A 54,380-nucleotide genomic window follows, 5' to 3' on the forward strand; every position below is an offset into this window, starting at 1 on the left:
TGATAAAACGGCTTTTTTGCTAATTGGGACGGATGGACAACAACGAAATCTAAAAGATGATCATATATGCAGTAGCAAAACGAATTGGTGGGACTGTAGGTTCTGGCGGGTCTATCCCTGCGGGGCTTAATTCGTATTATGCAATTTATGTTACGGGTTAACTTCTAAAAACGATTCTCGCGATGAGCATCTAAAGAGCCAGCAAGCTGACTCCCAGAATGAGCATATCCCTCGCCCACGTTTTGATTCAGTTAAGCAAAGCAAACCACTCAACATAAATTTATGCCAATAATACGCACCGAGATATCGGAGATGATTCGGCCTCAAATACAGTAAAACTTAGCACTATTGTTTCAATTGATTCGCAACAAAAAATTAAGTGACACTGTAATGTATTTTCAACCAAAAAAAGCCAAACACTATTAATGTTTGGCTTTGATCACTGGTGATTTACAAGCAACCTCTACAATGCGTAAGTTAACTTTCCTGGCGAGCGCGTTTTAATATTGGTAAGCGCCGCCCCTGGCATCTGCACTGTAGAAAACCAATATGGTTTGTGTTTATCTTGAAAAGCTTCACTTCTTTGCATCGCATCATAAATCGAAAATTTATGAGCCTGACCTAACGCTGCACCATAAGCACTTCGCTCTTCAATCTCAATATTTTCCAGATCTTCGATAATTGCATTTTTAAGATGAATCGTTGCCGGCTTCCACTCAATTTCATTCAACAAGCGTTCTGTTAAATTTTTATCCATTTTACGGATAACACTAGGCAAAAAGATCAGTGATGGTTGAATATCAGCACAAGCATAGTATTCATCTTTTAGACCTACTTCTCGATATTTAGTCATGACATAAACCAAAGCATCCTCAAAAACCTGGCTACAAAGGTTACTCATCACAAACATACTCATTGTCCGCAATGTACCTAACAGAACCCCAACTTCGGGACATTTAACATCCGTTTCTTGTAATCGCATACGAGTTACATTTGAAGTAACAACTAAATGTTGCCACATTTTGGGTGCCATATGATTCGTATTTTTGTCTGACCAGCGAAGTAATGGACGAGCCATTAAGACCGGGAACAGAAGACGACAATTGTCGATTCCAATAAGTCCCAATGCTGTTTTAGCATCAACGATCCCTTTAGAACTATTTGATAAGCGTTCTGAACCTGACGTATTAACAAAATCAAGAACAGACGAACTAAGCTGATGGCTGTTGTCCAGAAGTTCCCCTAGCTTACGAAAACTCAGTGACGGTGAGTAGGCAAAAGATGCTAATTCACCAAAATCTGGTACACGTCCGAATAAGCGATTCATCTCATCTGATGCCAGTTTTTCACACATCATTCGTTCGGCAATCATTGAAACTTTATCGATAGCACTTTTTAATGTTTTTTGCTTCGTCGCTAGCTTCTCATCTTTCTCTTTTATTCTTGATTGCTCACATTCAAGTAAAATACGTTGATTGCGAGTTATCCGGTCATTTTCATCAAAAATCACATCATCACAGAAACGGTCTTGCAAGCTCAATCGCTTATCTACATCATTTTGGTCAACAATGTATTTAGGGTTAATCAGCCACTTTGCATATCGTTCTGACACTTCAGTTGTCACTCGATTTGCCATCTCTCGAGCCTGTGGTGTATAGCGTTTATTTGTTAGGAGCAATATTGCCTGTCCTTTTGCAAAAACTATCTTATGAGTTTAGCTCGAATCTGATGCTAAATGATAATTATGTAATAAGAGATCTTGGTTCAGAATAATAATCATATTTTAGCTAATTACCAGAGCTAACATTAAGAGTTTTCATCAATATAGTCATTATGTTGAATTACAGCAGAAATTTATGGGGAGATATGAAGATTCAGGTACTTCTCAAGGTAGGTGTATTTAAATTTAGTCCCTTTCTGAAGATATTTTTTACTCAGTTTACATACTTTGCTATCACCACTCGTCTTTACCGATCGAATCGAAGCCCGGCGCGAATCATACCTCATTTCAATCATGACATTACAATAGCCAACGTAACCATCTGTATGCTTTCTTACATGTTTTATAAGTTTTGATTTTATCTGTTTCGCTAGCGGGTTTCTCTCTGAGTCATCGGCCAATGAGAGGCTACTAATAAACATTAAACTTGCTAAAACACATACTCTCCAATACATGGCTACACTCTCCGATCCTATGAATTACGAATGTAAGCAGTATACGGATTTGTATTTACTCAGCGTTCAAAAATGCAAAACTTGAGAGTGTGATATCAAGATGGTGTAACAATGAAACCTAGTTACCATTAATCGATGGAGCCATTGAGTCATTTATTTGCTCTTCTTCTTACCGCTTGATTTGAAACCTTGATGCGGAAACACGTTTTTGATTCGCTGCTGTACTTTCTTTGGAACAGATTTGGAAAACACCAATTTCATCCCGGTTCTTTGACTATATACTTTTAGATCGCCATCAAAAGAGGATTTGTCACCAATTTCAACAAGATTGTGTTTAAATGATGGAGGCAAGTGCCCTTTTGTCTTTAAAATCATGCCATTTTTAAATGAAATTTTTAATACTGGGCGATCTACTGCAACTAGCCATAGGACCAAAATGGCTGCAATCAATATTACATACATCATATTAGTAACCTCAATTATTCAGATAATAATTTACTAAGATCTTCTTTTAAATTTGTAACTGTTTTACTTGCCTTTTCACTACGGGAAGCTTCACTCAATAAGTATTCTATAGCGTCTGATAAGGTACAACCTAGCTCACCAGCGCGTTGCGATAATTTTTCCCACACACGGTAATCCAAATCAATGGACTTCTTCTTTGTATGGATTTGTTCTGCATTAAAGTGACGTTTACGCTTAGCTCTAATCGCTTGTTTAAGCTTGTTGTCCAACTCCAACGCCATATGGTTTTCAATCCATTCAAGTACAAGCGTTGGCTCATGCTCTAGTTGTTTTAGTTGTGCTACAGCATGGTCAGCTTCGCTTGAATCAATGTGTCTAGTTATTGAGGCGCCATCTTTCCATTTTTTAACTAAATATTGCCATTTCCAGCCACATTCTAAGTTTTCAAGTTGCTGATATTTCATGTGTAAAGATCCCGTTGTTAGCTAGGGTGACAGCGTAACCCAAGGTCTTAATCAAAACAATATAATCAATGTCAAAAAGGGATTCAGATCGTGAATTAGATACTGCTATTACCTACTCACTTTTTTCTATATACTTTCGATCCTTTTTATTAAACAGTAATCTCGATGAATCAAGAAGATTGGCGTTTAGCCACTCCCCAGTATGAGCAGTTTCAGCCACTATTTGAGCAGTTTTTATCTATCAAGTCACAGAGCTTCCTAGATCTACAACCAAGGTTAAGAAGTGCAATTCAAAGATTCGATCAACTTTCTAATCTATCAAGAGTGCTACTTGTTAATTCCCCTGATAATGCTGTATATCGCGAACTACTGATCTCTAGTATTCGAGAACACTCGCTAGTTCCTAGCTCTTCACCAGTCATATGCGCTGAAACGCTAGATATAGAGAGTCTGTTTGATCATTATTCAGTTTCCAACTCGGAAGTTTCTTTACTTGTCCCTGGCCTGCTCTCTCAAGCTGATGGCGGCTACCTTGTCATTTCAGCTAATTTGATTTTAGCAAATCCGTCTTTGTGGATTAAATTAAAATCAGCACTATTAGGACAACGTGTTCAAGCGATTAACAGTGCTCCAAAACAGATCACACAAAGCGTCGTGGAACGAACATTTGATATCAAGTTAATTGTTGTCGGTGATCGTGGTCAATTAGCCGATCTTGACTATTTAGATGAAGACATTCAATCCGGTTTTTGTTTATTTGGTGAAATTGAGATGGAGATGAAGGTTGAAACACCTCAATCTCTAGAGCTCTATTTGGGATATTTGAAGTGGTTAACTTTTCGATACCAACTACCTCAATTAAGTATTGATGCCCTACCTCGATTACTTACCGCAGGCGCTCGTGAAACGGAAGATCAAGAATACCTACCTGTTTGCGTAATTTGGCACAACACCATTCTGACTGAATCTGCGATTGAATCAAACCATGAAACCATCTCCTTTGAGCACATCGATCAAGCGATCGATCATAAAGCTTTCCGGGAAAATTATCTCCCGAACCGAGCTATCGATGACATTCTAGACGGACAAGTCATCATTGAAACTGAAGGTGAGCAAGTTGGTCAGGTGAATGGCTTAACGGTTATTGACGTTCCTGGGCATCCGATTAGTTATGGTGAACCTGCTCGTATTTCTTGTGTGATTCACTTTGGTGATGGTGATATCTCTGATGTTGAGCGTAAAGCTGAACTTGGTGGCAATTTACACGCCAAAGGGATGATGATAATGCAGGCCTTTGTCAGCAGCGCTTTAAACCTCGATGAACCACTTCCGTACGCAGCTTCTGTCGTGTTCGAGCAATCATACTGCGAAGTTGATGGCGACAGCGCTTCACTTGCTGAGTTATGTTCGCTTGTCAGTGCCCTGTCAGAGTACCCAATCAATCAACAGATTGCGGTGACAGGTGCTGTGGATCAATTTGGTCGCGTCCAAGCCGTTGGTGGTTTAAACGAAAAGATTGAAGGTTTCTACCGAGTATGCGAACACCAAGGCTTCACTGGTAAACAAGGCGTTGTATTGCCGAAGAGTAACCTTAAGCATCTTGCTTTACACAAAGATGTCGTAAATAGCATTAAGAATAATGAATTTCACATTTGGTCCGTATCGAATGTTGATGAAGCCATTCCGATCATCATGGATAAACCTTTCCGTGGAGATCAAGAAGACAGTGTGATCAATAAGATTGCAGAACGTATAGAAAATTTTGAAAGACACGAGCATCCCCATGGAATTGTGGATCGCATCAAGAACTGGTTTGCTTAGTACTGATCGGACTTGTTTAGCGTACACGTGTTCACTAAAATGCACGTATCAAAAATTGGAGTAATTGATAATGCAAAATAAACGTGATTCTTACACTCGCGAAGATCTTTTAGCGTCAAGCCAAGGAGAACTTTTTGGCCCAGGACGTCCTCAACTACCAGCACCAAACATGTTGATGATGGACCGTATTACAAAAATGTCTGAAACTGAAGGGGAATTTGGTAAAGGCTTGATACTAGCTGAGCTAGACATTACTCCTGATCTATGGTTTTTTGACTGCCATTTCCCAGGTGACCCTGTAATGCCAGGCTGTCTTGGCCTAGATGCAATGTGGCAACTTGTTGGATTCTTCCTTGGCTGGGTTGGTGGCGAAGGTAAAGGTCGCGCATTAGGTGTTGGTGAAGTTAAATTCACAGGCCAAATCTTACCTACGGCTAAGAAAGTAACTTACGAAATCAATATGAAGCGTGTTGTGAACCGTCGATTAGTTATGGGACTAGCAGATGGTCGTGTGTTAGTTGATGGAAAAGAAATCTACGTCGCGAAAGATCTAAAAGTGGGTCTTTTCCAAGATACCTCTAACTTCTAGTTCAAATGAGAATCTCATAAGTTTTATTAGCAGCTCAATTGAGCTGCTTTTTTATATGCGCACTTCAGCGTCAGGATTTAATTGTCTCTAATCTCTAACGCAGAAAAGACCCATAAATGAGTCTTTTCAAATCCTATAATTGTATGAAAGGTATTTTACTTATAGAGTCCCGATTGCTTATCGTCTCTGGCATCACGCCATCCACCTAGCCAATACGAACGAGAGTCCATCTGTTGATACGGGCAAGCTTCTTGAGATTTCCCATTTAAACCTGCTTTATATCCTTGAGATTGCGCTCGATCTAGGCGATCACGTTTTTGTCTCTTCATTATGCAGTCCTCTTACGATGATTCTATTTTCTTACATACAACGGGTATTTTTTAACACCACAATTAAGAGTTGCTCAAAAAACGTACTTTCTCAAGTTAAAAAAAAGCACAAATTCAAAAATGTGAACTTGTGCTTTAAAGTCGAAACTTATTTATTTTCTACGGAAACTAAATAAACCAAGCATTGTCAAAACGAGCCAGCCTAAACCTGCACCTTGGCGCTCAACCGCTGTTTGGTCATTACTTCGGACGTGAATATCATCTTTTGTTGCGTCTGAGATAGGAATCAGCTTCACCGCAACGATTTGTTCTTGAGTGTCACCACCACCGCAGTATGAATTATGTGACGTTGTATCGTATCCACCAGCAACTGAGCACTTAATTGCCGTCGCTGAAATTACGCCAGCATCGTTGATATCTGTTGCATCGATGACACGGAAAGCATTATTAGCCTCTGAAATAGTGAGATCGCCAGCAGTGTCACCATTGGTTAGATCATCCAACCACCACGCTTTATTATCGAAAATAGCTTGGCGATCAGAAACAGAACCTTGCGCTTGCGTCCCATAAGGATAAATAAACCCACGGTGTTTACGAGCACGACCGCCATCTTCACGGTTGGTTTCAGCGTCAATTTGGCCAACAATTTCATTGAAATTATTGATCGCACCCGCTTTTCCACCAGCGCCAGTAAAGAAAATAGATTCAGTGCCATTTAGCATCGTGGTAGTAGTTCCATCCGTAGAGTCATCATAAGTTGAAACAAAAATTTTATCTGGATACGCACCGCTATCTGCATTACCACTATTGTAGTGCTTCGCTTGTCCAAGAATAAGATGGTTTTTATTAATGTCGACTGCAGTAGAGTGAAGATAAACACTGTCGCTGGCAGTTCTTTGCACACCACTAATAGGCTTCTGAGTCCAAGTTGCTGCTGCTAAGTCTTTAGAAGTACTTTCGAACACGGTGGCATTCATGTACTGATCGTCGTAATTATTAAAGCCAACCGCAATGATCTTATCTGCATCGACATAAAATGAACGAAGACTTGCTTGTGCTAGCGCATCTTCATCTTTCTCTACACCACCAGCCGCCCAATCTAGTTCAACTGTTTTAGAACCGTTCCAAATAGCCGCTTTTGATGCGTAGTAAGCACCATTATCATTGGTTACTGCTGTCGAAACGCTACCAGCACTATATGTACCATCACTAAACCATGCTCGTGATTGATATGGTACATCAGTAAGAGTTAACGCATTCGGCGCAACCGCTTTGTTTCTTGTACCATCAATAATACTCTGGTTGCCTACAGGTTTCCCATCAGAAGTAAGAGCATTAATCACATTATTAAAGTTACTGTTTATCCAAGCACTTGCGTCGCCTTCAACAAAAGCTAATGCATTTTGTTCTTTGTTCAGTTCTTTACTGTAACCTTCCCACTCAACACTCGCCCAAGTTTTGCAGGTGTTATATTGTAAATAAGCATCACAGTAATCTTCAAAATCACCGGCTTCTTGAACATAGCTGAAGGAATTGTCCATCCCAAAAGGCGCTTCTTCACGGTAACTAATACCTTCTGCCCAATTACGGGTATCACCTGCCAACTTATAAGCTTCACAGGCAGTGCTATCAACTGAAGATTCAAAACAGCCTAATTGACTTGCTCCTGCATCATAGTTAGCAGCAACAGGTTGAATAGTTTCACCATACACTTCTACATATTGATCAGCTGAAACCCCCGTAGGGGCAACTTCAACGATCTTGTAGAGGGCTGCATTTGCTGAAGTCGCAGCTAAAATAGTAGCGGCGACAGTGGTTAGCTTAAATGTAGCTAACTTTAAATTCATACGACTCATTAACAATTAACTTTCCTGTTGCATTGCTTCAAGCTCTTCCCAACGCTCAAAAGCAACTTCAAGCTCCTGCTCGGTGGCAGACAACTTGTCTAAAATGGGTTGTGTTTGCTCTGCTAGCTGAACAAAGAAATTGGGATCGTTCACTTGAGACTGCAGTGCTTCAATTTGTGTTTCTAACTCTTCTAAACGAGAAGGTAAAAGTTCTAACTCTCGCTGTAGCTTATACGATAACTTCTTCGCTTTAGCTTTTACTGGTGCGGTTTTGGGAGTTTCCTCAACCACTTTCTGTTTCTTTGGTGACTTTTCAACCACTCGATACTGCTGAGCTTGCAGCCTTTGTTGCTGAGCATCGTGATAACCACCCACAAACTCTTCAACTTGACCATTACCTTCAAATATCCAGCTCGTCATTACCGTATTATCTACAAACTGACGATCGTGGCTTACAAGAAGTAAAGTACCTTGATAGTTGGCAAGCAAATCTTCTAAAAGTTCCAATGTTTCGATATCTAAATCATTGGTTGGTTCATCAAGAATCAATAAATTATTCGATTTAAGGAAGATTCGAGCCAATAACAGTCTATTTTTCTCACCACCAGACAGTGCTTTAACTGGCGTACGAGCACGCTTTGGCGAGAATAAGAAATCTTGAAGGTAGCTAAGTGCATGACGCTCTCTGCCGCCGACAGTCACTTCTTGCTTCCCTTCAGCAAGGTTATCAATTACAGATTTTTCTGGATCTAAAATTTCGCGATATTGATCGAAATACGCCACTTCTAACTTAGTACCACAATGCAAACGACCAGAATCAGGCTGCAATTTGTCTAATAACAACTTGAGAACTGTACTCTTACCACAGCCATTAGGCCCGATAAGTGCGATACGGTCACCACGCATAATATTGAAGCTGAAATCAGAAACAATCTGCTTGCCTTCAAACGCAAAAGATAGGTTTTCAGCTTCAAATACAATCTTACCTGAGCGAGCCGAGGTATCGATTTGCATATTAGCCTTACCTTGCACTTCACGTCGGTTAGAACGTTCTTCACGTAGTTTCTTAAGTGCTCTTACACGACCTTCATTACGAGTACGACGAGCTTTGATACCTTGTCTGATCCAAACTTCCTCTTGAGCAAGCTTTTTATCAAACTCAGCATTTTGCATCTCTTCAACACGCAGCGCTTCTTCTTTCTCTATTAGGTAATTTTCGTAATCGCCAGGGTAAGAGCACAATTTACCGCGATCCAAATCAACAATACGTGTCGACATCGATTTGATGAATGCGCGATCGTGAGATATGAAGATTATTGACCCACGGAAATCCTTTAAGAACCCCTCTAGCCATTCAATAGTCGTAACATCAAGGTGGTTAGTTGGTTCATCAAGGAGCAATACATCCGGATCACACACTAATGCACGAGCAAGTGCCGCTTTGCGCTGCCAACCACCAGATAATTCCGTCAGTTTGGTTTCAGCATCTAATTTAAGAGCGGCTAATACATTCGTTACACGATCTTCGAAACGCCAAGCATTCGAGTGATCAAGCTGTTCTTGTACACGAGATAAACGGTTAATATTCTTCTCTGATGGGTCGATAGCAATAAGATCAAGAAGATCGTGGTAGATCTTGAGTTGCTCACCAACTTCAGCCAAACCACCAGACACGTATTGATAAACCGTACCTTCTTCGTTACGTGGTGGATCTTGTTCTAATCGAGAAACGACAACATCTTGCGTGATCTGAATTTTTCCATCATCTAGCAAAACATCGCCTGCTAGAATCTTCATCAGTGTTGATTTACCCGCACCATTACGACCCACGAGACATACCCGCTCGTTTTCTTGCAGAGCAAAATCTGCATGATCAAGTAATGGGTGGTCACCAAAAGCCAGTTGTGCGTTATGTATGGTAAGTAATGCCATTGTTATTTAACCAGTCTTGTAATTCTTGCAGGCCGAAAGGCCAATTAATTTCTGAATTTTGATATTTGAGCACAGGTATTGTGACCCCGTAACGTGAAAACAACTCATCATCAAAAGCGATATCCACTACTTCAACTTGGTCTGTCAAATTCAACCTTTGAAGTAGTTCGAATGCCATCTCACATAGATGGCACCCTTCTGTACTGTATAATGTCAGCACTTTAATTAACCTTGAGCAGCATCACTGTGCGTAATCACCCAGCAATTGTGAATGTGCTTATTACGTGAGAAATCTAGTGGTAAGGTTTGGTGTGAAATATTACGAGCAGACAAGCCTAACTCTTTCAACGCATCTAAATCCATTTTGAAGTGACGTTTGTTATTAGAGAAAACAATCGTCCCCTGCTCATTCAAGATACGTTTTAAGTTCTCCATCAGCATAATATGATCACGCTGAATATCGAAAGATTGCTCCATACGCTTTGAGTTAGAGAACGTTGGCGGATCGATAAAAATAAGATCGAATTTATCTGTCGCCTTCGCTAACCACTGTAGGCAGTCTGCTTGCTCAAACTTATGTTGCTTACCTGATTGACCGTTCAGCGCAAGGTTCTCTTTCGCCCAATCTAAATAAGTGTTCGACATATCAACCGTTGTCGTTGATTTAGCACCACCACAAGCAGCATGAACTGTTGCAGAGCCTGTGTACGCGAACAAGTTTAGGAAATCTTTACCCGCTGCTAACTCACCTAGCTTACGACGAGTCAACTTATGATCAAGGAACAGGCCTGTATCAAGATAGTCTGTTAGATTAACGATAAGCTTAACGCCGTATTCGTTGACTTCCATCTTAGACGACTGCTGAGCCAATTTTTGGTATTGCGAACGTCCTTTCTGTTTTTCACGAACTTTAAGTACAACGTTATTTGCATCAACACCTGTCACTTGAATGCTTGCTCGAATGATGTCGGTTAAACGGCGTTTTGCTTTCTCTTCAGGTACATCTTTCGGCGCCGCATACTCTTGGATCACAAGGTAACCTGGGTATACATCAATAGCGACATTGTACTCAGGTAAATCTGCATCATAGATTCGGTAGCAATCCAGTTTCTCTTTACGTGCCCACTTGCCTATTTTACCAATGTTTTTCTTTAAACGGTTAGCAAAGTCAGGAGCGACAACGGTCTGTTGATCAGCTTCCGGACGTTCTGACATCGGGCGATCTGAGATTGAATAGTTCTTTTGGTGACACGGTAACGCACCGTTATTCAATTTATACTGTTTTTCAGCTCGCATGCGTAAGCAACTAAGCAGCTCATCATTACTTGAGAAAATTGATGCTTGGCAACCACCAAACTCTGATTTCAGTTGCGCACCAAACGCAGTGTAAAGCGCAATAAGGCCAGGAGCTGTACCCAAACGTTCACCATATGGTGGGTTTGAGACAATCACACCATTGTTAAATTCAGCAGGTTTCTTGAGTTGAGCCGCATCACCCAACGTAAATTCGATAAGGCTCTCTACACCAGCACGACGAGCATTATCACGCGCAGTTTGTAAAACGCGCGGATCGTTATCTACGCCATAGAATTTGCATTCTACCTTCTTAACACCACGGCGAGCTTGTACGCTTGCTTCAGATTTTACTTCTGCCCATGTTTCTGGCTCAAAATCTTCTAGAGCTTGGAAGCCCCAAGATTGGCGCTTAACACCTGGTGCCATATTCGCTGCCATCATCGCAGCTTCAATGACCAACGTACCAGAACCACACATAGGGTCTAAGAAAGGTTTCGTTGCATCCCAGCCACTACGTAGAATAACGGCAGCTGCAAGCGTTTCACGTAAAGGCGCTCGGCCAGACTCTGGGCGGTAACCACGCTGATGAAGACCACTCCCCACCATATCAATACCAATCAAAGCTTTATCACGGTGTAAACGTACGTGAATACGAAGATCCGGCTGATCTTTACTGATCGAAGGACGAGGTAAACCTTTCTTTTCGAAACAATCAACAACCGCATCTTTTACTTTCATTGCGCCATATTGACTATTACGTATCTCATTATTTGTACCGTTGAAATCAACAACAAATCGCTTTGAACTGTGGAAGTTATTTACCCAGTTCACTGATGTTGATGACAAGTACAAGTCCATATCATCTTGGCAAGTGAATTCAGACAAAACACGTACAAATCTAGATGCTAAACGACTCCACAAACAGCAACGGTAGATCTGTTCATTCGTTGCTTTAAATTTCACACCGGCTTGAACCGGTTTTGGGTCAGAGATCCCTAATTGCTTTAGTTCTTCAACTAATAGGTTCTCAAGGCCGTTTGAGGTAACCGCTAGATATTGATTCATAGTGTTCTTTTATTAATAAAAAAATGAGCTTGATTATACCTGAGATTGCAGAGGATTCATCAAACTAACTGATTCTTTTCTTTCTAAAACCGCTCAAATGCTCATCAAACCACCAGCTTAGCTTCTCTATCGACATTTTCATTCGAAAACTCAGCACTCTTGAATCAGCACCATAAACAAAGGGGTTTATTGATAGTGAATACTTATTCGCGCTAATTTTGGACTATACCAGATTGGTTTTTAAGGTGAAATTTAGCTACAAATCTTCATAAACAGGGAATAATATTGGCATTAAGGAGGATATGCAGTGCTTGAAAGTGTCACAACGAGAGAAAAATATTTTCATTTTCTGTATACGTATCATTAGTAAGACACATACAGGGTAGATATATTGATTGATTAATAGGCAATTTGGGGGCTAGTGACACCTTATATTACATCTAAGATATATAGGCTATATGGCTTATTTATTGACATTCTCATTAATACAGAGAATATCTGTTAATCTCCCCCACCCATTAAGCCTATTTTTTACAAGAATTTACGGGCGAATTTAATGGAGTTATTCAAGGAAGGAGTATTTAACGGAATGGTGACGTGAATAATTGAGTTATAGCAGAAGGAGGCTGATAACTAGCTATGTAGTGGGAATTAAACTATGTTGGGTATCAAGGTGTTGGGCATTAAGGGATTGTTAGCCGACTAATGCAATGTGATTAGATGCTAGGATATGATTTGCACATGCCATGCGGTCATGCATCACTTTAATAGAATCACCAAAATTGAGCATTTTGGATGAAGTAAGCATAAATGAGTCACGCTCTACCGATATACACAGGCTAGCGTTATCCCCTACCTCTAGAACGATGAAGTGTCCTTGCCCGTTCTCATTGACCAAGCTAATAATATCACCTTCACAAGGCTGATAGCCTTCGCCTTGATAATCGAAGAACCAGCTCTTAGGTTGTACTGGTTTATGGAAACGTTTAGCCGCTACGCAATATAAGGTAAGTTCGGCTTGGCGAGGTTCGCTTAAGCCTAAATATTGGATTTGTTCTTTGTATGTTTGAAAAGCAGAGGCATCATCAACTGTGAATTCATTATTTCCAATTGCACAGTCAACCAATAGTTTACGAACCAAGTTTGTTTGAAACAGCATATTTTGACCGAGATCTAGCATTAAGCTAGAGCTCTCGTCTTCAAAATACCACTTCCATGTATCGCTCGGTTTCAACATTACTTTGTCTCATATCTTCAAGATAAACGTAGGAATTAAAAAAAAGCACCACTGCTATTTCTTCAATAAATACAATTCTACAAAGCAAAGCGAAAAAAAAAAGGGGAAATCATTTCCCCTTCTACATTTAAAACGACCCAGTAACTTATTGCAATTTAATAAATTTATAGATTTTTAACGATATCTCGTACTAAACCTGGACCTTTATAGATGAAGCCTGAGTAAACCTGTACGAGTTTAGCGCCAGCCATCATCTTCTCTTTTGCTGCAACATAAGAGTCGATACCACCCACTCCTATAATCGGGAGTTTATCACCAAGTTCTTCATGAAGCTTACGAACGACTTCAGTACTGCGTGATTGAACAGGACGTCCACTTAAACCGCCCGCTTCATTTGAAAACTTCATTCCTTCAACGATTGAGCGATCAAGAGTGGTGTTGGTTGCGATAACACCATCGATCTTATTGTTGATCAGAGATTGGCAAATCTGACTAATTTCATCATCACTCAAATCTGGTGCAATTTTCAATGCAAGAGGTACATACTTACCATGTTTCTGTTCTAACTCTGATTGTTTCACTTTTAGATCTGAAAGCAATTCATCAAGAGCCTCTCCATATTGAAGAGAACGAAGACCAGGAGTATTTGGTGAAGAGATGTTTACCGCAATATAGCCTGCGTACTGATACACTTTTTCCATACAAATTAGGTAATCATCGCTACCCTTTTCGATTGGTGTATCTTTGTTTTTACCAATGTTAATCCCAAGTACGCCATCGTAATTTGAACGTTTAACATTCTCGACGAGTACATCAACGCCAAGATTATTAAAGCCCATACGATTGATGATACCTTCCGCTTCAACAAGGCGGAACATACGTGGTTTATCATTGCCCGGTTGAGGAAGAGGAGTAACCGTGCCGACTTCAATGAAACCAAAGCCCATTGCACCGAAAGCATCGATACATTCGCCATTTTTATCTAAGCCAGCCGCTAGCCCTACAGGGTTCTTAAAAGTAAGTCCCATGCATTCAACTGAGCGTTGAGGTAGTTGCTGACGATAAAAAAGATCAATAGGTGTGCCGGTAAAGCGTTGAAGATTTTGGATTGCAAGATCATGTGCCTTTTCGGCATCAAGTTGGAAAAAGCCACTTCTGGCAAGACGGTAGAGCATTGTGCCTCCGATAATAAAAAGCCCCGTATAAACGGGGCTGTATTATTTACTCATTTGCCGAACAATTCAAATTTAATAACATCAATTCCCGTAAAGCGACGGAAAATTTAGCAAATTCATGAACAGAACCGACTTTGAACTCATTTAAGATGCTCTCCCAGCGATGAAGAGAAATTGAGTTCGCGTCAATCCACTCATCAAGCGCCTTCATCACATCAAGATCTTCTGGCGCGCAACCACAACTCAGAACTTGTCCCGTTAATTGGCGTTGTTGCCAATCTAAGTCTTCTCGGAATGCAGCTCTTGCAAGTGCTTGCCAGTTATTATCCACACCTTGACCGTTGATTTGCTTCAAGAACCAGTGAAGTGAAAGTCTGTCACCCAAGTTAAAGTACAACTTAGCCGCTTGAACGACTGTTTTGCCTTTTTCACGGGATACTGTAGATATATCCAGCGCTGAGTATAAACTAGACAACCTTGCAACATAATTAGCAAGTTCAGCATCAATGCCGCGATCAATCCATGACTTCGCTAACTCATTATGTTCTGCAACTTCATCAGGAACCAGTAGGTCATCAAGCTTATCAACAATGGTATCGACATCATTTTGATAAAGAGCAATGAGTTCTTTAACTGATAACTTACCTGTTCTATTTCGTAGTAACCAACGAGATAAACGGCGAAGTGTACGACGAACATAAAACATTAAATCATATTGTGCCGTTGAATCCGCTTGGTTATCTAACTGTCTTAAGTTCTTAAGAACCTCACCCAAACCAAATATTTCACGCGCAGCGGCATAAGAATTCGCAATGTCGGCAATAGTCGCCCCTGTCTCCTCTTGCAAACGAGTGACAAAATTGCAGCCCATCTCATTAACCATTTGGTTGGCGAGACCTGTTGCTATAATTTCTGCACGTAACGGATGGTTATCCATATGTGATAAATAGTTACGACGTAACGCTGTCGGGAAGTACTGAGTTAATTGCTGCGAATGGAACTCATCTTTTGCAATTTCATCACAAACAAGATCTTCTTTAAGTACCATTTTGCCATAAGCAATCAGAACCGAAAGCTCTGGTCGAGTGAGCGCTTTGCCCAACTTCTCTCTTTCAAGTAATGTCTCATCATCTGGAATGTACTCAAGAGCACGATCTAGATAGCCCCCTTTCTCCATTGCGTGAATAAAGCGTATCTGCTCTTTCACCAATGATACCCCTTGATGTTCCGTCACAGAGATTGATTCAGCCTGGCAGTAAGCATCATCCAGAACGATCTCACCCACTTCATCTTCCATTGACTCAAGCACTTGGTTACGCTGCTTAACCGTCATATCCCCATTTGAGACTAAACCATTCAAGAAGATCTTAATGTTAACTTCATTGTCAGAACAGTCTACGCCACCAACGTTATCGACAAAGTCTGTATTCACACGACCGCCAGTAAGAGCGTATTCAATACGACCTAACTGAGTCATACCCAAGTTGCCGCCTTCTCCGACAATCTTAGCTTTAAGATCTTTACCATCAATACGGAGCGAATCATTTGCGCGGTCACCGACATTCGTATGGGTTTCAGTAGAGGCCTTAACATAAGTACCAATCCCCCCATTCCAAAGCAGATCAACGTTCATTTTCAAGATCATTTTGATCAAGTCATTCGGCGTTGCGGATCCTTTCTTCGTACCAAGCATCTTCTGGATCTCAGGAGTCAGAGAGATAGACTTAGCTCGACGAGAGAAAATACCACCACCTTTAGAGATGAGATCCGTATTGTAATCTTCCCAACTTGATCTTGGCAGGTTGAACAGACGGTTTCGCTCTTCCCAACTTGGTGCCGACTCGGGATTTGGGTCAATGAAAATATGCATGTGGTTAAACGCGGCTTGCATGCGAATATGTTTCGATAGCAACATGCCATTACCAAACACGTCCCCAGCCATATCACCGACGCCAATTGCGGTGAAATCCGTTTGTTGGCAATCAATACCCATTTCACGGAAATGACGTTTAACCGACTCCCAACCCCCTTTCGCAGTAATACCCATTGCTTTATGGTCGTAACCATTAGATCCACCAGAAGCAAAGGCATCGCCTAGCCAGAAATTGTACTCTTCTGACACTGAGTTCGCTAAATCAGAGAATGTAGCAGTACCTTTATCTGCGGCTACAACCAAATACGGGTCATCTTCATCATGACGAACTACGTTCTTCGGAGGGCTTACCTCACCTTCAATGATATTATCTGAAACATCCAGAAGTGCGCGAATGAATCGTTTATAACAGCGCTGACCTTCTGCAAAAATCGCATCACGAGTAGTGAAGTTATGCTGACGTTTACAAACGAAGCCACCTTTTGCACCCACGGGTACGATTACGGTATTTTTTACTTGTTGAGCTTTTACTAAGCCTAGAATCTCAGTACGGAAATCTTCTTGGCGATCTGACCAACGTAAGCCACCACGTGCGACCTTGCCTCCACGTAGATGCACACCTTCAATATCTGGTGCGTACACAAATATCTCAAACTCTGGCACAGGTGCCGGAATTTCTGGGATATCTTTCGGCTTCATTTTTAAAGCGAGCCAAGGTTTAGACTGTTTATTCTCATCCAGCTGGTAGTAGTTGGTACGCAGCGTGGCAGAAATCATCTCCATATAACGACGAATAATTCGGTCATCATCGAGACTTTCTACGTGATCAAGCTGTTCAGTGATCTTCGCGATCAAATCGGTTTGACCTTTGATTCGACCTTTCGCTTTTGGATCAAAACGCTTAACAAAAAGATCGACTAACCCTTTTGCTAGATTAGGATAATGAGACAGTGTTTCTTCAATGTACTGCTGACTGAATGGGAAGCCGACTTGACGCATATAGCGAGCATAAGCACGTAAAATTGAAATTTCACGCCCAGTTAGACCCGCTCCAAGAACCAAACGGTTAAATCCATCACTCTCTAACTCACCAGACCAAATTGCCGCGAATGCTTGTTGGAAACGATCTCTTGCCTCTCTAAGATCGACGGTTGCTTCACTTTTATGAAGCATGGAGAAATCAAGGATCCAGTACGTACGACCATTGGATTTTCTAACTTCGTATGGAGACTCACCGATAACACGTAAACCAAGGTTTTCAAGCATTGGCATTACGTCTGAAAGGTGGATTGGCTCATCACTGTGATAAAACAGCTTCAAGCGCACCGCTTTTGAGTCTGCAGTTTCTTCTTGTGGACGATAAAACAGCATCCCCAGCTTATTCTCTTCACTTAATGCTTCAAGTCTTTCAATATCAGCAACCGCAGAGCCTGGCATCATGTCATCTTTGTATGAACGTGGGAAAGCTCGCATGTACTCTTTGGACAGCGGTAAACCTTTGCTTTCACCAAAGTTTGCAACAATAGAATCGGATAAACGATCGTCCCAAGATGAAGATACTTCCATTAGATTTTGCTCGATCGTTTTTGCGTCAACATTGATATTGCTTTCGTTTGCACGAACAATGTAATGCGTTCTCGCTAGTGGGCTCTCTGAAAAATAAGTCGTAAATTCTACTTCTTGTTCACAGCCAAAGTACTGCTTCAAAATGCGTTGAGTCTGGCGGCGAAGTTCCGTGTTGTAACGGTCTTTGGTAACGTAAACCATGCAACTAAAGAAACGACCAAACGGGTCTTTACGTACGAACAAACGCAACATATCTCTATCTTGCATTTGAACCACGCCCATCCCGACTTCAAGAAGCTCTTCTTCTTTTGCTTGGATAAGCTCATCACGAGGATAGTTTTCTAAAATATTGTGAAGCGCTTTATAGGAGTACGAACCATCACGATATTGACTCGCATCTAGGATACGTTTTACTTTCTCACGAACCAATGGAATGCTTGCGACACCTTGGTTATAAACAGCTGATGTATACAACCCAGTAAAGCGGTGTTCACCTGTCACTTTGCCATTTTCATCAAACTTTTTGATACCAATATAATCGGTGTAAGCTGGACGATGTATACGAGAAGCAGTGTTGCCTTTTGTCAGTATCAGCAAAAATGGTTTTTTTGCTTCTATACGCGCAGAATCTGAGAATTCAGATAACTTCACACTTCTTACGCGATCTGGATTAGCAAATAGCCCTAAGCCTTTATCCTTTGTTGGTCTAAGAAGAGTATCCCCATTTTCAGAAACAAGATCGTACTCTTTGTACCCCATAAAGGTAAAGTTGTGATCACCTAACCAACGGATAAATGCGGTTGTTTCATCAAAACGGTCGCTCTCAATTGGAATAATCGATTTATTTGCTTCAACTTGATTGGTAACTTCTTCTAGGCGTTCAACCATTAGTAACCAATCATTGACCACCAAACCTGTATCATTGAGAATTTCTATTAACTCATTTTTAAGGTGAGTCATCTCTTCTTTGCTGCTCAATCTATCCACTTCTACATGAAAAAGAGATTGGAAAGCACCTTTGCCATTATTCACATCGACAATTGCGCCATCCTTTGTACGATCAAGTTGGGTTGGACCATGAAGCATCAGGTGAGAAGAGAGATCAAGACGGTTGAGAGCCATCTTTACAGAATCGACAAGAAATGGACTATCTGGAACGACAATTTCGACAATAGTATGTGTCGACTGCCAACCTTGGCGGCTTACTGTTGGATTGAAAACCCGTACCGAAATGTCTTCCGCTTTCTTTTCTGAGATATGATGCCACAGGCTGATTATTGCACCATAAAGATCAGATTCATTCCTTTGGACTAAATCATCCTGTGAAATATTACTAAACATATGTTTAGCGAGATGTGTAACTAAAGGCTGATGAGCAAGCTCGAGTTTGTCTTGAATAAGTTGGTACACTTTTTCAAGCAGAACCGGCACTACAATTTCACGCGCGGTCATATTCATACTCCACAATTAGATTTATCTTTATTATAGGGGATCGCCAGATTTGCATATCTAGCTTAGGTAATGCTTAATCTTATTGTAAAAGTTTTATTGATAAATAGTTAATTGTTTTGGGGCTGGTAGGAGGTGAAATGTTTGATAATGTGATTAAGATTCTATTTAACTCTCTGAAAATCATGAAGGTCACAGAGCTTCTAACTTTATAAACCTATTATTTTGGTCAGTTGTTAGTCTAAAGCGTCCTTTAAGGCCAATTTGGCTAATAAACGGGCGAAATCGTGATGCTGGCAATTGCAAACGCAGCCCATTTTCTGTAACAACTTGCACGGTGCTTGCTGCGCCTGAGTAGTGAGAGAAAAAAGCTTGGTAGCTGATGTTTAGTGAAAAATGGTAATAGTTCATGATATTTTTAATCGTTATAAATGAAAAAGGTGGCACACTGAATGTGCACCACCACTCTATCAAAATAACAAATTAAGCTTCTAGTGCTTTCGTTACTTTTTCAAATAAATCTTTTGCTAGATTATCCATTGCTTTTAATTTCTCAAGCTCCACTTTGATCAAATCTTGGCGCTGTTGATCATAGCGGCGGTACTTAAGTAATGGATCAATAAGGCGCGAAGCAACTTGTGGATTGCTGCTATTTAACTCGCGTAGGATCTCTCCTGTAAATTGATAACCTTCACCTGATTTCGCATGAAATTGAACCGCATTGAAATTCAAGAACGAACCAATCAAATTACGAGTACGGTTAGGGTTTTTCAAGCTAAATGCTGAATGTTCCATTGACACTTTAATATTATCTAAAGCATTAGGTGCAGGGTTCATCCCTTGAAGCGCAAACCATTTGTCCATGACAAGTCCATCATGTTTCCACTTGTCACTGTAATCTCGCATCAAAGTTTCACGACAAGGTAACTGTGCTGCATTCGCTGCAGACATTGCCGCAATCGTGTCAGTCATGTTGTTAGCCGAGTTGTACTGCTCTACTACTAACGCATCACCATTTTCATTATTTGCTAGGAAAGCCAAACATGTATTACGCAATGAACGTTTGCCGATCGCAGCATGTTCAATCGTGTACTCATCTTGTTTTAGGCTATGGTAAGTTGCTGATAATTCGTCATTCAAGTTTTGAGCTAGTGTTACTTTCATCCCTTTCAAGACAGTAGCAATCGCATCCACATCCACTTGTTTAAACCAACCAGAGACTTCGTTGTGATTTGGTAAGCTTAATACTTCTGAAATAAATGCAGGTTCTAGTTCTTCATTCAGCAATACGCCGCGGAATGCATCGATGACGGACTCAGGTAGTTCAACACTCTTGCCTTGCTGGACATTATCGATATTGGTACGAATGTATTTACCCAGTAGCATTTGGCTTGCATCCCAACGAGCGAACTCATTACGTGCGTTAACCATTAAGAAGATCAGTTCATCATCAGAGTAATCGTATTCTAATTTAACAGGCGCAGAGAATTCTCTTAATAGAGATGGAATCGGCTGTTCTGTTACATTTTCAAAAACGAAAGTCTGTTTATCTTGCTTAACATCCAGCACATTATGAACTTTTTCACCGTTACACTGTAGCGTAATCGGTTCGCCACTTGCGCGATATAGTTCAATATCGAATGGAATATGAAGTGCTTGCTTCTCTTTCTGTTCATGTGTCGCTTCTGTAGATTGCTCAACCGTTAATGAATAAGTCTTGTTTTCTTCATCATAGTCACTTTCAACACGAAGAGTCGGTGTACCCGATTGGCTGTACCACAAACGGAACTGAGTTAAATCGACACCACTTGCTTGCTCCATTGCAGCAACGAAATCTTCACATGTTGCTGCGGTGCCATCATGGCGTTCAAAGTATAACTTCATCCCTTTTTGGAAACCTACTTCACCAAGCAAAGTATGCATCATGCGGATGACTTCGCTGCCCTTTTCGTACACAGTCAATGTGTAGAAGTTATTCATCTCAATGACTTTTTCTGGACGAATTGGGTGAGACATTGGGCTCGCATCTTCAGCAAATTGAGGGCCACGAATAGTACGAACATTTCCGATTCGATTTACAGCACGAGAACCAAGATCCGATGAGAACTCTTGATCTCTAAAGACGGTTAAGCCTTCCTTCAAACTGAGCTGGAACCAATCACGGCAGGTAACGCGGTTTCCTGTCCAGTTGTGGAAATACTCATGACCTATAACGGCTTCAATACCTAAGTAATCGGCATCGGTTGCGGTTTGGTTATTTGCTAGAACAAACTTGGAGTTAAAGATATTTAATCCTTTGTTCTCCATTGCGCCCATATTGAAAAAATCGACAGCAACGATCATGTAAATATCAAGATCGTATTCAAGGTCGAAGCGCTCTTCATCCCATTTCATTGAGTTAATCAACGATACCATTGCATGGCTAGCACGATCTAGATTGCCTTTATCTACAAAGATTTCTAGTGCAACATCACGACCTGATTTCGTGGTGTACTTATCGCGGAGTACATCAAAGTCGCCAGCGACAAGCGCAAATAAGTAGGCAGGTTTAGGATGTGGATCTTGCCATTTAACCCAGTGGCGGCCACCTTCGATTTCGCCTTCATCGACTCGATTACCATTACTCAGTAAGAATGGGTACTGCGCTTTATCAGCAATAACCGTTGTCGTAAATTTGGCTAATACGTCTGGGCGATCCATGTAGTAAGTTATACGACGGAAGCCTTCAGCTTCACACTGGGTGCAGAACGCACCGCCAGATTTATACAAACCTTCTAATGCACTGTTTGCTTCAGGATCAATCAAGGTAACAATCACCAACTCAAACTCACTCGGTAAGTTTGCAATCTCTAACGAAGCAGGATGAATCGTGTAGTCACTCCACTCTTCTCCGTTAACACTGATAGATTTGAGCTCTACATTGTCACCCTCTAGATTCAGCGTTGTGCTATCTAGTTGCTGTTTTACTTGAGATACAGCGGTGACTAAAGTGACGTTATCATGTAAGTCGAAAGTCAGATCAAGATCTGAAATAGTATGAGATGGAGATTGATAATCTTTACGGTATTTGGCTTGTGGGGTGTGTGCCATGTCTTAATCCTTGTACGTAATACTTTTAAGGGAATCTTTAACAGAGTAGTTCTACGACTTGTTGAGGCATAAAACAAGCCTAGCAATAAAAAAACGAGGTATTTAGCGGAAATACCCCGTTTAGCTGCTGAATTTACATCCAGGATTAATATTAAAGGCTAAAAATATTAATATTAGTAATAGAATTATTTTTAGCTTATTTGACGCGGTTCAGTACTGCGTACATGTCGCCGTTTTCGTTTTCTAATGTCAGTTTATCGCTATCAAGTCGGTATGTTGTGTTCTGCTCACCGTTCTTATATAGCAACACTAAGTTATCACCTTCAGTGTAGTAAACACCTCGATGAATGGCCTCACTTCCTTCATCTGAAGATACTTTGAATTGGAATACAAAATCAGGCTGTAGTAGTAAATCCATTTTATTAACATTACTTGCTAATAAATCATCGCCACTTAAATGCTCACTCGACCACATCCCAGCGAGAGCGTTAGGTAATGCTTTAGTAAACATTACACCGTTCAAATTTAGCATATGATGGTTGCTTGAATAATTATAAACTTGAGGTTCGGAAGTGTTCAAACCAAGAATGATGGTGTCATCATTTGCGGCAAATAGCCCTTCCCAATGATCAACGGTGTAATCTTTTTTCTGGATATCAATCTGGAATGAATAATTTGACTCTAAAGTTAACTTTATTGCTAAAAAGTTTTCAGACGATTTATTTGAATCTGGATTGATCAAATACCAATCTCCAAGTAGCAAAGGCATATCAAATTGAGTTAAATCTTTATTTTTCTCTGACACGTCATTGGCCATACTAAAGTTGGCACCAACGCAAACAAGCAACATTAAAAACCAGCGCATAATCAATCCCTCACTTTTCTTTTAAGTTTAGGTTGAGATATACGATAAATCTAAAAATTTGATCTAAATCACGTTATTTCTTTCAGCGAATTTATGAAAAAAGCGAGCTCAAGGCTCGCTTTTTATTGGATATCGATAAGTATACGACTATAAATTAGAACTTAATCAGTGCTCTCTAATTTTAGCATATCGACCATAATCGCAACGGACTCGTCTAGGTACACATCTGGAGATTCATAATCTTTTGGAACATCATCAAGTGATTTGTATGCTTCTTGCTTATCACTTTTCTGACGTAAGTTAATTCTTTCCAAACGAATTTTATCCGCTTTATCACTCTCTGCTACTCGTACTTTTTCATTCAAAGACAAAGTATTATCGTCTTTTTCAGCTTTATACTTAGCAATATCTTGAGCGATAAAGTTGAACTCCATATCCTTTTCGATACGTTGTTGATGTTGCGTAGTCAGTGTTGAAATCAACTCAGAGTTACCCTGTAACACGTCGTATTTTGCTGGTGGGATACTATCCCAAGGCAGCGCATTATCTTCTACACTCTCACCCGTTTCCGAGGCTTCGATCGCTGTTGGGTATGCAATATCCGGAATCACACCTTTGTTTTGGGTGCTGCCACCGTTGATTCGATAGAATTTTTGAATCGTGTACTGAACATACCCCAACTCTTTATCAAATAAATCATAAATATGATTCAACGAACGGTGTTGTTGAACGGTACCCTTACCAAATGAGTTTTCACCCAAGATAATTGCTCGTCCGTAATCTTGCATTGCAGCAGCAAAGATTTCTGAAGCAGAAGCACTGTATCGATTCACTAGCACAGTCAAAGGACCTTGATAGCTAATCTTGCCATCGGTATCACTATTGACATTGATACGGCCGTAGCTATCTCGAACTTGAACCGCAGGTCCGCTTTCAATAAACAAGCCAGAAAGAGCAGTCGCTTCAGTTAATGCACCACCACCATTGTTTCGTAAATCAACAATGATGCCATCTACATTTTGCTTTTTAAGATCAACAATAAGTTTGTCAGTATCGTTTGAAAGACCAACATAAAAACTTGGTACTTCTAACACTCCAATTTTCTTACCATCTTTCTCAATAAGCTCTGATTTTACGGCTCTATCTTCTAAACGAATCTTATCTCGGACAATTGTTACAACGTTACTTTTTGCATCTTTACCTTCGGGTAAAATCTGCAAATTAACTTTTGTACCTTTTGGCCCTTTGATTAATTGGACAACATCATCTAAACGCCACCCAATCACATCTACGATCTCTTCGCCATCTTGTCCAACGCCAACGATGCGATCCCCTTCACCGAGTTGTTTACTACTCGATGCTGGACCACCAGCAACCAAAGAACGAATAACAGTATAATCATCCGTCATTTGTAAAACAGCGCCGATCCCTTCTAGAGATAAGTTCATCTCAGATTGGAATTGTTCTGCGTTGCGAGGAGATAAGTAACTTGTATGAGGGTCAACTTCACGCGCGAAAGCATTCATATAAAGCTGAAATGCATCTTCATTATGAGATTGAGTAAGGCGCTTCATTGCATTATTGTAGCGTTTACCTAGCATTTCTTGAATCTTAGGCCACTCTTTACCCGTTAGCTTAAGATTCAACGCATCGTATTTTACTCGTTTTCTCCATAACTCATCGACTTCGGCTTGATCTTTCGGCCAAGTAGCGTCAGAACGGTCAAGTTCAATAAAGTCATCAGTATCAAATTTTATTTCGTTATCAAGCACTGACAATGCAAATTTAAAACGTTCAAAACGCTTTTGCATAGAAAGGTTATAGACATCGAACGCAATTTGATTGTTTCCTGACTTTAGCTGATCATCTAGTTGTTTTGACCAATCAGTAAATGAGTCCATATCAGCTTGAGTAAAAATATTTCGATTGTAGTCGAGCATTTCTACATAACGATCAAAAATTGCTTGAGAAAAATCGTCGTTCAGATTGAAGTGTTTGTAATGGGAACGGGTAAAACGAGAAGTTACTCGTTTGCTCGCAGTTTCATGTTGAACTTCTGGAGCTAATAGAGGCAAGTCATCTTGGTCTAGTTTGGCTTCAAGAGCCTGAGCTGAAGCTGCTAACCATAAGCTAGCAGCAATCAGTGTCAATTTTGAACGGCATTTCATGCGTAGGAGTATCTCCTTTATGCGCGCAAGTGCTCCGCTTTCACAACCATTTGAAGGCCATTTGCAAGTTGAACACGCACATCTTCCTTATTGATTTCAACAATGGTCGCAGCCATGTTTCCTTTACCCATGTTCACATTCACTTCTTTGCCGGTGATGAACTCATCAGCATTTAACGTGCGTGTTTCAACAGGTTTTTCTACTTTTGGTGCTTTTGGCGCTGCAGGGCGACGAGGCTGTTGAGCTTTCTTCGCTTTCTGTTTCGCTTTACCTTCTTCACGAGCTTTCTGAGCTTGCTCTTTACGACGAGCTTGCACTTTAGCTTTGCTTTCTGCTAACGCTTCTTTTGCATGATCAACGTGTTCTTGTTCAAGTTCACCACATGCGTTTCCGTCAAGATCGACACGAATTGCGCCAGCTTTTACGCCGTGAAGGTAACGCCATGATGACGTGTACTGTCTTAAAGCAGCACGAAGCTGAGTTTTACTTACTTTTTCATCTTCAGCTAAACGTTCAGCAAGATCTTGAAAAATACCAATTTTAAGTGGTTTTGCTTCACCTTCTAGAGTAAAGCATTTAGGGAAACATTCAGCAACATATGCGATAACTTCTTTGCTGTTTTTTAACTTTTCAGTGTTTTCCATGTGGGTTCCTGGTTATATGCGGTCATTCCGCGAGCAATCTGATAAATATTTTACGTATTATAGAGACCTACAAGCGAAACACCACAGTCAAAGAATAATTTATGCATTGTTCGCCTGCGAATTGAGCAGGTTTTCCACTTCTGACATCAATTTTGTTAATCCAGCTTCATCAACTTCACTAAATCGACCAATATTTGGACTATCAATATCTAAAACGCCGGCTACTTTACCATTAATTGAAAATGGAATAACAATTTCTGAGTTACTTGCCGCATCACAAGCAATATGTCCTTCAAATTCGTGGACATCATAAATACGTTGAACAGTATTCGTTGCCGCAGCGGTTCCGCACACTCCTCGCCCAACCGGAATACGAACACAAGCGGGTAATCCTTGAAATGGACCCAAAACCAACTCATCTTGTTTCATTAGGTAAAAGCCTACCCAATTAAGATCATCGAGCTCCATATTCAAAAGAGCGCTGACGTTCGCTAAATTAGCGATTAAATCACTTTCTGACTCTATTAACGCGACTGCCTGTTTGGTTAAGCGTTCATAATGTTCTATTTTCATATAGTACTCTTTACTATCCTTTTATTAAAAATCCCACACTTCCATTATTGTCAGATCTACGTAGAATGCCACGCAACAACTTAATAGGACTCATTCTCATCAAGATGAACAACTCAAATGATACTATTAGCCGCTCTTGGTTAATAACTCAAGTAAAAAAACACAAGCCCAAGCTTCTGTTTGCCAACGCAATTGCTCTATTGGCAACACTTATTAGTGTCCCTATCCCTTTGCTGATGCCTCTCATGGTTGATGAAGTATTGCTAAACAACCCAGCAAGTGGACTAGAGTACATGAACCTCGTCTTGCCCATTTCCATGCAAACTCCTACAGGTTATATCGCTCTTACCTTGTTGCTTGTCATTTTGATGCGAGGGTTCAGCCAAGCATTCAACATACTGCAAAGTAGGCAGTTCACGTTAGTGTCTAAAACCATTACTTACCACATGCGAACTAAGATGATCGATAAGTTAGGTAGGATTAGCATTAGACAGTACGAAACTAAAGGAAGTGGCGGCATCAACGCCCATCTTATTACTGATATTGAAACGATTGATAAATTTATTGGTTCTACCTTAAGCAAATTTGTTATTAGTTTATTGACTGTCATTGGCACTGCAGGCGTTTTGTTATGGCTTGAGTGGCGTCTTGGGCTGTTTATTTTATTAGTGAACCCTATCGTTATCTATTTTTCTCGTAAATTGGGAGGCATGGTCAAGCACCTCAAGAAAAAAGAGAACCAATCTTTTGAAACTTTTCAAAATCGGCTTGTCGAAACCTTAGACGGCATCTATCAACTTCGTGCAGCCAATCGCGAAAAGGAGTTTTTAGAGCAGTTAAAAGAGCAAGCGAATCAAGTGCGAATCGATGCTGACAAGTATGCATGGCAATCGGAAGCAGCAGGACGAGTGTCGTTTCTACTTTTTTTGCTTGGATTTGAACTATTCCGCGCAGTAGCAATGCTAATGGTTCTCTTTAGTGACCTGACCATAGGCCAAATTTTTGCTGTTTTTGGTTATTTGTGGTTTATGCTCTCGCCTGTTCAAGAGCTGCTAGGCATTCAATTTTCTTGGTATAGCGCAAAAGCGGCACTTAATCGCATCAACATTCTTTTAGAACTCGAAGAAGAAGCAAGACCAATATCTAAGGTCGATCCTTTTACAGATGATAGTGAAGTCAGTATCGACATTGAGATGATTAACTTCTCTTACAATGACGAATTGAAAGTACTCAACGACTTAAACTTAACCATCCCAGCAGGAAAAAAAGTCGCCCTAGTCGGTGCTAGTGGTGGTGGGAAATCGACACTCATTCAGCTCTTAATTGGTGTATATAGCGCAAATTCAGGCACAATTCGCTATAACGGAGAGTCAACAGAAGACATAGGCTTTAATATAATTCGTGACCAAATCGCCGTTGTATTACAACAACCTATACTATTTAACGACAGCTTAAGGCATAATCTGACTCTTGGTGCAGAGTACGATGAGCTCTCTTTATGGCGAGCTTTAGAGATAGCACAAATGCATGATGTGATAAGCCAGCTGAGCCACGGTTTAGATACTCAAATTGGCCGTAATGGCGTTCGACTTTCTGGCGGCCAACGGCAGCGACTCGCAATAGCAAGAATGGTTTTAAGTAATCCACAATTTGTTATTCTTGATGAAGCGACATCGGCATTAGATACCGCAACAGAAGCTGCTTTGCATAAAGCACTCAATGATTTCTTGAAAGATAGAACGACATTAATTGTCGCTCATCGACTGTCAGCCGTTAAACAAGCCGACATTATTTACGTACTAGAAGATGGTCAAGTATCTCAGACGGGGACGCATGGTGAATTGGTTGGACAGCAAGGTTTGTATCAAACGCTATATGGAAGCGTGCAGTCTCACGCTTAAACAGCTCAACAATTGTTTATTGAGTTACTTTTATTCATGAGTACTCTAGTTCACCAATCTACCCTTCCGACTAAACTGAAGCTCTGCCATGGGTGTGAGCTTCCTGTCGAGATCGTTGAGATTAAGAAAGGGAAAAGTGCCTATTGCCCGCAATGCGGCACTTTACTCTACAGCGGAGAGGCTCCTTCATTATCTGGTGATCTCGCCATCGCTATTACCTGTTTACTGCTTTTTATTCCTTCACATTTTTTTGACTTCATCAGCATTAGACTTGTCGGCGTAATGATCCCGGCTACATTACCTTCTGGAATGATTACTCTAATGAAAGAGGGATTTGTTTCTCTTGCATTGCTCATTTTGTTCTGTAGCTCCATTGCCCCTTTCCTAGTGTGCTCTTCAGTGTTAACCGCGCATCTAGGTTTAAAACTACGTTGGTTTAGAGTTTTACGTTATTCACTTTTGTGTATTCAAAAACTAAAGCACTGGATGATGTTAGATGTTTTTTTAGTCAGCATTGCAATCTCATGCTTTAAATTACAAGATTATTCGGACATTTATATTGGTTCAGGATTAGTTGGTCTTCTGTTTCTTCAACTATTTAGCGTTTTGCTTGTCAGCCGGGTTAGCACACAACGCTACTGGGATGTATGGCAGTCAGAGACCCATTATAAATTTAAGCATAAAGAGATACATTGTCACTCTTGCCATCTTTCGCAACCTACATCAAAAAGGTGCAAACGTTGTCACGAAAAGCTTCACCACAGAAAACCGAACTCGCTGCAAAAAACGTGGGCTTATGTCATCGCTGCTTCGATAGCCATTTTTCCGGCGAACTTAATTCCAATATCAATTCTAATAACCAATGGTCGTAGATTAGAAGATACTATTTTCTCTGGGGTCGCGGGCTTAGTACGGAATGAAATGTATGGGATTGCGATCATCATTTTTGTGGCAAGTATCATAGTGCCTGTGATAAAAATTCTTGGGCTCGCTTATATATTGTTATGTATACAATTTAAACGCTCCGTTTACCACCGCCAACGAATGATTATCTATTTTGCAGTCAAATGGATCGGTAAATGGTCGGTCATGGACTTATTTGTAATTTCAATAATGATGACATTAGTTGATAGAGACCAAATTCTTAACTTTACACCCGGTTATGGCGCTGTCGCTTTTGGTATAGTCGTTATCTTAACTATGCTTGCCGCAGAGAGCATTGACCCAAGATTAATCTGGGATAATTATAATCGCCCGTCAAAAGATGAGTCAGTGAATGAATAAACAACCTACATCCCAAACGTCACATGCTCCTGATATAAAAAGGAGTAAAGGGATTTCCCCTCTTTGGATCCTACCGATTATCACTATGCTTCTTGCTGGTTGGTTAGTGGTTAAAGCGGTTCATGATGCTGGGCAACGCATTCAGATTTACTTCTCTAACGCTCAAGGTCTTGTTGCAGGGAGGACAACGATTCGCTATCAAGGTCTTGAAGTCGGCATGATACGAGACATATCCCTTTCAGAAGATCTTAGTCGGATTTATGTCGATGCTGACATATATCCTGAAGCAACAAAGTTACTCAATGCTGATACTCGTTTTTGGCTAGTCAAACCGACTGCCTCGCTTTCAGGTATTTCTGGTTTAGACGCGCTCGTTTCTGGAAACTATATAGCGATACAACCTAGTGATTCTCATGCAAAAGAAGAGACTGTATTTACGGCATTAGAATCTGCCCCCTCAGATCTGATAGCGGCAAAAGGATTAAACGTTACGCTTAAATCAAAAGATCTTGGCGGTATCTCCATTGGTTCAAAAATTGTTTATAAGAAAATCCCAATTGGTGAAGTGTTTAGTTACAAGCTTGATGAAAAATCCGAATCTGTCTTAATTCAAGCCTCTATTCAAGATGAGTTTAGTCATATCATTACTACTAAAAGTCGCTTTTGGAATGTGAGTGGGATTGGAACAAGCATTGGCTTTAATGGGATAGATGTCCGATTAGAAAGCCTTAGTGCCGTACTCGGTGGTTCTATAGCGGTAGACTCGCCAGATGCTGGTGAAACTGTCACCATGCATACTCAATTCAAACTGTATCCAGATCTAAAAACCGCAGGTCGTGGTATCCCAATCCAAATCACCCTACCCGATGAAAACAAAGTCAGTGCCACTGGTGCTCCTATTGTGTACAGAGGTATTGAGATTGGGCAGATTACGAATCTTTCACTAAGCAATGAACGCGAGCAAATTATTGCCAATGCAGCGATAGAACCCGCTTTCAGCGACATGCTAACGGCTGGCAGTAAATTCATCTTAGAAGAGGCGAAAGTTTCCCTCACTGGCGTTGAAAACATCGCGAACCTAGTACGAGGAAACTTTCTAACTATAGTGCCTGGGGCGGGAGATCAAGTTCGTCAATTTACGGCGATTAGAAAAACTCAATTTAGCCAACAACAAGAAAAATCAATCTCGGTAAAACTCACCGCGGATAGCTCTTTTGGCTTAGAAGTTGGCACACGAATTCTTTACAAAGGGATCGCCGTCGGTTCAGTGATAGACGTAAGATTAAACGACAAAAATGTCTCAATGGACGCGCTCATCGACAACCATTATGCTCATTTAATCAAATCAAGAAACCGATTCTTTATTACTGGAAGTGCAACTGCTGAGCTAACCGGATCGGGTTTAAGTATCACCGTTCCACCAGCTAAACAGTTACTGAGTGGATCAATCAGTTTTATCAGTGAAGGCTCGGATACACAACAAGAATCGTATACCCTTTATCAAAGCCAATCACTCTCAGAATTGGCTAAATACAACCAATCGGGGTCTCAAAGTATTACTCTGTTTTCAACTGAACTGCCCTCTATTTCTAAAGACAGTCCATTACTATATCGCAACCTTCAAGTCGGCAGTGTGTCGGATTTTTATCTCGTAGATGGTGGTGTAAAAATTAAGGCGACAATTGAAAACAAATATAAACACCTTATCACTAATCAAACTGTATTTTGGAACCGTTCTGGCGTTGAAGTCGATGCCTCTTTGTCAGGAATCAGTATCAAAGCTGCACCATTAAGAAGTTTAATTCAAGGTGGCATTGCATTTGACTCACTTCCCGGTATCGACAATAAGATCAGCGATAATTGGAAGTTATACAACAGCTATAAACATGCGAGAAAATTTGGCCGAGTCATTACATTAATGACCAACGGGCAGCAAGAAATAACCAAAGGAACGCCAATTAAATTCCAAGGTGTTACCGTAGGGGAAGTGACCTTAGTTGTCCCTCTATTCAAAAAGAGTAAGGTCGAAGTGACGGCTCGTATTTTGCCTGAATTTGTCAACAATATTACCCTAGCAGGTTCCCACTTTTGGGTCGCAGAACCGGAAATTGGTTTAGACGGAATTAAGAATATATCGTCTCTTGTGACGAAATACATCAAAGTAGAACCAGGTCATGGCAAGCCAGCCTACTCCTTCGAGTTAAGCTCTGCTCCACCAGAAGATTCAGGAGTTTCATTCAGCTTACAAAGTGAAACCCGTGGGTCAGTGAAAGTTGGTACCCCTGTTTTGTACCGAGAAATACCCATTGGAAAAGTAACGTCTGTTCAGCTTGGCCAGTTTGCCGATCGTGTTATCTCTGAAGTCGAAATAGATAAGGATTACGCCTACTTAGTTCGGAGCAATAGCGTCTTTTGGAATGTCTCTGGGATTGATGTTTCTATTGGTTTATCCGGAGCTAACATCAAAACAGGCACAGTTGACAGTTTAGTTCGTGGTGGGATTACGTTCTCTACCCCGGAACAGAAACAGCTTCAACCCATTGCAAAAGAGGGTCAATCATTCTACTTATACCCACAGGCTGACGAAGAATGGTCGAACTGGCGAACCGCTATCCCTAAGCCTTAGAACAAATGAACAGAAAATGCAGCTTAACGGCTGCATTTTTGTTTAGTCCTACCTAAAATTGAATTAAAATCCCCTATTCCGTTAAAGACTCAGAGACACTCAATTGCATCCAAATATAAAGCTGCCTGACGATTTTCTTCGTGAAATCGAAGCGATCATGCCGTCCCATTTAAATATGGAAGATTTCATCTCTGCGTGTAAGAAACCGCTCCGCAAAAGTATTCGTGTTAACACTTTAAAAATTTCTGTCGAAGATTTCATTGAGCGAGCACGTCAAAAAGAGTGGACCCTATCTCCAGTTCCTTGGTGCGATACCGGATTTTGGATCGATGCTGATGAAACTTCGGTACCACTGGGAAATACCGCAGAGCACATGGCGGGACTCTTTTACATCCAAGAAGCAAGTTCCATGATGCCACCGTCTGCAATGTTTAACGCAGAAGATGACGAGTTTAATGCGATCTTGGACATGGCAGCGGCTCCGGGTTCGAAAACCACTCAGGTAGCCGCATTAATGAAGAATCAAGGCGTACTTGTTGCCAACGAATATTCAGCAAGCCGAGTCAAAGTCTTGCACGCCAATATTGAACGTTGTGGTGTTAGAAATGCCGCATTAAGTAATTTTGATGGTCGAGTATTCGGCGGTTGGCTACCCGAGCAATTCGATGCGGTTCTTCTTGATGCACCTTGTTCAGGTGAAGGCACCATTCGAAAAGATCCTGATGCAATGAAGAACTGGAGTCGTGATTCTGTAATTGCGATTGGTGACACCCAAAGAGACTTAATTGAAAGTGCCTTTCACGCCTTAAAAACAGGTGGAATTATGGTGTATTCAACCTGTACCTTGAGCTTGGAAGAGAACCAACATGTTTGTCACCATTTAAAACAAACCTTTGGTGATGCCGTTGAGTTTGAATCACTGGCGAACCTTTTTGATGATGCAGAAGCAGCATTAACGGAAGAAGGTTTCTTGCACATTTTCCCACAAATTTATGATAGCGAAGGTTTCTTTGTTGCTCGCATTCGTAAAGTATCCAGCGTCACTCCTCCTGAAGTTAAAAAAAGAATGGGTAAGTTTCCTTTTGAAAAAGCGACAGCGAAAATTCAATCGGATGTCCGTGATCAGCTAGCAAAAACACTGGATATTGATCTTCCTACCGACTCTTCAGTTTGGTTGCGTGATAAAGATGTTTGGCTTTTCCCAAATGCACTTGAACCAATGATTGGAGAACTTCGATTCTCACGCATGGGAATTAAAATTGCTGAAACGCATAAGAAAGGATTCCGTTGGCAGCACCAAGTAGCGACGACCCTAGCCACCGGTAATGAAGCCAAAACTGTGCATCTTTCAGTTGATGATGCTCGTGAATGGTATATGGGCAGAGATGTGAGACCCCTTGATCAAAGTGGTCAAGGCGAAGTGATTGTTATGCTAGAAAGCGATGTCATTGGACTCGGTAAATGGGTGGGCAATCGAGTGAAAAATGGCTTACCACGTGAACTTGTACGTGATAAAAATCTATTTTAATTACGGTCTAAACTCGACCTTTAGCCTGATTTTCTCAAAATACTAGCAAATTCGCTAAGCTGTACTACACTTATTTTATTCACCGAAATGATAGTTAGTTTTAAGTAACCGTATGACTCTCATTTCTCTCAATAGTACAGCAACAAAGCAACAATGTTTCACAGAGTCGTAAGTTAGGCTCACAGATACAGATACAGATACAGATACAGATACAGATACAGATACAGATACAGATATTTTAAAAGTAAATTGTCACAAGTAACATGCTTTAAAGACATAATTAACGCAGGCTCGATCAACATGAGCTGCTTCCCCTAGACCCAAAACGGGATCAGTTTTGGGTCTTTTTTTATAACCGAGAAAACAAGTTCATCAGCTGCGTTAATTGAACATCAAAAGCAGAAGTTATAGTGGCTTACCACTACTCTTCGTTATCTACGAGTCTAATACCGTCTTTATCAATGGTAATTTTACCCTGCTTGTAAAGACCGCCAATTGTCTTTTTAAACGTACCTTTACTTGTTCTAAACGCAGAGAAAATCGCATCTGGTGATGATTTATCATTCAATGGTAAAAACCCATCGCGTTTCGCTAGTAAATCTAAAACTTTTAAGCTCAAGTCGTCCATCTTAGCAACACCAATTTTCTGCAAAGAAAGATCGATCTTGCCATCTTCACGCACATCTTTGATGTAGCCTTTCAGTTTTTTACCAATAAACAACTTACCGATCACTTCTGAAGGGAAGATCATTCCCCAGTGTTCGCCATTAATAATCATCTTGTAGCCAAGCTCACTGCGCTCAGCGACTAATAAATCAACTTGCTGATTACGTTCATAGCTAGCAGGCGTATTATCCAACCACTTGTTAAACTTTGTTGTACCAACAATACGGCTTGATGCTTTATCAATATACACATAAACCAAAATAGTTTGGCCTTCGCGTAACGGCCCACGCTGCTCACTGAATGGGATCAGAAGATCTTTACTTTTCACACCCCAACTAACAAATGCGCCCGTGCTGTTTACGCCTTCGACCGTCATTAATCCCCATTGACCAACCTGCGCGATAGGTGTTTCTGTAGTCGCAGCCAACTGGCTATCAGAATCAATGAACAGAAATACGTCAAGCATGTGACCAATTTCAGCATTTTCAGGAGCAAACTTTTTAGGCAGTAATACCGTTCCGTAATCGTCAGCATCCAGGAAAATCCCAAAATCTGCCAGTTTTACCACTTTTAAGCTGTTTATTTGACCAACATTAATCATCAAAATTGTCTCTTTTCAAATTTGCGGTGATTATACGTGATCTCTGGTATCCTTTCGCTAGTTTCACTCATAAATTTCATATCTGTAAGGAGTTATCGTTGATCACCGTCGACAAACATGACGCTATTACTCTCAAAATTAACCATGCGATGGCTAAAACTAAAAAATTAGACATGGATATGTATCTTTTTGTCCCTGGTGAATTGGGTTTAACTCCTGAAGTTCTGTCTGAGAGTGGCTTTTACTTCAATGCCATGACTCAGAAACGCGCCTACTATAGTGATAAAACGCTGTTGCCGCTTGTTCATAGCCGACTTGCAAAACGCGGGCGCTTATCTACCACTCAGTACCGTGTCAGCTTGAGCTTATTCGCCTATCAATATGTGATTGCCCTCGATAAGGCGGTAAATAGCTTAAACAAAACCGAACGAGAAGATGTCTCGGCTGAAGAAGTAGATGAAGTAATCGAACTTGCTTTAGACATATTAAAACGTTTACGCCGTGGTATTCCGTTTGAAGAGAATTTGAAACGCTATTATGCCAATGTAGATAACTACCTTTCTTGGTATACAGAACAACGCTTTCTCTCCTTAGTCGCTCATATGCCTAGGGGTAATGAGTACTCAACTATCAAGGAACGTCTCATTGTTCTATGCGAAAAAGAGACCGTTCACCGTAAATTAAACGATTACAACTCGAAAAAAGTTCGTGAAGATGTGACGCGATTAAGTAATAAAATGCGTCTATTGCGCAGGTTGATAGAACACCCAATCATCTTAAAAGAAAAAACCATCTCTATGGGTAAGAATGTTAAACGTGCGGTGAAAGGTGTGGCGACAGGTTTGGTTATGGTTTTTGTTACCACCATCGCCATCGTTGCGCGAGACTTCCTCGGTGAAATCACCGCATCGTTCATCGTTGCGATGTCGTTTATCTATGCGTTACGTGAAATATTCAAAGATGATTTGCGTGATATTCTTTGGCGCTGGATGCGTAAAGGCAAGCCTAAATGGAAACGCCGATACTACGACCCGACAACAAACAAAGCGGTTGGACAGAAACTAGAGTGGCTTGATTACACCAGCTTTTCAAAATTAGCAGACCGTATCCAGCAGATCAGAAGAAAACGTGTCGTTCAACGTGAAGAGCAGATATTGCATTATCGTTCACAGACAGAGATGTCGACGTCAAGATTTATGAGTGGTTACGAAGAAACACGCGAAACGATCCAAGTCAGTCTTAGAGAGTTAACTCGACTCATGGATAAGGGTTCAAACAAAATCTATCAACTCAATGAAGGTCAAGTCAGTAAAGAGTCAGTCGAAAAAAGGCACTTGCTCAACTTAATCATTAAAGAGAACAACCATGATGGTGAACCGAATTATTATCGCTGGAAAATCATCATGAATCGCTCAAAAATCGTCGATATTGAACAAGTCAACGTAAGCTAAGTGCTTTGTGTTTTGTAAACTAAGCGCTTTCTTTGAGCTTGTTATTTTCTTAGCTCGCTAGTTTTGAGCTAACTGGACACTTTCTTCAAAGAGAGGGTCAATAAAAATTCTGCCATGGGTTCATCACCATGCAAACTTGGACAAGTGGCAGTGATTTTTACATCTTGGTTTACCCTCTCTCCGCTACCTATGGTTTCATCTAGCATTTGATCAATCAAATCGCCATCCTCACAATAAAAGTGAACATCAGCTTCTGGGCGCTTTAAAAATTTCGCTTCAACCCCTTTGAAAGCAAGAGAGATTTTTTCTCCTCGCTGCTGGGCTTTCTCCATTGCGAGGAACCCGCCAGCCACGTCAGCACCAACGGCCAACACACCAAAATACATACTACTAAGATGATTTTTAGTCCGTCGCTTTAATGGGATCCTTACTTCGACACTGCGTTCATTCAGAACCAATAGTTTCGGGTGGCATAACCAAATCATTGGCACCTTAAAGAAACCAAAGAGGTTTAAGTACATATTCGCTTTTTGCAACGGGGATAACATATCGACTCACTATTAGAATAAGTTGTCAGACCAGTTAAGCGAAGAAAAACGGTATTGTCAAAGAAATGTTAAAAAAAGGAGATATAAACAGCAGTTCATATCTCCTTCGCTTTTTAAACTTGATGGTAGTGATAGCCCTTTTATTCATCAATCTAAGAGTCTATAAGCTACCATTACGAACTAGGCATTAGCCAAAACGTTACATTGTCACTACAACATTCAAGCCTTGATATTTGAGTAGATGCCTTTGAAGCTCGGGATACTCTGATAATGCTTGCGTTACAACTTGCACTGGTTTGCCAACCTTTTGGGCCGCCTCAATTACCAATGACAACATATCTAAGACCGCATCATTCTGTGGATCAAACAGATGTTCATTCGTCTCATTGGCTTTATCTACACCCAAGGTAAATTGAGTCAAATGTTCAACATTCACTACGACACCATCAAATAACTCTAATAACCGAGGAGCAAGCATTACCGAAGACGGAACATCGCACGAAAAACAGAGGTTTATTGCCTCGTTCTGACTCGAAATATCTAAGCTTTTCAGCTGTTCTATGATCTGTTGCGCTTCATCAAGAGTGCGGACAAATGGAATGACAACATCAACATTCACCCCTTTCTCAACGAGAGATTTAATAACGTTGCACTCTAATGAAAATGCATGTGAATATGCATCAGAGACAAAACGAGACACGCCTCTTAGGCCAAGTGAAGGGTTGATTTCATCTTCTTCCACTTGTCCACCAAGTAATGATCGAAATGCGTAGCTATCATTGCTGCTTAAACAGACTTTCACTACATCATGTTTGTCTGTTTTAGCCATTAAGATCTCAGATGACAAGGTCTCCACAAAATGCTCGTCAACACTCTCGCCAAACAAAATCGCATCAAGAGCGCCAACTTCTATATCCGTTAAATCACCTTTAACCTGAGCAATCGATGGGTGATAAAAAACCTTCTCCATCATTAGCTCTGATAGAGAAACATATAAGTAGTCCGAATCTTGACTGTCTGCGTATGAAGGCAACACATCCCCAAGTTTAAATTCTGGGTGAATAGTACCTTGATCGACTTGCTTCATTATGGCTCCGATATTTGATTTATTACCTTGAGGAAAATACCGATAGCGCCAAGTGAATTCAAGCAAAACACCATGATTTAGCTCTAACTCAACAATAAAGCACCGATTAATCCACGAATGACCAATAAGATTGCCTCTAAAGAGTTTATTCCTAAGAATAATTCCGTTATCTTTACCGCTTCGCAATAAAAGACAAGCAATCACATGCCATTAAAAACTGATGAATTGAGAACCCAAGCACTTGGGCCTATGCCGACTCCAGCCGAGCTTGGAAGTGCTTACCCTATCACTGACGATGTTGCTGAACGTATTGCTCAGTCTCGCAGACAAATTGAAGATATTCTTACTGGTCGAGATGATCGACTTTTGGTCATTGTTGGACCATGCTCTGTTCACGATACCGATGCCGCTCTAGACTACGCTCAACGTCTAAGTTCTATCCAAGAGCAATATTCAAAAGAGCTCTTTATCGTCATGAGAACCTACTTTGAAAAACCGCGCACGGTGGTAGGTTGGAAAGGTCTGATTACTGATCCAAACCTAGATGGTTCTTATGCACTGGAAGCTGGGCTGCACAAAGCACGTAAACTCTTACTTGATATTAATACGCTAGGGCTTGCGACAGCGACTGAATTCCTTGACATGATCACAGGTCAATACATTGCTGATTTAATCACTTGGGGTGCTATTGGTGCACGTACAACTGAATCGCAAATCCACCGTGAGATGGCATCTGCGCTATCTTGTCCTGTTGGTTTTAAAAATGGTACCAACGGCAACGTAAAAATTGCCATTGACGCTATTCGCGCGTCGCATGCATCTCACTACTTCTACTCTCCAGATAAGAATGGTCGTATGACGGTTTATCGCACCAGTGGTAACCCGTATGGGCACATTATTCTTCGCGGTGGTGACACTGGGCCGAATTTCGATGCGCAATCGGTTGAAGCCGCATGCAACAAGCTTGCAGAGTTTGATTTACCTGCGCGTCTAATTGTTGACTTTAGCCACGCAAACTGTGAAAAACAGCACCGTAAACAGCTCGAAGTCACGCAAGATATTTGTGATCAAATCATATCTGGAAGCACTTATGTTGCAGGGATCATGGCTGAAAGCTTTATTGAAGAAGGCAATCAACCTATGACCGATATCAACAACCTTGAATATGGAAAATCAATTACCGACCCTTGTATTGGTTGGAATGACACTGTTCAAATGCTTGATATGCTATCTACTGCAATTAAAACCCGTAAATAAAACTGAGGATAATTTTTATGCCTTCTTTTGATATTATTTCTGAAGTTGAAAGCACAGAACTTCGTAACGCTGTTGATAACGCAAACCGTGAACTTGCTACTCGTTTTGATTTTAGAAATGTAGAGGCGTCATTCGAATATAAGAGCGATGTCGTTACCCTTTCTTCGCAAGATGACTTCCAACTTAAGCAGATGCGCGACATTCTACGCAGCAACCTAACCAAGCGCGGTGTGGATGCTAAAGCGATGGAAGCAAAAAAAGCGGACCAAACGGGCAAAAACTGGCACCAAGATGTCATTTTCAAACAAGGTGTTGAAACTGATATTGCTAAGAAAATAATCAAAGCCGTAAAAGATGCAAAAATCAAAGTTCAAGTTGCTATTCAGGGCGAGAAGATGCGCGTAACAGGTAAAAAACGTGACGATCTACAAGAAGTTATGGCTCTGGTTCGCGGTGGTGATTTCGGCCAACCGTTCCAGTTTGACAACTTCCGCGACTAATTACTTTTGTAATGGTGGTTTGTAATAACTAGGCAGCTAGCCTTTAGAAAAAGAACTTGGTACTGGTTATAAACAAAGAGGGAGGCACTTGATTGTGCCTCCCTCTTTGTTTTTCTATTCCACGTAAGCAACACTTAAGTAAAAGTGACTTCAAAACTGGTTTACGGTCAACATCGGCCCAAAGAGAGCAAGCTATCACTTCCAATTAGCAATGAACACTCGTTCTTCTTCGGTACAAAAACGCAGATTCGCAAGTTGTCTTGTTTCGCTTTGGCTATTCTCTCGGACAAATCAGCAGCAGTTGCATATTCCTCGCGTTCAGCATCTCTCCGTGATAAATCAATAAAATCATAGGGACACGCTTTAGGGTATAGAATCAGTTCCGCTTGTTGCATTAGTCGCAACGCTTTTATCGTCAAAAGCTCTACATCATCACCAAACTCTATCCATGTGCAGCTACCTGCTCTGTCTAATTCTTGCTTAATAGCGATTTGGTATAGTGATTCTAGCTGTTCTCTGCTCACTGATGATTCAACGCGAGAGTCAGATAAAAACGCTTCCCAGAATTTTCGTCTTTCTGTCACACTAGGAAACTCTTTCTTAATAGAATTACGTTTTGATGCGCCAAACTCTGCGAGTAGAGATAAATTCTGTGGCAGTACTGATTCTAATTTTTCACGAATGTTTCTCACTAAAATTGGAGAAGCGCCACCACTCGATATCGCAATTTGGATTCGCCCACGGTTCACCATAGACGGAGTAATGAAATCGCAGAAGGGTAAATCGTCAACCACGTTTACAAGAATACCCATTTTTTTTGCATCTTTATGAACCTGATGATTTAAGGATGGATTATCGGTTGTTGCCCATACTTGTATATACTGCTTGGTCATAATTTCACTGGAATAAAAATTTTGAATCCATGAACAACGCTCTGCATCCACAAGGGACCTCAAGTAAGGCTCTAACTTGGGTGATACGACAGTAACCGATGCTCCTGCCCTTAAAAGTGAATCGACTTTTCTGCATGCAACCTCTCCCCCACCCACAACCAAAACAGGTTTGTTAACTACATCCAAAAATAGTGGAAAATATCGCATTGCTACTCCTAAGCTTTCTAAATAACTATTCACTTATGCTACCAAAAACAGTGCATTCTGAGCAGCCCATTGTCTCTTAATAAACTATTTAAGACTAAATTTTCATTAGTTCTTAGATTGTCTCACTAGTATACGACTGTCAAATAACCTGTAACACCATTTAAACATTCAATATGAGTACAATTATTCTAATGCACTAATGATGTGCTCAGTTGCACTATTTACATTCAGTTAACATTTAGTCATCCTAACATCTGTTCGGTTTTGTGATTTCTCTCAAAAATCTTTTTAAATTAAATGTTTGAGAAAACATAAATCCTTACCTACGCTTATAAGTGATTGATTTTCAATCGTGCTCAAAAAGCCGAAATCAATCGTAAAGGATATAACGTAATCATGATAAGTAAGTTGTATCAGGTATTACCTGGTTTAACATGGATCATACAGGATGGATACAAATGACAAATAAACTCACTCTTCTTGCTACAGTCGTCGCTGCTTCTTCTGCCATGATGGCAACATCAGCATCAGCAGCAGATAGCACTCTGGAAAAAGTTAAATCACAAGGTTACCTAACTTGTGGTGTAAGTACTGGTCTTCCAGGGTTCTCTAACCCAAACTCAAAAGGTGAATGGGAAGGAATCGATGTTGAATATTGTCAAGCACTGGCAGCTGCTGTTCTTGGCGATAAAACAAAAGTTAAGTATGTTCCTTTAACGGCAAAAGAACGCTTCACCGCTCTCCAGTCTGGTGAAATCGATGTATTGTCGCGTAACACCACATGGACTCTTCACCGTGATACAGCTCTTGGTTTAAACTTCGTTGGCGTAAACTACTACGATGGTCAAGGTTTCATGGTCAAAAAAGATCTTGGCTTAACCAGTGCTAAAGAACTGGATGGTGCTTCTGTATGTGTTCAATCTGGTACCACTACAGAACTTAACCTAGCCGATTATTTCCGTAACAGCGGAATGTCATACAAACCGGTTGTATTTGATACGGCCGCGCAAACATCTAAAGGTTTTGATGCCGGTCGTTGTGATGTACTTACGACAGACCAATCAGGTCTTTACGCCCTTCGCTTGAACCTTAAAGATCCAAGTTCAGCGCAAGTTTTACCTGAAATCATCTCTAAAGAGCCTCTTGGACCTGTTGTTCGTCAAGATGATGACAAATGGTTTAACGTGGCAAAATGGACACTCTCTGCAATGATTAATGCCGAAGAGTATGGTATTTCGTCTAAAAACGCAGACCAAATGCTGAAATCTAAAGATCCAAACATCAAACGTATTCTTGGTGTTGATGGTCCTAAAGGTAAAGGTCTTGGCATTCGTGATGATTGGGGATACCAAGTAATCAAGCAAGTGGGTAACTATGGTGAAAGCTTTGAACGCACCGTTGGTACAGGTTCTCCTCTAGCTATTTCACGTGGCGTAAACGCCCTATGGAATGCTGGTGGCTTCATGTACGCTCCACCTATCCGCTAATTCAGTTTGGATATGTTATTGAAGGGCGGTGGGATGCCGCCCTTTCCTAAATGGATTTGAGGTTAATGTTGTATGAAACCTAATAATAATGTACCAAGTATGCAGGCAAAACCAACTGCTAAGAGTGCAAACCTATTTTATAACCCCACCTTTCGCTCAGTCATCTTCCAAATACTCGCGGTTGCTGCACTGCTCTTTTTCGGATACACCATAGTAAATAATGCTTTAACCAATCTTGATGCTAGAGGTATCGCGACTGGCTTTGGTTTCTTATCTGAAGAAGCTGGATTTGGTATTGGCTTAACACTTGTTGAGTACGATGAAACATTTTCTTATGGAAGAACATTTGTTATCGGCCTCTTGAACACGGCTTTAGTTTCAGTTCTTGGTATTATCCTAGCGACAGCCATCGGTTTTTCTGTCGGGATTGCTCGACTATCTAATAACTGGTTGGTTAGCCGTTTCGCAGCAATTTACATTGAAATTTTCCGTAATATTCCACTTCTATTGCAAATATTCTTTTGGTACTTTGCTGTACTTCAAGCGCTACCATCTGCTCGTCAAAGTATGAGTTTAGGTGAAGCAATATTCCTTAATGTTCGTGGTTTATATTTCCCCGCTCCTGTTTTTGAACAAGGTAGTGCTTTTGTAATCGCTGCTTTTATCGCCGGCATCATTGCGACATTATTCATTAGCATTTGGGCCAAAAACAAGCAAAAACTAACGGGTCAACAAACGCCGTTATTACGCATCGCTTTTGGTTTATGTATTGTCATTCCGACGATCATATTTTTTGTTATGGGACAACCTATCACGGCTGAATATCCTGAATTAAAAGGGTTCAATTTCCGTGGTGGTATCAGCATTATTCCTGAACTTGCGGCCTTAATGCTCGCACTAAGTATCTATACCGCTTCGTTTATTGCCGAAATTGTACGATCAGGGATTAACGCTGTTAGCCATGGGCAAACTGAAGCTGCCATGTCATTAGGTTTACCTCGTTCTCGAACCTTAAAGTTAGTTGTTATTCCGCAAGCTCTGAGGATCATCATTCCACCATTGACCAGTCAATATTTGAATTTAACCAAAAACTCATCCCTAGCGATGGCGATTGGTTATCCAGATTTAGTTTCGGTTTTTGCAGGGACAACCCTCAACCAAACTGGGCAAGCGATTGAAATCATTGCAATGACAATGGGTGTTTATCTCACATTGAGTATTTTGACATCTGCCTTGATGAATATCTATAACCGCAAAGTTGCGTTGGTGGAGAGATAAGATGAGCATACATGAATTTCAACCAAGCCTTCCACCACCTGCAAACACTGTCGGTGCGGTAGGTTGGCTTCGAAAAAATCTTTTTAATAGCCCTGTTAACTCAGTAGTGACTATTGTTTTAGCCTATTTAGGATTCTCTTTATTTTGGGCAATATTTGACTGGGCAATTCTCAATGCCGATTGGCTTGGAAGCACAAGAGATGCCTGTACCAGTGATGGCGCATGTTGGGTGTTTATCAGCGTTCGTTGGGATCAATTTATGTTCGGTTTCTACCCAGAAGCTGAACTGTGGCGACCTCAACTTTTCTATGCAACGCTAGCTATTTTCGTTGGCCTACTCGCCTACGAGAAAACGCCAAAACGACTTTGGATCTGGTTAGTTTTCGTTAACATATACCCATTCGTTGTTGCTGGTCTACTTTATGGTGGCGTGTTTGGCCTTGAAGTGGTTGAAACCCACAAATGGGGAGGCTTACTGGTTACGCTTATCATTGCTCTAGTGGGCATTGTGGTTTCCTTGCCTATCGGTGTTGCTTTGGCACTGGGCCGTCGTTCTGAGATGCCAATTATACGAAGCATGTGTACCATCTACATCGAAGTATGGCGTGGCGTTCCGTTAATTACAGTGCTGTTTATGGCTTCAGTAATGCTGCCACTATTTTTATCTGAAGGTTCTGAAACAGACAAGTTGATTCGAGCATTAATCGGGGTGGTTCTATTCAGTGCAGCCTATATGGCGGAAGTAATTCGTGGTGGTCTACAAGCCATTCCAAAAGGCCAATATGAAGCCGCAGATGCATTAGGTTTAAGTTACTGGAAAAAAACGGGGTTAATTATTCTCCCACAGGCGCTTAAAATCACTATTCCATCTATTGTAAATACCTTTATTGGCTTGTTTAAAGATACCAGTCTCGTACTCATCATCGGTATGTTTGATGTACTTGGTATTGGTCAAGCCGCAAACACTGACCCTGAATGGTTAGGGTTTTCAACCGAAAGTTATGTATTTGTCGCGTTAGTGTTCTGGGTGTTCTGTTTTAGCATGTCGAGATATTCGATATGGCTTGAAAACAAACTTCACACCGGCCACAAACGATAATTAAAAAGATCAAGGACGTATTATGACGCAGCAACAATCGAATACAAATGATAGTCAAGAGTTGATGATTGAACTCAAGGATATGAACAAGTGGTATGGCGAATTTCACGTACTAAAGAATATTAATCTTGAAGTTCGTAAAGGCGAAAAAATCGTTATCTGTGGCCCTTCTGGCTCTGGTAAATCAACGATGATTCGTTGTATTAACCGACTTGAAGAGCATCAAAAAGGGCATATTTTTGTATCAGGTAATGAATTAACTGAAGATTTAAAAAATATCGAAGCCGTACGAAAAGAAGTTGGTATGTGCTTCCAGCACTTCAATTTATTCCCACACTTAACGGTACTTGAAAATTGCACTCTTGCGCCTATTTGGGTTAAGAAAATGCCTAAAAAGGAAGCAGAAGCAATTGCAATGAAGTATTTAGAGCGTGTAAAGATCCCAGATCAAGCCGACAAGTTCCCAGGACAACTTTCTGGTGGTCAACAGCAACGTGTTGCTATTGCCCGTTCTCTCTGTATGAGCCCTCAAGTTATGCTTTTTGATGAACCTACCTCTGCACTCGACCCTGAAATGGTTCGTGAAGTATTGGATGTTATGGTTGAACTAGCAGATGAAGGTATGACAATGCTATGTGTTACTCACGAAATGGGTTTCGCGAAAGAGGTGGCAGATCGAGTAATCTTCATGGATGCCGGAGAAATTATTGAAGAAAATAACCCTGTCGATTTCTTCGAAAATCCACAGTCTGATCGAACTCAAAATTTCTTAAGTCAAATATTGCACCACTAAACCTGTTGCAGGCGATAAAACTTAAGGGAGGCATGCTAAGTGCCTCTCTTTTATTTTCCTCATAAGCTCATAGACTTATAATGGATGAAATATGATGTTACATCTTAGCTAACACTTAAGCTTTTATTTTTATTATTATTTTATTTAAGAACAACACTAAAAAGACTTGATTTTTTGAACTTTCAGCCCCATAACTGTTCATATAAATATTAAGTCACTCTATCGAGGAAGATTATGAATAGCCCAATGGTATCTCGCTCATCAAGCGTAGAGAGCACATTAGAAACAAACAAAGTACTTAAAAATACTTATTTCCTACTATCAATGACGCTAATCACAAGCGCTATTGCTGCCGTTGCGACTATGGCGATGCAAATGTCATCAATGATGGCGCTAGTAATGCAAGTTGCTGCAATCGGTATTCTATTTTTTGTTATGCCTAAAGCAGTTAATTCGTCGGCAGGTATTGTATGGACCTTCGTATTCACTACTTTAATGGGTGGTGCTCTTGGTCCAATGCTAAATCACTACGCTGCGATTCCAAATGGCCCTAGCCTAATCGCTCAAGCTCTTGGTTTAACAGGTTTAGTTTTCTTATCTTTATCTGCATACACAATCACGACTAAGAAAGATTTCTCTTTCATGCGTAGCTTCTTGATTGCCGGTCTTATTGTTGTTATTGCAGCAGGTTTGATCAATATCTTTGTTGGTTCAACAATGGCTCAATTGGCAATCAGTAGCATCTCTGCAATGGTATTCTCTGGTTTCATTCTATTTGATACTAGCCGTATTGTTCGTGGTGAAGAGACAAACTACATCAACGCAACAATCTCTATGTATCTAAATATTCTGAACCTATTCATCAGCCTGTTGAGTATTCTTGGTATCACCAACAACGACTAATGACTAAATTGATATGAGTAAGCCCAAGGCCAAAACCTTGGGCTTTTTTGTACCAACAGAAAGATGTGCTTGAGAAGTTGACCTCGGCTGCGCTACCCTATCTGATAACTATTTAAATACCTGTTAAAAATTAGTGGAATTACCATGCTTGAATTCAACGGCAAAACTATCGAAACTGACGCTCAAGGTTATCTGTTAGATTACACACAGTGGAGCGAAGATTTGATCCCACATTTAGCTAAAGAAGAAGGCATCGAACTAACGGATGCTCACCTTGAAGTTATTCTATTTGTTCGAAAGTTTTATGAAGAGTTTAAAACATCCCCAGCAGTGCGTATGTTGGTTAAAGCGATAGAAAAAGAACATGGTCCTGAAAAAGGAAACAGTAAGTATCTTTTTAAACTGTTCAAACAAGGCCCAGCAAAGCAAGCGACAAAATTAGCAGGGCTCCCAAAACCAGCGAAATGCTTATAAAACAAGTTTCGATAAGCTCTCGGGATTTTTAAATAATACTGTAGACCGTTCTACAGTATTTCAAACCCCTTTATATTGCATTCTTCCTCACGATCTAGTGGACCACTTCTGATGATTGAATCAACGGTTGCTGATTTAGGCCCATGTGCTAGCCATTTTGCAAATATCTCAACATTATCGCTTTGCCCACAGACCATGACTTCGACACTACCATCATTTAAATTTTTAGCGTACCCAGTCACATTAGATTCCAGCCCTTGTCTTGATGTGTAATATCGAAAACCTACGCCTTGAACCACACCAAATACGATAAACCTTTCACATTTTTGAGTCATCTAAACACCTATTTTGTCAATTGAGTGCTATATTTCACGAGTCTTTATACCTACTTTCTGTTGTAGGTTTTTACCATCTAAATTAGAGCATAGCACTATGAAAGAGATTCCATTCCGCTGGATCGATAAATATCTTATACACCTTAAAATTCAAGAAAAATTCTACCTCCTTTTCTTATTACCGGCACTTGCTCTGGTGATCCTCTCTTTCGTGCTCAGCAGTTCAGCAGACTCCATGCTTAATCAGCTGGTTCAAGATGAACTTATTCTAACCAAAAACTTAATTGAAGCTGGAGAACTCACTCGCGCGGAAGTAAGCAATTTATTAAGTAATTCAGAAACCATTCAGATTGGTAATGGTGTTGGTTCTGTGTCAGTAATGGACGGGGCGTTTAGCATCGTCGCATCTCACAATCTAACGTTGTGGGCTTCACTTTCAACCACTCACTTAGTCATCATTTTTGTCGCTTTATCTCTAATAGCTCTCGCGGTTTACTACATCATGACCTTCATTGGTGGTGCTATGTTTACAATGAATAAGGCTCTAAGTGTTCTAGCGAGTGGTAATTTAACTGAGCGCATGAACTTTTTCTTAGTACGAGACGAATTCAGTACGATCGCTATTGCTATTGATAAAGTCGCTGAACGCGAACAAAAAATGGTACTTTCGATTCAAGAGTCTGTTGCACTTATGCAGCAAATTAGCTCTGATTTGAATTTATCAACACAACAAAGTTCCGACGTTTCCAACACTCAGCAAGAGCACCTGAACTCTCTAGCGAGCGCGACCGAAGAGATGGCCTCTACAATCCGTGAAGTTGCTAACCTTGCACATGATTCCAGCACACAAACAGAAGATGCTCGCAGTGTTGCCCAAGGCGGACAGGTAAAAGTGAGTACGACTCTTGAGTCGATTTCGAATCTATCGAACGAGATTACTTCAGCTTCTCAAGCGGTTGAAGAATTGGACGCGAATGCTGCGCAAATTGACGAAGTTGTCACAACCATCAATGCTATCTCCCAGCAGACAAATTTACTTGCGTTAAATGCCGCAATCGAGGCTGCTCGTGCTGGTGAACAAGGACGCGGGTTTGCAGTTGTTGCTGATGAAGTAAGAGCGCTTGCAGGTCGAACCCAACAAGCGACCGTCGAAATTCAAAGTATGATTGAATCATTGCAGCGCAACAGCCAATCTTTGACTCAACTGATGGAAGTGACGGTTAACAATGCAAATGAGGGTCAATCCTTAATGGCTGAAGTTAATGAAGAGATAGGCCACCTTGCAGACAAAAACCAGTCTATTTCTGATAGTAGCGTTCAAATCGCGACAGCGGCAGAAGAGCAAGGCGTTGTTGCTGATAATATTGCGGCAAGTGTTGAGGAAATTCGTAATCAATCAAACAATGTGTGTGAAATGATTTCTGCATCGAATAAAAATGTTGAACAACTCCGCAAACAAAGCGATGAAATGGAAGGATTACTCACAGGCTTAAAGGCATAGCAAGTAACTCTACATTCGCTGTTTAACACCTCTTCAAGGGCTGCAAGATTTGTAGCCCTTTTCTTATTTTAGGTGAGACATTGCTTTTCCCAACCGCATCACCGACAATACACGCCATTTTTTGATTCAATATATAGAGCATCTCAATGACTCCTGCAATTTATCTAGCAAAAGGCCGCGACAAATCACTTCGACGTAAGCATCCGTGGGTATTCTCACGTGGTATTGACAAAGTGGAAGGTGAGCCTCAATCAGGTCAAACTGTCGACGTATTTGCGCAGAACGGCAAATGGCTAGCTAAAGCAGCGTACTCTCCTACTTCGCAAATTCGAGCTCGTGTTTGGAGCTTTGAGAAAGAAGAGATCAATAAAGAGTTTTTCATTAAACGAATTCAAAATGCTCAACTTCTACGTGAAGAGATTATTGAACGTGACGGCCTTACTGGTTATCGCCTGATTGCTGCGGAATCAGACGGCCTTCCAGGCATTACCATTGATAAATACCAAGACTTTCTTGTTTGCCAACTGCTTAGTGCTGGCGCTGAATTGAACAAACAGATTCTAGTTGAAGCGTTAGTTCATTGCTTCCCTGAGTGTAATGTTTATGAACGTTCTGATGTTGCAGTTCGTAAAAAAGAGGGGTTAGAGCAAACTGTGGGTGTTCTTCATGGCGAAGAGCCACCTAAGTCTGTTGTGATTGAAGAGAATGGCATCAAAATCAGTGTCGACATTGTTGAAGGCCACAAAACGGGTTTCTATCTTGATCAGCGTGACAGCCGTAAAGAGTCAATGAAATACGTTAAAAACAAAGACGTTTTAAACTGTTTCTCATACACCGGTGGTTTTGGACTATACGCACTTAAAGGCGGAGCAAAACGTGTAATCAATGCAGACGTATCTCAACCGGCATTAGATATGGCTAAACACAACGCTGAAATCAATGAATTTGATATTTCCAAAAAACGCGCAGTGTTCTTGAATGCGGATGTATTCAAACTATTGCGTGAGTACCGCGACCAAGGTACAAAGTTTGATGTTGTTATCATGGACCCACCAAAGTTTGTATCCAGCAAAAACAACTTAACATCTGGTGCGAACGGTTATAAAGATATCAACATGTTGGCAATGCAGATTTTAAGCCCAGGTGGCACCTTACTGACTTACTCTTGCTCTGGTTTGATGGGAGCAGATCTGTTCCAAAAAATCATTGCTGATGCCGCATTAGATGCTGGCCGCAGTGTGAAATTTGTAGAGCGTTTTGAACAAGCCGCAGATCACCTTACCGACACTGCTTACCCAGAAGGTTTCTACCTGAAAGGTTTTGCTTGTAAGGTTCTATAAGTAACACCATCAATTTCCTTAGTATTTTAATCTAGGCATAGCTAACATAAACGTCTGTTTTAAAATACTAAAATAGTTCATACAAAAAAGGGCCTTTCGGCCCTTTTCTCTTTCTAATTATTCAACATGTATTATTTTTAGAATCGCTAGCATATCAGACTGTGAGTAATTACCGCTTGAGCCTTCCAAATTGTAGTCACTGAACTGACTGGCTGCATCATCCAACACTATCGTCTGTGTTTCTGAGCCATGCGATATAGTAAGCGTAAGATCATCGCCATCAGTTGAAACGTCAATCTTTGATAGCAAATCGTTCATGTCTGAACTTCCTGTATCTGAAATCAGCTCTGATAAATCGATATGATCGGTATCTCGATGGAAATCAGTAATCACATCTTCGTGGTCATCTAATGAGTCATCAACCCATTTGAAGATATCATCGCCTTCCCCACCAGTAAGAATGTCGTTACCCGTACCACCAATGAGAATATCGTTACCAATACCACCATCTAGCGTGTCGTTACCTGTGCCACCACGAAGACCATCATTCCCAGAACCACCGTAAATAGTATCATTCCCAGAGCCTCCGAACATGAGATCAACGCCACCCTGCCCATAAATAGTATCATCGCCACCGCCACCATGACCGATATCAATATGTGCACTGCTAAACTGTGAGCTATTCAGCGCGCTATCTTCACCTTCTGGTGTATTCTGCAAATTCTGCTCATCTGAACCAGACATAAATGACTTCATATTCTCATTTGCTTGAGCAATATTAGCATTTGAGTTTGCGTTGCTGTCTCCAAGTCCATGGCTTTCACCGAGGTAGATAGTATCATTACCTCTACCTAGGAACACATCATCTCCTGCAGCACCTACATCTACAGTTAACCCTTTGCTATGATCTTCCACAACGAAGTTGTCTTTTCCTGCTGGGTTTTGACTCCAGAGTAACTCCTCATCAGAAGTACCAAAATGATTCAGTCTTAAGTGATCGACAACATCCCCTTCGGATTTGACATCTGGTACAACACTCACTCCAATATTGAACTGTAGCGAACTGGTACTAGTATCACCATCATTATCCACAAGTGTATATTCGAAATTTAACGAAGTATCTGTCGTTACTGTTGCACCGAAGAATTGGTATCCCCCTGTATCTAAATCAATAGCCATAGAGTGGGATTTATTAATAAAGACAGAGAGTATATGTGTGTCACTGTTAAATGAGTGTTTCGTTGACACGTCATCAGATGGAGATGTTAAACGTGTGCCATCGAATTGATAGGTAACACCGTCAATTTCAATGCTCTCAACATGCCCGCCATCAGCACCAAATCCATTCAATACACCAGAACTATTACTAGAAGCAATAGAACCCGTGATAGGGTCAATCACTGATTGAAGGATAACTGGTGGTAACTGCGTGATATCAGGTACTACTACAGCCTCAATTTGACTATTATTGGCGCCGTTGTATGCAATATCATTAAGGTGCTCAACTGGAACTGATTCGCCCATTCCATAAGCAAGCGCAGTAATATCGCGCGCGGCCAAATAACTTTCCCACACCCCCTGTTCAGTTTCATCAATGATGCCATCTGAATTAGATGCGCCATCCGAAAGGAAATAAGCCAAATTAGAAGGAGAACCATCGACTTTGCCTGCATCATCCCAGTGCCCCATAGCAGCATCGATAGCATTATCATAATGAGTTCCGCCCCCGGCTTTGAGATCATTGACCAGTTTAATCGCTTCTTCAACTGTCATCCAACTTGAGCCACTGGCCGCATTTTGAGCATCAGAAGAAGAGGTGAACGTCACTATCTGAACTTTCGTATCACCTAGTGACTGGTATTCATTGAGGAGCTGTTTTGCTGCATCTTGCATAACACTTAAGCGAGAAACACTTGTGATATCCTTTTCCCCAGTCTCCGCATCCCATTTCATTGAGCCAGATATATCTAAGATCAATTGGACATTCGCACCATCCTTCACTGTAGGTTGAAGATCGTGTACGACTGTATGTGCTACTGGGCTGTCATCTTCAACATGGACCGAAATAGTTCCACTTCCGGATAAATGGCCATCCGAAACAACAACGGGAATATCAAATGACTCAACATCTTCACCAGCGGTATTACTATGCTTAATAGCTGAGTTCAACTCGACAGTGTAATGCCCATTATCATCAATAGTTGCCGTAACAACAGAAACCTCAGCAGTACTTGAGTCTCCATCATGGTCGACGGTCCCAGTTATTGTCTGCTTATCTCCACTCAATACCCAAGATACCTCTTCGTCTCCAACGAATAATGAATCGATAGGCGTAGAGAATGATACCGTTAAAGGATCATGGTTCTGATCATTCAAAGTTAAACTACCAGAAACAGATGTAACATCGGTAGTGTCTGTACCATTAGGCAAACCCGTACTGTCCAGCAATCCTTGAGTTAGTCCTTCTTCTGAAAGCCTAACATCTGCATCACCAATAATAGGAGCTTGTGGGCGCTCTAGAACAGTTACAACCAAGTCTGCTTGATTTGTTGCTGTATCGTTATTACTTGACTCAGTTGCAGTTGCTATTATGGAATAGTTATATACGCCTGGTTCATCAATAACTACAGACAATTTTGAAAGATCAAGTGCTGAAACATCGACAGGGTTTACTAAACCAACCGTTATTGTTGTATTACCATCACTGATTTGTGTACCAACAGGTAAACCAGAAATTGATACAGATAAAGTTTCCGATGTATCAGTATCATTAAGACTCGCACCAAATTCTGGCAAATCAATAGCACTGTCTTCATAACCTAGAGAATCGGCTTTAATAATCTCTAAGTTGTCTAGTATTGCTCCTACACTACTCTTGGTTCGCGTATCTGCCGAAACAAGCAATAAACTATGATTTCCTCCGACATCAGACGGCAGTACAACTGTTTGGTCTCTTAACCACTCTTCATCAGTAGGCCTGAATTCATACAGAATTGTTTCCTTGCCTGTATCTCTATTGACCCAAATAACATTTAGATCAGAGTTACCATTTGAAATTGAGTTGTTTCGACCACTGATATCAAAACTAAACGAATAATATTGCCCTTGCTCCACATTAATATCAGTATAAACGACATCATTAACATTATTATATTCAATCTCAAGAACTGTATTCGTGGAGTCACCACCAGATCGATATGTCGACTCTTTACCAACTTCGATACGGTCACCATTGCTACTGTGCCATTCCCCGATGGTGCCAAAACCATCAATTTTATCTATTTTAACGCCACCCCAATCATTTGAAAATTTGGCGTCTTCAAAATCGATTGCAGCCTGAACATTATCACTATTAACCAATAAATTTGGCTTATCTGCAACGGCTGCAATATCAACAGACATAGTTGACGAATTACTGTTATTGACGCCATCAGTTCCATAATAAGTAAATTCTGCGTAATCGCCTTGATGGTTTCCAAGTGGGTCTCCGATTTCGTCCGCAAGTGAAGAACTAGACTCATCAGCTACCGGAACGAACACTAATTTACCTGCATCGATCGCTACTTGAGTGACTTCATAACCGTTATCAATAACAGATGTTGTAAGTGCAACCCAGGTAGAACCTTCTAGAATATAAAGCGAGCCCGATGCCGGTTGACTGGTAATCACCACCGACAACTCAGTTGAATCTTGATCGCTAACGTTAAAATCAGACCATTTAAATTTGTAGTTGTTATCCTCGGAACCTACAACGTGAGAGTTTGAAGCTGTTGGAGCAAAGTCGTTGTCTACTATCACCGCGCTCGCTTGGCCGCTGCCCGTCACGTGGGCGTCGGTCTTCGCGGTGATTTGACCGATCACACTCTCTAGCCCTTCAATCACCGAGTCGTCTTTTGGCGTGATCACCACGTCCACCGACTCGCTGTCGGCCAACGTCACATCATATCCTGCGCCACCAAACAGAGCCGTCACTTGCGCGCCGCTGAGCGGCTCACCAT

General features: G+C 40.9%; 40 protein-coding genes. 17 read left to right on the top strand and 23 right to left on the bottom strand.

Annotated features, from left to right (window positions below; genetic code table 11):
• Positions 1–463: 463 nt before the first annotated feature.
• The 3 genes from L4C39_RS18125 to matP form a co-directional block, all read right to left on the bottom strand.
• Entirely contained in the window at positions 464–1,678 is a 1,215-nt protein-coding gene (locus L4C39_RS18125; RefSeq protein ID WP_429747303.1) for an HDOD domain-containing protein, read from the bottom strand.
• A 650-nt stretch (positions 1,679–2,328) separates the two neighbouring features.
• The gene (locus L4C39_RS18130; protein WP_113796674.1) at positions 2,329–2,640 is read right to left on the bottom strand and encodes a DUF3634 family protein; all 312 of its coding nucleotides are present in this window, start codon (positions 2,638–2,640) and stop codon (positions 2,329–2,331) included.
• Positions 2,641–2,654: 14 nt separating this feature from the next.
• A complete protein-coding gene (matP, locus tag L4C39_RS18135; protein WP_136995449.1) occupies positions 2,655–3,104 on the bottom strand; it encodes a macrodomain Ter protein MatP in 450 nt (149 codons plus the stop codon).
• Between the two features lie 165 nt (positions 3,105–3,269).
• Here matP and L4C39_RS18140 point away from each other — a divergent pair, with 165 nt between their 5' ends.
• Positions 3,270–4,925 (top strand): AAA family ATPase, encoded by a 1,656-nt coding sequence (locus L4C39_RS18140; protein WP_017053651.1) that lies wholly within the window; start codon positions 3,270–3,272, stop codon positions 4,923–4,925.
• 70 nt (positions 4,926–4,995) lie between these two features.
• Entirely contained in the window at positions 4,996–5,514 is a 519-nt protein-coding gene (gene fabA / locus L4C39_RS18145) for a bifunctional 3-hydroxydecanoyl-ACP dehydratase/trans-2-decenoyl-ACP isomerase (RefSeq protein WP_017053650.1), read from the top strand.
• Positions 5,515–5,669: 155 nt separating this feature from the next.
• On the opposite strand, the gene rmf is transcribed toward fabA, so the two are convergent.
• From rmf to L4C39_RS18215, 14 genes are all read right to left on the bottom strand, one after another.
• Entirely contained in the window at positions 5,670–5,843 is a 174-nt protein-coding gene (gene rmf, locus L4C39_RS18150; protein WP_017053649.1) for a ribosome modulation factor, read from the bottom strand.
• A 152-nt stretch (positions 5,844–5,995) separates the two neighbouring features.
• Positions 5,996–7,690, bottom strand: a complete 1,695-nt coding sequence (locus L4C39_RS18155) for a DUF3466 family protein (RefSeq protein WP_429747306.1) — start codon at positions 7,688–7,690, stop codon at positions 5,996–5,998.
• A gap of 15 nt (positions 7,691–7,705) precedes the next feature.
• Positions 7,706–9,622, bottom strand: coding sequence for an ABC transporter ATP-binding protein (locus L4C39_RS18160; protein ID WP_017053647.1), 1,917 nt, complete (start codon positions 9,620–9,622; stop codon positions 7,706–7,708).
• The gene (locus tag L4C39_RS18165; protein WP_113796664.1) at positions 9,600–9,842 is read right to left on the bottom strand and encodes a glutaredoxin family protein; all 243 of its coding nucleotides are present in this window, start codon (positions 9,840–9,842) and stop codon (positions 9,600–9,602) included. The genes L4C39_RS18160 and L4C39_RS18165 overlap by 23 nt, the downstream gene beginning before the upstream one ends.
• A gap of 5 nt (positions 9,843–9,847) precedes the next feature.
• Positions 9,848–11,983 carry a bifunctional 23S rRNA (guanine(2069)-N(7))-methyltransferase RlmK/23S rRNA (guanine(2445)-N(2))-methyltransferase RlmL gene (rlmKL, locus tag L4C39_RS18170; protein WP_429747309.1) on the bottom strand — a complete coding sequence of 712 codons (2,136 nt, stop codon included), beginning with the start codon at positions 11,981–11,983 and terminating at the stop codon, positions 9,848–9,850.
• A gap of 694 nt (positions 11,984–12,677) precedes the next feature.
• Positions 12,678–13,220 carry a cell division protein ZapC gene (locus L4C39_RS18175; RefSeq protein ID WP_017053644.1) on the bottom strand — a complete coding sequence of 181 codons (543 nt, stop codon included), beginning with the start codon at positions 13,218–13,220 and terminating at the stop codon, positions 12,678–12,680.
• Between the two features lie 164 nt (positions 13,221–13,384).
• A complete protein-coding gene (gene pyrD / locus L4C39_RS18180) occupies positions 13,385–14,395 on the bottom strand; it encodes a quinone-dependent dihydroorotate dehydrogenase (RefSeq protein ID WP_113796658.1) in 1,011 nt (336 codons plus the stop codon).
• 46 nt (positions 14,396–14,441) lie between these two features.
• Complete coding sequence (locus tag L4C39_RS18185; RefSeq protein ID WP_429747311.1) at positions 14,442–19,286, bottom strand: NAD-glutamate dehydrogenase; 4,845 nt, start codon at positions 19,284–19,286, stop codon at positions 14,442–14,444.
• A gap of 189 nt (positions 19,287–19,475) precedes the next feature.
• Complete coding sequence (locus L4C39_RS18190) at positions 19,476–19,694, bottom strand: DUF2835 domain-containing protein (protein ID WP_136995443.1); 219 nt, start codon at positions 19,692–19,694, stop codon at positions 19,476–19,478.
• Positions 19,695–19,766: 72 nt separating this feature from the next.
• The gene (pepN, locus tag L4C39_RS18195) at positions 19,767–22,373 is read right to left on the bottom strand and encodes an aminopeptidase N (protein ID WP_429747313.1); all 2,607 of its coding nucleotides are present in this window, start codon (positions 22,371–22,373) and stop codon (positions 19,767–19,769) included.
• A 196-nt stretch (positions 22,374–22,569) separates the two neighbouring features.
• Positions 22,570–23,190: a hypothetical protein gene (locus L4C39_RS18200; RefSeq protein WP_429747338.1), complete on the bottom strand. Its 621-nt coding sequence runs from the start codon at positions 23,188–23,190 to the stop codon at positions 22,570–22,572.
• Positions 23,191–23,399: 209 nt separating this feature from the next.
• Complete coding sequence (prc, locus tag L4C39_RS18205) at positions 23,400–25,406, bottom strand: carboxy terminal-processing peptidase (protein WP_429747315.1); 2,007 nt, start codon at positions 25,404–25,406, stop codon at positions 23,400–23,402.
• A gap of 17 nt (positions 25,407–25,423) precedes the next feature.
• Positions 25,424–26,050 (bottom strand): RNA chaperone ProQ, encoded by a 627-nt coding sequence (proQ, locus tag L4C39_RS18210; protein WP_113796646.1) that lies wholly within the window; start codon positions 26,048–26,050, stop codon positions 25,424–25,426.
• Positions 26,051–26,149: 99 nt separating this feature from the next.
• Complete coding sequence (locus L4C39_RS18215; protein WP_017053636.1) at positions 26,150–26,623, bottom strand: GAF domain-containing protein; 474 nt, start codon at positions 26,621–26,623, stop codon at positions 26,150–26,152.
• Positions 26,624–26,727: 104 nt separating this feature from the next.
• Between L4C39_RS18215 and L4C39_RS18220 the strand changes: the two genes are divergently transcribed.
• The 4 genes from L4C39_RS18220 to rsmF all read left to right on the top strand — a co-directional run bounded on the left by L4C39_RS18220 (position 26,728) and on the right by rsmF (position 33,962).
• Positions 26,728–28,524: an ABC transporter ATP-binding protein gene (locus tag L4C39_RS18220; RefSeq protein WP_429747318.1), complete on the top strand. Its 1,797-nt coding sequence runs from the start codon at positions 26,728–26,730 to the stop codon at positions 28,522–28,524.
• 36 nt (positions 28,525–28,560) lie between these two features.
• Positions 28,561–29,808, top strand: a complete 1,248-nt coding sequence (locus L4C39_RS18225; protein WP_371711384.1) for a PqiA/YebS family transporter subunit — start codon at positions 28,561–28,563, stop codon at positions 29,806–29,808.
• Complete coding sequence (locus L4C39_RS18230; RefSeq protein WP_429747320.1) at positions 29,801–32,434, top strand: PqiB family protein; 2,634 nt, start codon at positions 29,801–29,803, stop codon at positions 32,432–32,434. Before L4C39_RS18225 ends, L4C39_RS18230 begins: the two co-directional genes overlap by 8 nt.
• A gap of 103 nt (positions 32,435–32,537) precedes the next feature.
• Positions 32,538–33,962, top strand: a complete 1,425-nt coding sequence (rsmF, locus tag L4C39_RS18235; protein WP_429747322.1) for a 16S rRNA (cytosine(1407)-C(5))-methyltransferase RsmF — start codon at positions 32,538–32,540, stop codon at positions 33,960–33,962.
• Positions 33,963–34,383: 421 nt separating this feature from the next.
• Here rsmF and L4C39_RS18240 read toward each other — a convergent pair whose 3' ends face one another.
• Positions 34,384–35,229: a CvfB family protein gene (locus L4C39_RS18240; protein WP_261889494.1), complete on the bottom strand. Its 846-nt coding sequence runs from the start codon at positions 35,227–35,229 to the stop codon at positions 34,384–34,386.
• A 98-nt stretch (positions 35,230–35,327) separates the two neighbouring features.
• On the opposite strand from L4C39_RS18240, the gene L4C39_RS18245 reads away from it, so the two are divergent.
• Entirely contained in the window at positions 35,328–36,680 is a 1,353-nt protein-coding gene (locus L4C39_RS18245) for a hypothetical protein (protein ID WP_429747324.1), read from the top strand.
• A 68-nt stretch (positions 36,681–36,748) separates the two neighbouring features.
• Here L4C39_RS18245 and L4C39_RS18250 read toward each other — a convergent pair whose 3' ends face one another.
• On the bottom strand, positions 36,749–37,228 hold the full coding sequence (locus L4C39_RS18250) for a PaaI family thioesterase (RefSeq protein WP_113796637.1): 480 nt from the start codon (positions 37,226–37,228) through the stop codon (positions 36,749–36,751).
• Between the two features lie 199 nt (positions 37,229–37,427).
• Complete coding sequence (locus tag L4C39_RS18255; RefSeq protein ID WP_429747326.1) at positions 37,428–38,315, bottom strand: putative PEP-binding protein; 888 nt, start codon at positions 38,313–38,315, stop codon at positions 37,428–37,430.
• Between the two features lie 204 nt (positions 38,316–38,519).
• Between L4C39_RS18255 and L4C39_RS18260 the strand changes: the two genes are divergently transcribed.
• Together L4C39_RS18260 and L4C39_RS18265 are read left to right on the top strand one after the other, a co-directional pair.
• A complete protein-coding gene (locus L4C39_RS18260) occupies positions 38,520–39,572 on the top strand; it encodes a 3-deoxy-7-phosphoheptulonate synthase (protein ID WP_261888230.1) in 1,053 nt (350 codons plus the stop codon).
• 17 nt (positions 39,573–39,589) lie between these two features.
• Positions 39,590–40,072, top strand: coding sequence for a YajQ family cyclic di-GMP-binding protein (locus L4C39_RS18265; protein WP_136995998.1), 483 nt, complete (start codon positions 39,590–39,592; stop codon positions 40,070–40,072).
• A gap of 167 nt (positions 40,073–40,239) precedes the next feature.
• Here the strand turns inward: L4C39_RS18265 and L4C39_RS18270 are convergent, their stop codons facing one another.
• On the bottom strand, positions 40,240–41,172 hold the full coding sequence (locus tag L4C39_RS18270; RefSeq protein WP_017053331.1) for a precorrin-2 dehydrogenase/sirohydrochlorin ferrochelatase family protein: 933 nt from the start codon (positions 41,170–41,172) through the stop codon (positions 40,240–40,242).
• A gap of 458 nt (positions 41,173–41,630) precedes the next feature.
• Here L4C39_RS18270 and L4C39_RS18275 point away from each other — a divergent pair, with 458 nt between their 5' ends.
• The 6 genes from L4C39_RS18275 to L4C39_RS18300 all read left to right on the top strand — a co-directional run bounded on the left by L4C39_RS18275 (position 41,631) and on the right by L4C39_RS18300 (position 47,206).
• The gene (locus tag L4C39_RS18275) at positions 41,631–42,659 is read left to right on the top strand and encodes an amino acid ABC transporter substrate-binding protein (protein WP_017053330.1); all 1,029 of its coding nucleotides are present in this window, start codon (positions 41,631–41,633) and stop codon (positions 42,657–42,659) included.
• A gap of 72 nt (positions 42,660–42,731) precedes the next feature.
• Positions 42,732–43,937 carry an amino acid ABC transporter permease gene (locus L4C39_RS18280; protein ID WP_113796629.1) on the top strand — a complete coding sequence of 402 codons (1,206 nt, stop codon included), beginning with the start codon at positions 42,732–42,734 and terminating at the stop codon, positions 43,935–43,937.
• 1 nt (position 43,938) lies between these two features.
• Complete coding sequence (locus L4C39_RS18285) at positions 43,939–45,036, top strand: amino acid ABC transporter permease (RefSeq protein ID WP_171757389.1); 1,098 nt, start codon at positions 43,939–43,941, stop codon at positions 45,034–45,036.
• A gap of 22 nt (positions 45,037–45,058) precedes the next feature.
• A complete protein-coding gene (locus L4C39_RS18290) occupies positions 45,059–45,829 on the top strand; it encodes an amino acid ABC transporter ATP-binding protein (protein WP_113796625.1) in 771 nt (256 codons plus the stop codon).
• Between the two features lie 234 nt (positions 45,830–46,063).
• Positions 46,064–46,732: a Bax inhibitor-1/YccA family protein gene (locus tag L4C39_RS18295; RefSeq protein ID WP_017053326.1), complete on the top strand. Its 669-nt coding sequence runs from the start codon at positions 46,064–46,066 to the stop codon at positions 46,730–46,732.
• A 144-nt stretch (positions 46,733–46,876) separates the two neighbouring features.
• Positions 46,877–47,206 (top strand): TusE/DsrC/DsvC family sulfur relay protein, encoded by a 330-nt coding sequence (locus L4C39_RS18300; RefSeq protein ID WP_017053325.1) that lies wholly within the window; start codon positions 46,877–46,879, stop codon positions 47,204–47,206.
• 50 nt (positions 47,207–47,256) lie between these two features.
• Here the strand turns inward: L4C39_RS18300 and yccX are convergent, their stop codons facing one another.
• Complete coding sequence (gene yccX, locus L4C39_RS18305; RefSeq protein ID WP_171757536.1) at positions 47,257–47,541, bottom strand: acylphosphatase; 285 nt, start codon at positions 47,539–47,541, stop codon at positions 47,257–47,259.
• A 97-nt stretch (positions 47,542–47,638) separates the two neighbouring features.
• On the opposite strand from yccX, the gene L4C39_RS18310 reads away from it, so the two are divergent.
• Together L4C39_RS18310 and L4C39_RS18315 are read left to right on the top strand one after the other, a co-directional pair.
• Positions 47,639–49,042, top strand: coding sequence for a methyl-accepting chemotaxis protein (locus L4C39_RS18310; protein ID WP_429747332.1), 1,404 nt, complete (start codon positions 47,639–47,641; stop codon positions 49,040–49,042).
• Positions 49,043–49,188: 146 nt separating this feature from the next.
• A complete protein-coding gene (locus L4C39_RS18315) occupies positions 49,189–50,382 on the top strand; it encodes a class I SAM-dependent methyltransferase (protein WP_429747335.1) in 1,194 nt (397 codons plus the stop codon).
• Positions 50,383–50,499: 117 nt separating this feature from the next.
• Here the strand turns inward: L4C39_RS18315 and L4C39_RS18320 are convergent.
• Positions 50,500–54,380: M10 family metallopeptidase C-terminal domain-containing protein (locus tag L4C39_RS18320; RefSeq protein WP_429747337.1), on the bottom strand; the 3,881-nt coding region annotated here is incomplete at its 5' end.

Origin of the sequence: Vibrio clamense (assembly GCF_050337905.1) — a bacterium.
Taxonomy (GTDB): Bacteria; Pseudomonadota; Gammaproteobacteria; order Enterobacterales; family Vibrionaceae; genus Vibrio; species Vibrio cortegadensis.

Coding starts and splice junctions, on each gene's coding strand:
- pyrD (WP_113796658.1), bottom strand. CDS start 14,395: ATGCTCTACCGTCTTGCCAGAAGTGGCTTTTTCCAACTTGATGCCGAA.
- L4C39_RS18265 (WP_136995998.1), top strand. CDS start 39,590: ATGCCTTCTTTTGATATTATTTCTGAAGTTGAAAGCACAGAACTTCGT.
- L4C39_RS18190 (WP_136995443.1), bottom strand. CDS start 19,694: ATGAACTATTACCATTTTTCACTAAACATCAGCTACCAAGCTTTTTTC.
- L4C39_RS18215 (WP_017053636.1), bottom strand. CDS start 26,623: ATGAAAATAGAACATTATGAACGCTTAACCAAACAGGCAGTCGCGTTA.
- L4C39_RS18250 (WP_113796637.1), bottom strand. CDS start 37,228: ATGTTATCCCCGTTGCAAAAAGCGAATATGTACTTAAACCTCTTTGGT.
- L4C39_RS18185 (WP_429747311.1), bottom strand. CDS start 19,286: ATGACCGCGCGTGAAATTGTAGTGCCGGTTCTGCTTGAAAAAGTGTAC.
- yccX (WP_171757536.1), bottom strand. CDS start 47,541: ATGACTCAAAAATGTGAAAGGTTTATCGTATTTGGTGTGGTTCAAGGC.
- matP (WP_136995449.1), bottom strand. CDS start 3,104: ATGAAATATCAGCAACTTGAAAACTTAGAATGTGGCTGGAAATGGCAA.
- pepN (WP_429747313.1), bottom strand. CDS start 22,373: ATGGCACACACCCCACAAGCCAAATACCGTAAAGATTATCAATCTCCA.
- L4C39_RS18255 (WP_429747326.1), bottom strand. CDS start 38,315: ATGAAGCAAGTCGATCAAGGTACTATTCACCCAGAATTTAAACTTGGG.
- fabA (WP_017053650.1), top strand. CDS start 4,996: ATGCAAAATAAACGTGATTCTTACACTCGCGAAGATCTTTTAGCGTCA.
- rmf (WP_017053649.1), bottom strand. CDS start 5,843: ATGAAGAGACAAAAACGTGATCGCCTAGATCGAGCGCAATCTCAAGGA.
- L4C39_RS18160 (WP_017053647.1), bottom strand. CDS start 9,622: ATGGCATTACTTACCATACATAACGCACAACTGGCTTTTGGTGACCAC.
- L4C39_RS18280 (WP_113796629.1), top strand. CDS start 42,732: ATGAAACCTAATAATAATGTACCAAGTATGCAGGCAAAACCAACTGCT.
- L4C39_RS18240 (WP_261889494.1), bottom strand. CDS start 35,229: ATGATTAATGTTGGTCAAATAAACAGCTTAAAAGTGGTAAAACTGGCA.
- L4C39_RS18175 (WP_017053644.1), bottom strand. CDS start 13,220: ATGTTGAAACCGAGCGATACATGGAAGTGGTATTTTGAAGACGAGAGC.
- L4C39_RS18140 (WP_017053651.1), top strand. CDS start 3,270: ATGAATCAAGAAGATTGGCGTTTAGCCACTCCCCAGTATGAGCAGTTT.
- L4C39_RS18260 (WP_261888230.1), top strand. CDS start 38,520: ATGCCATTAAAAACTGATGAATTGAGAACCCAAGCACTTGGGCCTATG.
- L4C39_RS18220 (WP_429747318.1), top strand. CDS start 26,728: ATGAACAACTCAAATGATACTATTAGCCGCTCTTGGTTAATAACTCAA.
- L4C39_RS18200 (WP_429747338.1), bottom strand. CDS start 23,190: ATGGCCAATGACGTGTCAGAGAAAAATAAAGATTTAACTCAATTTGAT.
- L4C39_RS18130 (WP_113796674.1), bottom strand. CDS start 2,640: ATGATGTATGTAATATTGATTGCAGCCATTTTGGTCCTATGGCTAGTT.
- prc (WP_429747315.1), bottom strand. CDS start 25,406: ATGAAATGCCGTTCAAAATTGACACTGATTGCTGCTAGCTTATGGTTA.
- L4C39_RS18230 (WP_429747320.1), top strand. CDS start 29,801: ATGAATAAACAACCTACATCCCAAACGTCACATGCTCCTGATATAAAA.
- L4C39_RS18285 (WP_171757389.1), top strand. CDS start 43,939: ATGAGCATACATGAATTTCAACCAAGCCTTCCACCACCTGCAAACACT.
- L4C39_RS18275 (WP_017053330.1), top strand. CDS start 41,631: ATGACAAATAAACTCACTCTTCTTGCTACAGTCGTCGCTGCTTCTTCT.
- L4C39_RS18290 (WP_113796625.1), top strand. CDS start 45,059: ATGACGCAGCAACAATCGAATACAAATGATAGTCAAGAGTTGATGATT.
- L4C39_RS18155 (WP_429747306.1), bottom strand. CDS start 7,690: ATGAATTTAAAGTTAGCTACATTTAAGCTAACCACTGTCGCCGCTACT.
- L4C39_RS18225 (WP_371711384.1), top strand. CDS start 28,561: ATGAGTACTCTAGTTCACCAATCTACCCTTCCGACTAAACTGAAGCTC.
- L4C39_RS18315 (WP_429747335.1), top strand. CDS start 49,189: ATGACTCCTGCAATTTATCTAGCAAAAGGCCGCGACAAATCACTTCGA.
- proQ (WP_113796646.1), bottom strand. CDS start 26,050: ATGGAAAACACTGAAAAGTTAAAAAACAGCAAAGAAGTTATCGCATAT.
- rlmKL (WP_429747309.1), bottom strand. CDS start 11,983: ATGAATCAATATCTAGCGGTTACCTCAAACGGCCTTGAGAACCTATTA.
- L4C39_RS18295 (WP_017053326.1), top strand. CDS start 46,064: ATGAATAGCCCAATGGTATCTCGCTCATCAAGCGTAGAGAGCACATTA.
- L4C39_RS18300 (WP_017053325.1), top strand. CDS start 46,877: ATGCTTGAATTCAACGGCAAAACTATCGAAACTGACGCTCAAGGTTAT.
- L4C39_RS18310 (WP_429747332.1), top strand. CDS start 47,639: ATGAAAGAGATTCCATTCCGCTGGATCGATAAATATCTTATACACCTT.
- L4C39_RS18270 (WP_017053331.1), bottom strand. CDS start 41,172: ATGCGATATTTTCCACTATTTTTGGATGTAGTTAACAAACCTGTTTTG.